Source organism: Streptomyces sp. NPDC053493 (genome assembly GCF_044544825.1).
Taxonomy (GTDB): domain Bacteria; phylum Actinomycetota; class Actinomycetes; order Streptomycetales; family Streptomycetaceae; genus Streptomyces.
Genome location: NZ_JBITXS010000006.1, coordinates 1 through 46,767, shown reverse-complemented (window position 1 = coordinate 46,767; position 46,767 = coordinate 1). Strand labels below are relative to the sequence as shown.

General features: G+C 73.2%; 43 protein-coding genes and 1 rRNA gene. 9 read left to right on the top strand and 35 right to left on the bottom strand.

Going from position 1 to position 46,767, the window contains the following annotated elements; all coding sequences use genetic code 11:
* Nucleotides 1-107: 107 nt before the first annotated feature.
* From der to aroH, 5 genes are all read right to left on the bottom strand, one after another.
* A complete protein-coding gene (gene der, locus ACIGO8_RS18780; protein ID WP_399731433.1) occupies nucleotides 108-1,556 on the bottom strand; it encodes a ribosome biogenesis GTPase Der in 1,449 nt (482 codons plus the stop codon).
* A gap of 69 nt (nucleotides 1,557-1,625) precedes the next feature.
* Entirely contained in the window at nucleotides 1,626-2,213 is a 588-nt protein-coding gene (locus ACIGO8_RS18775) for a lysophospholipid acyltransferase family protein (protein ID WP_399732400.1), read from the bottom strand.
* Nucleotides 2,214-2,266: 53 nt separating this feature from the next.
* The gene (cmk, locus tag ACIGO8_RS18770) at nucleotides 2,267-2,953 is read right to left on the bottom strand and encodes a (d)CMP kinase (protein WP_399731431.1); all 687 of its coding nucleotides are present in this window, start codon (nucleotides 2,951-2,953) and stop codon (nucleotides 2,267-2,269) included.
* 206 nt (nucleotides 2,954-3,159) lie between these two features.
* Nucleotides 3,160-4,248 (bottom strand): prephenate dehydrogenase, encoded by a 1,089-nt coding sequence (locus ACIGO8_RS18765; RefSeq protein ID WP_399731428.1) that lies wholly within the window; start codon nucleotides 4,246-4,248, stop codon nucleotides 3,160-3,162.
* A complete protein-coding gene (aroH, locus tag ACIGO8_RS18760; protein ID WP_399731425.1) occupies nucleotides 4,245-4,607 on the bottom strand; it encodes a chorismate mutase in 363 nt (120 codons plus the stop codon). The genes ACIGO8_RS18765 and aroH overlap by 4 nt, the downstream gene beginning before the upstream one ends.
* 304 nt (nucleotides 4,608-4,911) lie before the next feature.
* Here aroH and ACIGO8_RS18755 point away from each other — a divergent pair, with 304 nt between their 5' ends.
* Genes ACIGO8_RS18755 through ACIGO8_RS18745 form a run of 3 tightly spaced genes read left to right on the top strand, consistent with a single transcriptional unit; the run spans nucleotide 4,912 to nucleotide 6,580 of the window.
* Entirely contained in the window at nucleotides 4,912-5,247 is a 336-nt protein-coding gene (locus tag ACIGO8_RS18755) for a DUF952 domain-containing protein (RefSeq protein WP_399731422.1), read from the top strand.
* A gap of 45 nt (nucleotides 5,248-5,292) precedes the next feature.
* On the top strand, nucleotides 5,293-5,808 hold the full coding sequence (locus tag ACIGO8_RS18750; RefSeq protein ID WP_399731419.1) for a Rieske (2Fe-2S) protein: 516 nt from the start codon (nucleotides 5,293-5,295) through the stop codon (nucleotides 5,806-5,808).
* A gap of 10 nt (nucleotides 5,809-5,818) precedes the next feature.
* Complete coding sequence (locus ACIGO8_RS18745; RefSeq protein WP_399731416.1) at nucleotides 5,819-6,580, top strand: DNA polymerase beta superfamily protein; 762 nt, start codon at nucleotides 5,819-5,821, stop codon at nucleotides 6,578-6,580.
* On the opposite strand, the gene ACIGO8_RS18740 is transcribed toward ACIGO8_RS18745, so the two are convergent.
* Entirely contained in the window at nucleotides 6,505-7,176 is a 672-nt protein-coding gene (locus ACIGO8_RS18740; RefSeq protein ID WP_399731414.1) for a TetR/AcrR family transcriptional regulator, read from the bottom strand. The genes ACIGO8_RS18745 and ACIGO8_RS18740 overlap by 76 nt on opposite strands.
* 85 nt (nucleotides 7,177-7,261) lie before the next feature.
* On the opposite strand from ACIGO8_RS18740, the gene ACIGO8_RS18735 reads away from it, so the two are divergent.
* Nucleotides 7,262-8,110 (top strand): NAD(P)H-binding protein, encoded by an 849-nt coding sequence (locus ACIGO8_RS18735; RefSeq protein ID WP_399731411.1) that lies wholly within the window; start codon nucleotides 7,262-7,264, stop codon nucleotides 8,108-8,110.
* A 63-nt stretch (nucleotides 8,111-8,173) separates the two neighbouring features.
* Here the strand turns inward: ACIGO8_RS18735 and ACIGO8_RS18730 are convergent, their stop codons facing one another.
* The 13 genes from ACIGO8_RS18730 to ACIGO8_RS18670 form a co-directional block, all read right to left on the bottom strand.
* Complete coding sequence (locus tag ACIGO8_RS18730; RefSeq protein WP_399731409.1) at nucleotides 8,174-9,193, bottom strand: ADP-ribosylglycohydrolase family protein; 1,020 nt, start codon at nucleotides 9,191-9,193, stop codon at nucleotides 8,174-8,176.
* Complete coding sequence (locus ACIGO8_RS18725) at nucleotides 9,190-9,930, bottom strand: NUDIX hydrolase (RefSeq protein WP_399731406.1); 741 nt, start codon at nucleotides 9,928-9,930, stop codon at nucleotides 9,190-9,192. Before ACIGO8_RS18725 ends, ACIGO8_RS18730 begins: the two co-directional genes overlap by 4 nt.
* Before the next feature lie 16 nt (nucleotides 9,931-9,946).
* The gene (locus tag ACIGO8_RS18720; RefSeq protein WP_399731404.1) at nucleotides 9,947-11,035 is read right to left on the bottom strand and encodes an AAA family ATPase; all 1,089 of its coding nucleotides are present in this window, start codon (nucleotides 11,033-11,035) and stop codon (nucleotides 9,947-9,949) included.
* Nucleotides 11,032-11,682 (bottom strand): nicotinamide riboside transporter PnuC, encoded by a 651-nt coding sequence (gene pnuC, locus ACIGO8_RS18715; RefSeq protein ID WP_399731401.1) that lies wholly within the window; start codon nucleotides 11,680-11,682, stop codon nucleotides 11,032-11,034. The genes ACIGO8_RS18720 and pnuC overlap by 4 nt, the downstream gene beginning before the upstream one ends.
* A 175-nt stretch (nucleotides 11,683-11,857) precedes the next feature.
* Complete coding sequence (locus tag ACIGO8_RS18710) at nucleotides 11,858-12,982, bottom strand: pseudouridine synthase (RefSeq protein ID WP_399731398.1); 1,125 nt, start codon at nucleotides 12,980-12,982, stop codon at nucleotides 11,858-11,860.
* Nucleotides 12,982-13,539, bottom strand: coding sequence for an SMC-Scp complex subunit ScpB (gene scpB, locus ACIGO8_RS18705; RefSeq protein WP_399732397.1), 558 nt, complete (start codon nucleotides 13,537-13,539; stop codon nucleotides 12,982-12,984). Before scpB ends, ACIGO8_RS18710 begins: the two co-directional genes overlap by 1 nt.
* A 128-nt stretch (nucleotides 13,540-13,667) precedes the next feature.
* On the bottom strand, nucleotides 13,668-14,843 hold the full coding sequence (locus tag ACIGO8_RS18700; protein ID WP_399731395.1) for a segregation and condensation protein A: 1,176 nt from the start codon (nucleotides 14,841-14,843) through the stop codon (nucleotides 13,668-13,670).
* A gap of 47 nt (nucleotides 14,844-14,890) precedes the next feature.
* The gene (locus ACIGO8_RS18695) at nucleotides 14,891-15,403 is read right to left on the bottom strand and encodes a hypothetical protein (protein WP_399731393.1); all 513 of its coding nucleotides are present in this window, start codon (nucleotides 15,401-15,403) and stop codon (nucleotides 14,891-14,893) included.
* A complete protein-coding gene (locus tag ACIGO8_RS18690) occupies nucleotides 15,388-16,413 on the bottom strand; it encodes a ParA family protein (protein WP_365346797.1) in 1,026 nt (341 codons plus the stop codon). The genes ACIGO8_RS18695 and ACIGO8_RS18690 overlap by 16 nt, the downstream gene beginning before the upstream one ends.
* 450 nt (nucleotides 16,414-16,863) lie before the next feature.
* Nucleotides 16,864-17,979 (bottom strand): alanine dehydrogenase, encoded by a 1,116-nt coding sequence (ald, locus tag ACIGO8_RS18685; RefSeq protein ID WP_399731390.1) that lies wholly within the window; start codon nucleotides 17,977-17,979, stop codon nucleotides 16,864-16,866.
* A gap of 146 nt (nucleotides 17,980-18,125) precedes the next feature.
* Nucleotides 18,126-20,117: a tetratricopeptide repeat protein gene (locus ACIGO8_RS18680; RefSeq protein ID WP_399731387.1), complete on the bottom strand. Its 1,992-nt coding sequence runs from the start codon at nucleotides 20,115-20,117 to the stop codon at nucleotides 18,126-18,128.
* A gap of 172 nt (nucleotides 20,118-20,289) precedes the next feature.
* Entirely contained in the window at nucleotides 20,290-20,916 is a 627-nt protein-coding gene (locus tag ACIGO8_RS18675; RefSeq protein WP_399731384.1) for an NUDIX domain-containing protein, read from the bottom strand.
* A gap of 74 nt (nucleotides 20,917-20,990) precedes the next feature.
* Nucleotides 20,991-22,649, bottom strand: coding sequence for a CTP synthase (locus tag ACIGO8_RS18670; protein ID WP_399732393.1), 1,659 nt, complete (start codon nucleotides 22,647-22,649; stop codon nucleotides 20,991-20,993).
* A 534-nt stretch (nucleotides 22,650-23,183) separates the two neighbouring features.
* Here ACIGO8_RS18670 and ACIGO8_RS18665 point away from each other — a divergent pair.
* Entirely contained in the window at nucleotides 23,184-24,986 is a 1,803-nt protein-coding gene (locus ACIGO8_RS18665) for a glycoside hydrolase family 15 protein (RefSeq protein ID WP_399731380.1), read from the top strand.
* Between the two features lie 89 nt (nucleotides 24,987-25,075).
* Nucleotides 25,076-26,464, top strand: coding sequence for an FAD-binding protein (locus tag ACIGO8_RS18660; protein ID WP_399731377.1), 1,389 nt, complete (start codon nucleotides 25,076-25,078; stop codon nucleotides 26,462-26,464).
* A 60-nt stretch (nucleotides 26,465-26,524) separates the two neighbouring features.
* Here ACIGO8_RS18660 and ACIGO8_RS18655 read toward each other — a convergent pair whose 3' ends face one another.
* A complete protein-coding gene (locus ACIGO8_RS18655) occupies nucleotides 26,525-28,150 on the bottom strand; it encodes a flavin monoamine oxidase family protein (RefSeq protein ID WP_399731374.1) in 1,626 nt (541 codons plus the stop codon).
* 43 nt (nucleotides 28,151-28,193) lie between these two features.
* The gene (locus ACIGO8_RS18650) at nucleotides 28,194-29,729 is read right to left on the bottom strand and encodes an APC family permease (RefSeq protein ID WP_399731371.1); all 1,536 of its coding nucleotides are present in this window, start codon (nucleotides 29,727-29,729) and stop codon (nucleotides 28,194-28,196) included.
* Between the two features lie 161 nt (nucleotides 29,730-29,890).
* Here ACIGO8_RS18650 and ACIGO8_RS18645 point away from each other — a divergent pair, with 161 nt between their 5' ends.
* Nucleotides 29,891-31,513 (top strand): PucR family transcriptional regulator, encoded by a 1,623-nt coding sequence (locus ACIGO8_RS18645; RefSeq protein WP_399731369.1) that lies wholly within the window; start codon nucleotides 29,891-29,893, stop codon nucleotides 31,511-31,513.
* 116 nt (nucleotides 31,514-31,629) lie between these two features.
* Here ACIGO8_RS18645 and ACIGO8_RS18640 read toward each other — a convergent pair whose 3' ends face one another.
* From ACIGO8_RS18640 to ACIGO8_RS18615, 6 genes are all read right to left on the bottom strand, one after another.
* Nucleotides 31,630-32,715, bottom strand: coding sequence for a glycosyltransferase family 4 protein (locus tag ACIGO8_RS18640; protein ID WP_399731366.1), 1,086 nt, complete (start codon nucleotides 32,713-32,715; stop codon nucleotides 31,630-31,632).
* Between the two features lie 88 nt (nucleotides 32,716-32,803).
* Complete coding sequence (locus ACIGO8_RS18635) at nucleotides 32,804-33,529, bottom strand: hypothetical protein (protein WP_399731363.1); 726 nt, start codon at nucleotides 33,527-33,529, stop codon at nucleotides 32,804-32,806.
* Between the two features lie 306 nt (nucleotides 33,530-33,835).
* The gene (gene recN / locus ACIGO8_RS18630; protein ID WP_399731360.1) at nucleotides 33,836-35,578 is read right to left on the bottom strand and encodes a DNA repair protein RecN; all 1,743 of its coding nucleotides are present in this window, start codon (nucleotides 35,576-35,578) and stop codon (nucleotides 33,836-33,838) included.
* 202 nt (nucleotides 35,579-35,780) lie between these two features.
* On the bottom strand, nucleotides 35,781-36,704 hold the full coding sequence (locus ACIGO8_RS18625) for an NAD kinase (protein WP_399731357.1): 924 nt from the start codon (nucleotides 36,702-36,704) through the stop codon (nucleotides 35,781-35,783).
* Complete coding sequence (locus tag ACIGO8_RS18620; protein WP_399731355.1) at nucleotides 36,701-37,516, bottom strand: TlyA family RNA methyltransferase; 816 nt, start codon at nucleotides 37,514-37,516, stop codon at nucleotides 36,701-36,703. Before ACIGO8_RS18620 ends, ACIGO8_RS18625 begins: the two co-directional genes overlap by 4 nt.
* Before the next feature lie 7 nt (nucleotides 37,517-37,523).
* A complete protein-coding gene (locus ACIGO8_RS18615) occupies nucleotides 37,524-38,018 on the bottom strand; it encodes a hypothetical protein (protein ID WP_399731352.1) in 495 nt (164 codons plus the stop codon).
* Between the two features lie 41 nt (nucleotides 38,019-38,059).
* Here ACIGO8_RS18615 and ACIGO8_RS18610 point away from each other — a divergent pair, with 41 nt between their 5' ends.
* Nucleotides 38,060-38,407: an SCP2 sterol-binding domain-containing protein gene (locus tag ACIGO8_RS18610; RefSeq protein WP_399731350.1), complete on the top strand. Its 348-nt coding sequence runs from the start codon at nucleotides 38,060-38,062 to the stop codon at nucleotides 38,405-38,407.
* On the opposite strand, the gene ACIGO8_RS18605 is transcribed toward ACIGO8_RS18610, so the two are convergent.
* The 5 genes from ACIGO8_RS18605 to ACIGO8_RS18585 all read right to left on the bottom strand — a co-directional run bounded on the left by ACIGO8_RS18605 (nucleotide 38,396) and on the right by ACIGO8_RS18585 (nucleotide 43,246).
* Nucleotides 38,396-39,316, bottom strand: coding sequence for an ABC transporter ATP-binding protein (locus ACIGO8_RS18605; RefSeq protein WP_399731347.1), 921 nt, complete (start codon nucleotides 39,314-39,316; stop codon nucleotides 38,396-38,398). The two genes, ACIGO8_RS18610 and ACIGO8_RS18605, sit on opposite strands and share 12 nt — an antisense overlap.
* A gap of 136 nt (nucleotides 39,317-39,452) precedes the next feature.
* Nucleotides 39,453-40,484: a FecCD family ABC transporter permease gene (locus ACIGO8_RS18600; RefSeq protein WP_399731344.1), complete on the bottom strand. Its 1,032-nt coding sequence runs from the start codon at nucleotides 40,482-40,484 to the stop codon at nucleotides 39,453-39,455.
* The gene (locus ACIGO8_RS18595; RefSeq protein WP_399732391.1) at nucleotides 40,481-41,440 is read right to left on the bottom strand and encodes a FecCD family ABC transporter permease; all 960 of its coding nucleotides are present in this window, start codon (nucleotides 41,438-41,440) and stop codon (nucleotides 40,481-40,483) included. Before ACIGO8_RS18595 ends, ACIGO8_RS18600 begins: the two co-directional genes overlap by 4 nt.
* Before the next feature lie 184 nt (nucleotides 41,441-41,624).
* On the bottom strand, nucleotides 41,625-42,089 hold the full coding sequence (locus tag ACIGO8_RS18590) for a GNAT family N-acetyltransferase (RefSeq protein ID WP_399731342.1): 465 nt from the start codon (nucleotides 42,087-42,089) through the stop codon (nucleotides 41,625-41,627).
* Nucleotides 42,086-43,246, bottom strand: coding sequence for an HAD hydrolase-like protein (locus tag ACIGO8_RS18585; protein WP_399732389.1), 1,161 nt, complete (start codon nucleotides 43,244-43,246; stop codon nucleotides 42,086-42,088). Before ACIGO8_RS18585 ends, ACIGO8_RS18590 begins: the two co-directional genes overlap by 4 nt.
* Nucleotides 43,247-43,330: 84 nt before the next feature.
* Here ACIGO8_RS18585 and ACIGO8_RS18580 point away from each other — a divergent pair, with 84 nt between their 5' ends.
* Nucleotides 43,331-44,617 (top strand): DUF1015 domain-containing protein, encoded by a 1,287-nt coding sequence (locus ACIGO8_RS18580; RefSeq protein ID WP_399731340.1) that lies wholly within the window; start codon nucleotides 43,331-43,333, stop codon nucleotides 44,615-44,617.
* An 80-nt stretch (nucleotides 44,618-44,697) separates the two neighbouring features.
* Here the strand turns inward: ACIGO8_RS18580 and ACIGO8_RS18575 are convergent, their stop codons facing one another.
* The 3 genes from ACIGO8_RS18575 to rrf form a co-directional block, all read right to left on the bottom strand.
* A complete protein-coding gene (locus ACIGO8_RS18575; protein WP_399732387.1) occupies nucleotides 44,698-45,477 on the bottom strand; it encodes a hypothetical protein in 780 nt (259 codons plus the stop codon).
* Entirely contained in the window at nucleotides 45,417-46,451 is a 1,035-nt protein-coding gene (locus tag ACIGO8_RS18570; RefSeq protein WP_399732459.1) for a hypothetical protein, read from the bottom strand. Before ACIGO8_RS18570 ends, ACIGO8_RS18575 begins: the two co-directional genes overlap by 61 nt.
* Nucleotides 46,452-46,676: 225 nt before the next feature.
* Nucleotides 46,677-46,767, bottom strand: a 5S ribosomal RNA gene (rrf, locus tag ACIGO8_RS18565); the annotation flags it as partial.

The window sequence follows — 46,767 nt, the reverse complement described above, 5'->3', positions numbered from 1 at the left end:
CGCCCTGGTGGCCCGACCCCCCCCCCCCCCCCCCCCCCCCCCCCCCCGGGGGGGGGGGGGGGCGCCCCGCCCCCCCCCCCCCCCGGCCGTACGGCGTCCGCGCCGCGTTACTTCTTCTTGCCGCGCTTCTCGCGCACCCGCACCGAGATGTGGATCGGGGTGCCCTCGAAGCCGAACTCCTCGCGCAGGCGGCGCTCGACGAAACGGCGGTAGCCCGCCTCGAGGAAGCCGGAGGCGAAGAGCACGAACCGGGGCGGCTTGGTGCCCGCCTGGGTGCCGAACAGGATGCGGGGCTGCTTGCCGCCGCGGATCGGGTGCGGGTGGGCGGCGACGAGCTCGCCAAGGAAGGCGTTGAGCCGGCCGGTGGGGACCCGGGTCTCCCAGCCGGCGAGCGCGGTCTCGATCGCCGGGACGAGCTTCTCCATGTGGCGGCCGGTCTTGGCGGAGACGTTGACCCGGGGCGCCCAGGAGACCTGCTGCATCTCGGTCTCGATCTCGCGCTCGAGGTAGTAGCGGCGCTCCTCGTCGAGCTCGTCCCACTTGTTGTAGGCGATGACGATGGCGCGGCCCGACTCGACGGCCATGGTGATGATGCGCTGGTCCTGGACCGAGATGTGGTCGGTGGTGTCGATGAGGATGACGGCCACCTCCGCCTTCTCGACCGCGGCGGCGGTGCGCAGGGAGGCGTAGTAGTCCGCGCCCTCCTGGAGGTGAACCTTCTTGCGGATGCCCGCGGTGTCCACGAACTTCCAGGTCTTGCCGCCGAGCTCGATCAGCTCGTCGACCGGGTCGCGGGTGGTGCCGGCCAGCTCGTTGACGACGACGCGGTCCTCGCCCGCCACCTTGTTGAGGAGGGAGGACTTGCCGACGTTGGGGCGGCCGATGAGGGCGATGCGGCGCGGGCCGCCGACGGCGTTGCCGAAGCGCTGCTCGGGGGCCTCGGGCAGCGCCTTCAGGACCTCGTCGAGGAGGTCGCCGGTGCCGCGGCCGTGCAGCGAGGAGACCGGGAACGGCTCGCCGAGGCCGAGGGACCACAGCATGGCGGCGTCGGCCTCGCCGGACTGGCCGTCGACCTTGTTCGCGGCGAGGACGACCGGCTTGCCCGCGCGGCGGAGCAGCTTGACGACGGCCTCGTCGGTGTCGGTGGCGCCGACGGTGGCGTCCACGACGAAGAGGCAGGCGTCGGCGGCCTCGATGGCGTACTCGGCCTGGGCGGCCACGGAGGCGTCGATGCCGAGGACGTCCTGCTCCCAGCCGCCGGTGTCGACGACCTTGAAGCGGCGGCCGGCCCACTCGGCCTCGTAGGTGACGCGGTCGCGGGTGACGCCCGGGCGGTCCTCGACGACGGCCTCGCGGCGGCCGATGATGCGGTTCACCAGGGTCGACTTGCCGACGTTCGGGCGGCCGACGACGGCGAGCACGGGGAGCGGGCCGTGGCCGGCCTCCTCGATCGCGCCCTCGACGTCGTCGACGTCGAAGCCCTCTTCCGCGGCGAGCTCCATGAACTCCGCGTACTCGGCGTCGCCAAGTGCCCCGTGGTCGTGCTGGTCGTTCATGAAGTCCGTTCCTTGATCATTCGTGGTCGGTGGGGCCCCGTCGCCGGGTCCCACTACTCAGAGTGTCGCTCAGCGCCCGGTGAGGCGCCTGGCGTTTTTCAGGTGGTCGGTGAGCCGTTCCTGGATGCGGACGGTCGCCTCGTCCAGCGCCTTGCGGGTGCGCCGGCCGCTGCCGTCCCCGGCGGCGAAGGCGTCGCCGAAGACGACGTCGACCCGGCTGCGCAGCCGGGGCAGAGCCTTGACCAGCCGTCCGGGCCGGTCGGTGCTGCCCAGCACCGCGACGGGAACGATCGGGGCGCCGCTGCGGACCGCGAAGTAGGCGAGGCCGGCCCTCAGCGAGGCGAAGTCGCCCTCGCCGCGGGTGCCCTCGGGGAAGATCCCGAGGACGCCGCCGTTCTCCAGGACGCCGAGGGCGTTGCCTATGGCGGTGCGGTCGGTGGAGTGCCGGTCCACCTTGAGCTGCCCGATGCCTTCCAGGAAGGTGCCGAGCGGCCCGACGAACGCCTCCTTCTTGATGAGGAAGTGCACGGGCCGGGGAGCGGTGCCCATGAGCATGGGGCCGTCGAGGTTGTGCGCGTGGTTGACGGCGAGGATGACGGGCCCGGAGGACGGGACCCGCCAGGCGCCGAGGACGCGCGGTCTCCACAGGCCGTACATCAGTCCGATGCCGATGCCGCGGCCGACGGCGGCGCCCTTCTCGGAGGGCTGGGTCACCGGGCGGCCGCCCGCTTCTGGCTCCGCTTCTCCTCCACCAGGGTGACGACGCACTCGATGACCTGGTCGAGGGTGAGGTCGGTGGTGTCGACCTCGACGGCGTCGCCGGCCTTGGCGAGCGGGGAGGTCTTGCGGCTGGAGTCGGCCGCGTCCCGCTTGATCAGGGCCTGCTGGGTGGCGTGCACGTCTGCGCCCTTGAGCTCGCCGGAGCGGCGGGCGGCGCGGGCCTCGGGCGAGGCGGTGAGGAAGATCTTGAGGTCGGCGTCGGGCAGCACGGTGGTGCCGATGTCCCGGCCCTCGACGACGATGCCGAGCTCGGCGCCCTTGGCGATGGACCGCTGGAGCTCCGTGATCAGGCTCCGCACCTCGGGCACGGCGCTGACGGCGCTGACCTTGGAGGTGACCTCCTCGGTGCGGATGGGTCCGGAGGCGTCGACGCCGTCCACGGTGATGGTGGGGCGGGACGGGTCGGTGCCGGAGACGATGACGGGCTTGGCGGCGGCGTTGGCGACCGCGTCGGCGTCGTTCACGTCGACGCCGTTGCTGATCATCCACCAGGTGATGGCCCGGTACTGGGCCCCGGTGTCGAGGTAGCTCAGCCCCAGCTTGGCGGCAACCGCCTTCGAGGTGCTCGACTTGCCCGTGCCGGAGGGGCCGTCGATGGCGACGATCACGGTTTCCACGGTGGGGAACGCCTTCCTGGGTGAGCGGGAGCCCCCGGCGGGACACGCGGGGACTCCCCCAAGGTTACCGAGTCCCCCGCACCCGTTCGGCCCAGCGTGCGCCGAGGCCGTGCGGCGGCCGGGCGGGCCGCCCGGAAGGCCGCCGGGTGGGCCGCCGGGGCCCTGGGGCGGGCGGTGGCTCCGGGAGGTCCCGTCGGAGGCTCCCGTCAGGAGGTCCGCAGCGCCCAGCCCCGCTCCCGCAGGGCCTCGCTCAGGGCGGCGACCGCCGAGGGCGTCACCATGAGCTGGACCAGACCGGCCTGCTGGCCGGTGGCGTGCTCGATGCGCACGTCCTCGATGTTGACGCCCGCGCGGCCGGCGTCGGCGAAGATGCGGGCCAGCTCGCCGGGCTGGTCGCTGATGAGGACGGCGACGGTCTCGTACGCGGTCGGGGCGGCGCCGTGCTTGCCGGGCACGCGGGCCCGGCCGGCGTTGCCGCGGCGCAGCACGTCCTCCACGCCGGAGGCGCCGGCCCGGCGCTTGGCGTCGTCGCCGGACTCGAGCGCGCGCAGCGCCTGGACCGTCTCGTCCAGGTCGGCGGCGACGCCCGCGAGGACGTCGGCGACCGGTCCCGGGTTGGCGGAGAGGATCTCGACCCACATGCGCGGGTCGGAGGCGGCGATGCGGGTGACGTCACGGATGCCCTGCCCGCACAGGCGTACGGCCGTCTCGTCGGCGCTCTCGAGCCGGGCGGCCACCATGGAGGACACCAGCTGAGGGGTGTGCGAGACGAGCGCGACGGCCTTGTCGTGGGCGTCGGCGTCCATGACGACGGGGACGGCCCGGCACAGGGCGACCAGTTCGAGCGCGAGGTTGAGGACCTCGGTGTCGGTGTCGCGGGTCGGGGTGAGCACCCAGGGCCGGCCCTCGAAGAGGTCGGCGGTGGCGGCGAGCGGCCCGGAGCGCTCCTTGCCGGACATCGGGTGGGTCCCGATGTACGCGGTGAGGTCGAGGCCCAGCTCGAGCAGTTCCCGCTTGGGTCCGCCCTTGACGCTGGCCACGTCCAGGTAGCCGCGGCCGAGCCCGGCCCGGATCGCCTCGGCGAGCGTGCCGGCGACGTGCGCGGGCGGTACGGCCACGATGACGAGGTCCACCGGGCCGTCGGGCGCCTCGTCGGTGCCGGCGCCGAGCGCGGCGGCGGTGCGGGCCCGTGCCGGGTCGTGGTCGCGCAGGTGGACGGTGATGCCCCGCCCGGCGAGCGCGAGCGCCGCCGAGGTGCCGATCAGGCCGGTTCCGATGACGAGCGCGGTTCTCACTGGGCGATGTCCTTGCGCAGGGCGGCCGCGGCGCCGAGGTAGACGTGCGCGATCCGGGACTTGGGCAGTTCCGACTCGACGTGCGCGAGGAGCCGTACGACCCTCGGCATCGCGCCCTCGATGTCGAGTTCCTGGGCACAGATCAGGGGGACGTCCACGATCCCGATGCGGCGGGCCGCAGCGGCCGGGAAGTCGCTGTGGAGGTCGGGCGTGGCCGTGAACCAGATGCTGATGAGGTCGTCGGCGGTCAGTCCGTTGCGTTCGAGCACGGCGGTGAGCAGCTCCTCGACCTGCTCGCGCATGTGCCCGGCGTCGTCCCGCTCCAGCTGGACGGCGCCTCGGACCGCTCGTACCGCCACCTCGTCACTCCTCGTGCTCGTGCCTCACATCGTCCGCGTCGCCCGCGTCGGTGCTCCGCCGGCCAGCCTAGTCAGCCGTGCGGGGCCGCCGTCGCGGCGCCCGCCCTACGAGACGGTCCGGCGCCGGCGAGACGGTCGGGGCCGGGGCCGGCGAGGCCGCTGACGCCAATCTCGCCGAGGCCGGGTCGCGCCGCCACCGCGGCCGGCATCAAGGCCGTCACCGCGGCCGGGATCAAGGCCGTCACCGCGGTCGGCACCCCGGTCCGGCCCGGCGGTCCGCCCGGCGCGGGGTACAACTGTCGGCATGTTGCTGCACGTCGTACCGCTGGACGAATGGTCCGCCGATCCCGATCGTCCCTACGCTCCGCCGTCGCTCGCCGCGGAGGGCTTCGTCCACTGCTCGCCGGACGAGCCCGCGGCCCTGGCGATCGCCGACGGCCACTACCGGGACGTGCCGGGGCCGCTCCTGGTCCTGGTGATCGACGAGTCGCGGCTGTCCGGCGAGGTCCGCTGGGAGGGCTCGGAGGGCATGCTCTTCCCGCATGTGTACGGGCCGGTCGAGCGGGCGGCGGTCACGGCGGTCCTGGAGGTGCGGCGGGACGGGGACGGCCGTGCGAGGGAGCTGGCGCCCTGGGCGTAGGCGTGTTGCGGCGCGCCGGACCGGCGGGTGGCCAAGCTGGTCGGCATGACTGCTGACGCCCAGCCCCGCCCGCTCCGCCTGTCCCGCCGCGCGGCCCTCGTCGCCGGCACGGTCCTGGTCACCGGGTGCGGTGACGACGGATCGGACGGTACGAGCGAGAGCCCGACGCGGTCGACACCGGCCGCGGCCACCACGTCGCCGTCGCCGTCCTCGTCGGAGTCGGCATCGGCATCCGCATCGGCGTCGGCGTCTCCGTCCTCGTCCGCCTCCGGGCGTCCGCCGCTCGCGAAGACCTCCGACATCCCGGTCGGCGGCGGCACCGTCTTCAAGGACGAGAAGGTCGTGGTCACCCAGCCCGCGAAGGGCGAGTTCAAGGCCTTCTCGGCGGTCTGCACCCACCAGGGCTGCCTGGTGGACAAGGTGGCCGACGGCACCATCGACTGTCCCTGCCACGGCTCCAAGTACCGCATCGCCGACGGCTCGGTGGCCGCGGGCCCGGCGCCCCGCCCGCTCCCGGCCGAGCAGATCACGGTGTCGTCCGGAACGATCACCCTGACCTAACCTGTCGCGCATGACTCCCGAGGAACTGGTGCGCGACCACACGATCTACTCCTGCGTCATGGGGTCGCGCGCGTTCGGTCTGGCGACCGAGGGCAGCGACGTCGACCGCCGGGGCGTGTACCTCGCCCCGACCCCGCTGTTCTGGCACTTCGACAAACCGCCGGCGCACGTCGAGGGCCCGGCGGACGAGCAGTTCAGCTGGGAGCTGGAACGCTTCTGCGAGCTGGCGCTGCGCAACAACCCGAACGTCCTGGAGTGCCTGCACTCGCCCGTCGTCGAGCACGCCGACGCGCTCGGCCGCGAACTGCTCGACCTGCGCGGCGCCTTCCTCTCCCGCCGCTCGCACGCCACCTTCGTGCGGTACGCGGTCGGGCAGCGCCGCAAGCTCGACGCGGACGTCCGCCAGTACGGCGCCCCGCGCTGGAAGCACGCCATGCATCTGCTCCGTCTGCTGACCAGCTGCCGTGACCTGCTGCGCAGCGGCGAGCTACGGGTCGACGTGGGCGAGGACCGCGAGCGGCTGCTGGCGGTCAAGCGCGGCGAGGTGGCGTGGCCGGAGGTGGAGGCCTGGATGAACCGCCTCCAGGACGAGGCCGACCGGGCCCACACCGGCAGCCCGCTTCCCGAGGCGCCGGACCACGCCCGCGTCCAGGACTTCCTGATCCGCGCCCGCCGCGCCTCGGCCCTGCACGAGCTTCAGCCCGCCGCGTCCCCTGCCGCGGACTCCGCCCTGGTCGCGGACCTGGGCTCCGGTCCGGCCTCGGCGGCCTGACCTGCGGGAGTCTGAAGCGAGTCCAGCCACCGCAGCAGCCGGGCGCCCTCGCGTGCCATGACGTCCGGCTCACGCAGGGCGTTGGCCAGGAGCGACATGCCCTGGTAGGCGGAGACGAGGGTGAGGGCCAGGCCGTCGGGGTCGGCCAGCCCCAGGGCGCGGAACTGCCCGGCCGCCCACTCCAGGAGGCGCCGCATCACCGCGCCCGCCTCGGCGTCGAGGGTGCCGTCGGCGCGCTTGTCGAGCTCGGCGGCCAGGGTGCCGGTGGGGCAGCCGTAGCGGGCGGCCGTCTCGCGCTGCCCCACCCACGCCTCGACCAGGCCCTTGAGCCGGTCGCGCGGGTCGGGCAGCCGCTCCAGGCCGCCGGTGAGCCGGTCGAGGTGGGCGCCGTGTTCGGCGAGCGCGGCAAGGACCAGGTCGTCCTTGGTCTTGAAGTAGTAGTAGACGTTTCCGACCGGAACGTCGGCGGCGCGTGCGATGTCGGCCAGCGTGGTCCGCTCGACGCCCTGTTCGTGCAGGACCCGGGCCGCCGCGGCCGTCAGTCGCCGGCGCTTGTCGGCCGCGGCGCGCACCCGCGGCTTCACTGAGTCAGTCACCCGACTCACTATAGACACCGCCCCGGTGCACCGTGCTAGCGTCCTACTCAGTCAGCCAACTAACTAACTCATCGACGGAGTGGACATGAAGATCGTGGTGACGGGTGCGACCGGGAACATCGGCCGGACCCTGGTGCCGTTGCTGTCCGAGGCGGGCGAGGACGTCGTCGCCGTCTCGCGCCGTGAGCGGCCCGAAGGACTTCCCGCCGGGACGCGGCTCGCCCGGGCCGACATCGGGAGCGCACGGAGCATGAGGCCGGTGCTCGAAGGCGCCGACGCGCTCTTCCTGCTCCTCGGCGGCGAGCTGAACAGCCACGGCGAGAGCCCGGAAGCACTCACGCGCACGGCCACGGACGCCGGGATCAAGCGGATCGTCCTGGTCTCCTCCCAGGCCGGCGCCACCCGCCCGGACGCCCGCTCACACGCCCGCCTGCGGGAGTTCGAGGCCGCCGTGCGCAGCTCCGGGGCGCAGTTCACGCTCCTGCGCCCGGCGGGATTCGCCTCCAACGCCCTCGCCTGGGCCGAGACGGTCCGCACCCGGCGCACGGTGTTCGCGCCGTTCGGCGAGGTGGCGCTGCCGGTCGTCGACCCGGCCGACATCGCGGCGGTGGCCGCGGCCGCGCTCCTCGAGGACGGGCACGCGGGCCGTACGTACGAACTCACCGGCCCCGAGGCCGTCAGCCCGCGCGGCCAGACCGCGGCCCTCGCCCGGGCCCTGGGCGAGGACGTCGCCTTCGTGGAGTTGTCGCGCGCCGAGGCCCACGCCCACATGGCGCGCTTCATGCCGGAGGAGGTCGTCGACGGCACCCTGGACCTCCTCGGCGCCCCGCTGCCCGCGGAGCGGGCGGTCAGCCCCGACGTGGAGCGGGTCCTCGGCCGGCCGGCGAGCCCCTTCGCCGCGTGGGCCGAGCGCCATCTGCCGGCCTTCCGGTGACACCCGCCGGTGGCCTGCGCGGCGCCGGGTCTTCCGCCGCCGGGTCTCCCGCCGCCACCTGGCTCAGGCGTCCCAGAGCGCCCCGAAGGTGATCAGCTCGCTGTGGTACTCGACGCGTCCCGCCCACTCCTCCGGCCAGGCGTCCGCGCCCAGGTGGGCTCCGGCGAAGGCGCCGGCGAGGGCGGCGATCGAGTCGGAGTCGCCGCGGGTGCAGGCGGCCCGGCGCAGGGCGGTCAGCGGCTCCTCGGGGAAGAGCAGGAAGCAGAGCAGGCCGGTGGCGAGGGCCTCCTCGGCGATCCAGCCGTCGCCGGTGTACGCGCACGGGTCGAGCTCCGGGTCGGCGGTGCGCTGGACCGCGTCCAGGCGCTCCAGGACGGCCAGGCACTCGTCCCAGCCGCGCCGGACGAAGTGCCTGGCGTCGGGGTCCTGGGCGCGGGTCCACAGGTCGCCGAGCCAGTGCTCGTGGTAGCGGTCGCGGTTCTCGTACGCGTACGAGCGGAGCCGCCCGACCAGCCCGGCCGGATCCGCGCCCTGCGCGAGCAGGTGCACGGCACGGGCGGTCAGGTCGGAGGCGGCGAGCGCGGTGGGATGGCCGTGGGTGAGCGCGGCCTGGAGCTGGGCGGCGCCCGCCCGCTGCTCGTCGCTCAGCCCGGGCACGAGCCCGACGGGCGCGACGCGCATGTTGGCGCCACAGCCCTTGGAGTGGATCTGACTGGCGTCCTGCCACCGGCGGTCGGTCGTCAGCAACTGGCAGGCGGTCAGGCAGGTGCGGCCGGGCGCCCGGTTGTTCTCCGGGGACCGGTACCAGGCGACGTACTCCTCACGCAGCGGCGCGAGCAGACGGGAGGGCTCCAGCACACCCCGGTCCATGGCGGTGCGGATGCCCCGCGCGAAGGCGAGGGTCATCTGGGTGTCGTCCGTGACCCGTCCCTTCTCCGGAAGCGCGAGATCCCGCCAGGGTCCGTACCAGCTGATGATCCTCGGTACGTCGATGAACTCCGTGGGCAGACCCAGCGCGTCGCCCAGCGCCAGCCCGATCAGCGCCCCCGTCGCGCCCTGCTTCGTCCCCCGTGTCGTCGTCATGCCGTCCGTCCTTCCGGTCGCAGCAGGGGCGGGTGCAGCGCGACGGCCTCGCCCGCCCGGTAGAGAGCGGCCGGTTTGCCCCGGCCGCCGGTGCGGCGCGGTGGTGCCTCGACGGGCCGGACGAAGCCGGGCGTGGCGAGGACCTTGCGCCGGAAGTTGGGGCGGTCGAGTGCGACGCCCCAGACCGTCTCGTACACCTGCCGCAGCTCGCCGAGGGTGAACTCGGGCGGGCAGAAGGCGGTGGCGAGGCAGGTGTACTCGAGCTTGGCGCCGACGCGGTCACGGGCGTCGGCCAGGATCCGGTCGTGGTCGAAGGCGAGGCCGCGGACGTCCTCGTACGGCAGCCAGCGGGCCTGCGCCGCGTCGCCGCCGCCGCGCGGCTCGGGCAGGTCGGGCACGAGCGCGGTGAAGGCGACGGAGACGACCCGCATCCTCGGGTCGCGGTCCGGGTCGCTGTAGGTGCGCAGCTGTTCCAGGTGGAGCCGGGCGGCGGTGGTGCCGGACAGGCCGGTCTCCTCGGCGAGTTCCCGGCGGGCGGCCTGCTCGGCGGACTCGTCGGGCAGGACGAAGCCGCCGGGCAGGGCCCAGGCGCCGGCGTAGGGCTCCTGGCCGCGTTCGACGAGCAGGACGTGCAGGCGTTCCTCGCGGACGGTGAGGACGGCGAGGTCGGCGGTGAGGGCGAAGGGCTCGAAGGCGTGCTTGTCGTAGCCCGCGGGCCCCGGCTGTGCTTCGGTCATCGGCGGTCCGGGAGGCTCATCGGCGTTCGGGGAGCGGGTCGGTGAAGTGCCAGCCCTCGGCGAGCAGCGCGTCCACGGCGGCGACGGCCGTCGCGAGGCGCTCCTCGTGGGGCCCGGTGAGGACGACGGTGCGACGGCCGGTGTGGGCGAGCTGGGTGAGGAAGCGCGCGGTCATCCAGGGCCGCAGGTGCTCGCCGTCGCGCAGGCCGTCGTCCTCGAAGTCGACGCCCCGGTGGTCGGTGAGCAGCCACAGGTGCTGCCGGCCGCGGGCGGCGATCTCGCCGGTGCCGGGGCTGGCGGTGCCCATGTAGCGCTCGTGCCAGATGGTGGTGGCGAAGGCGTCGGTGTCGCAGAAGAGCACGGGCGAGCCGTCGCGGGCGGCCTCCTCCTCGAGTTCGGCCTGGCGCAGGGCGATGACGGGGAAGTCGGCGGAGTGGAAGGTGACGTCGGACCAGCCGGCGCCGGGCCGCTCGGCGCGCAGCTCGGCCAGCTTGATCTCGCTGTATTCGCGCCCGTACTCGGGTACGCAGCGGGTGCGGGCCCACACGCCGCCGCGCCGCCGGTAGTGGTCGGCGAGCGCGAGGGCCATGGTGGTGGTGCCGGTGGACTCGGCGCCGAGGACGACGACCCGCCGGGTGAGCGCGGCCCGCACGGGCGCTTCCAGGTACTCCCAGCAGGCGACCGGATCGGCGCGGACGGCGGTGCCGGAGACGGGGTGGCGGGTCCGGTCGGGGTCGACGAGGACGGACGCGGCACCGAAGCGGCGGCCGAGCTCCTCCCCGTACGGCTCGGAGGTGAAGACGGCGTCGACGGGCTCGGGCACGGCGGCCCGGAAGATCTTCATGTGGGCGTCCCACACGTCGGGGTCGTGGAGGTCGACGGGGACGTCGTCGACGGCGCCGACGACCAGCGCGTCGGGGTGGATCTCGCGCATCCAGGCGACCCGGTCGGCGAGCGGCACGGATTCGACGGAGGCGGCGCAGACCAGCACGGTGAGGCGTTCGCACTGCTCGCGGGCGGTGCGCACGAGGTGGTGGTGGCCGGCGTGCGGCGGATAGAACTTGCCGAGGACCAGGCCGTGTCCGTAACGGGTCCCGCCGGTCATGCGCCGGCCTCCCGGAGACGGAGGGAACCGGCGAGGTCACGGCGCCAGTCGCGCAGGCCGACGAGGCAGAGCGTCAGGAAGCCGACGTACAGCACGGAGGTCAGATAGAGCTCCTTGTACGCGTACAGCGGCACGTAGACGACGTCGGCGGCGATCCAGAGCCACCAGGACTCCAGGCGCTTGCGGCACTGGCCGTAGGTGGCCGTCAGGGACAGGGCGGTGGTCAGCGCGTCCCAGAACGGCACGGTGGAGTCCGTGGCCCGGTCCAGGAGCAGGGTGAGGGCGAGGGTCCCCACCGCCCCCGCCGCGAGCAGCCAGGTCCATTCGGTGCGGCTGGTGCGCCGTACCGGCAGGGTGTCGGAGCCCGGGCCACCCCCGTGGGTCCAGGTCCACCAGCCGTACGCGGCGAGGGCGATGAAGACGAACTGGAGGCCGGCGTCGGCGTAGAGCCCGCTCTGGGTGAAGAGCAGGGCGAAGAAGAGGTTGTTGGCGATGCCGATGGGCCAGTTCGCGAGGTGCTGACGGGCGACGAGCCATACGCACAGCGCGCCGCTCCCGAAGCCGAGCACCTCGGTCCAGCTGACCGGGGTGTCGAGAAGGGTGAAGAGCGGACGCTGGAGCGGGTCCAGGACGTTCGCGAGACTCATGCTCGCCTCCTTAAGAGTCAGCATGACTATAAATGGCGGCGGGAGTCGACCACAAGTACGAAAACGTGAACGGGGAGAGGGCGCGGGAACAGGGGGGCGGGAACGTGCACGGGAACGGGAAAGGCCCGTGACCGCCGGTGGGCGGTCACGGGCCTTCCTCGGGAGCCCGTACGGACTACAGGCCGACTTCCTTCATCAGCATGCCGACCTCGGTGTTGCTGAGCCGGCGCAGCCAGCCCGACTTCTGGTCGCCCAGGCCGATCGGACCGAAGGCGGTGCGGACCAGCTTCTCCACCGGGAAGCCCGCCTCGGCGAGCATGCGGCGCACGATGTGCTTGCGGCCCTCGTGGAGCACGACCTCGACCAGGTAGTTCTTGCCGGTCTGCTCGACGACCCGGAAGTGGTCGGCGCGGGCGTAGCCGTCCTCCAGCTGGATGCCGTCCTTGAGCCGCTTGCCGACCTCGCGGGGCAGCGGGCCGGTGATGGCGGCCAGGTAGGTCTTCTTCACGCCGTACTTGGGGTGGGTGAGACGGTGGGCCAGCTCGCCGTGGTTGGTGAGCAGGATGATGCCCTCGGTCTCGGTGTCGAGCCGGCCCACGTGGAAGAGCCGGGTCTCGCGGTTGGTGACGTAGTCACCGAGGCACTGGCGGCCGTCGGGGTCCTCCATGGTGGAGACGACACCGGCCGGCTTGTTCAGGGCGAAGAACTGGTACGACTGGGTCGCGACGGTCAGGCCGTCGACCTTGATCTCGTCCTTCTCCGGGTCCACGCGCAGGCCCTGCTCGAGCACGATCTCGCCGTTGACCTCGACCCGGGCCTGCTCGACCAGCTCCTCGCAGGCACGGCGGGAGCCGTAGCCGGCGCGGGCGAGGACCTTCTGCAGGCGCTCACCCTCCTGCTCGGCGCCCGGGAAGGTCTTCGGCGTCTTGATCTGGGGCTTGTTCGCGTACCGCTCGCGGTTGCGCTCCTCGGTGCGCGCGTCGTACTCGCGCGAGCGCGCCGGGGCGGTGCGGCCGCCGCCGCGCTTCGGGGACTGCTTGGGACCGCCCTTGGCGCCGCCGCGGGCGGCCTCGCCGCGACCGCGCTTCGGGCCGCCGTCGGCGGGACGGCCGGCGAGGCCGTCCACGTCGTAGCTGCGCTCCTCGGGACGGGGACGGCGCGGGCGGCCGGCGCTCTGGCCGCCCTGTCCGCCCCGCTCGTCGCGGTTGTTGCCCGCGCCCCGGTAGTTGCCGCGGCCGCCGCTCTTGGCACCACGGCTCCCGCCGTTGTTTCCGCTGTTCCTGCCGCTGCTGCTTCGCATCAAACTTCCGTCGTCTTCTCGTCTTCTTCGTCCGGGTCGAACGACGGAACGCCTTCCAGGCTGTCCGGCTCGACCGCCTCCGCCTCGGGGAGGAAGGGCGCGAGTTCCGGAAGTTCGTCCAGGCCGCGCAGGCCCATCCGCTCCAGGAAGTAGTTCGTCGTCCTGTACAGGATCGCACCTGTTTCGGGTTCCGCGCCCGCCTCCTCCACCAGACCGCGCTGGAGGAGGGTGCGCATGACCCCGTCGCAGTTGACCCCGCGCACCGCGGAGACCCGGGAACGGCTGACCGGCTGGCGGTACGCGACGACCGCCAGGGTCTCCAGGGCCGCCTGGGTGAGCCGGGCCTGCTGGCCGTCGAGGACGAAGGCCTCGACGGCGGAGGCGTACGCGGCGCGGGTGTAGAAACGCCAGCCGCCGGCCACCAGACGCAGCTCGAAACCGCGGCCCGCGGCCGTGTACTCGTCGGCGAGCTCGCGCAGCGCGTCGCCGACCTCGCGCGGGGTGCGGCCGAGGACCTTGGCGAGGTGGGCCTCGGTGGCGGGCTCGTCGACCACCATGAGAACGGCCTCGAGGGCCGGCTTGAGCGCGGGCACGGGAGCGGTCTCGGGGCCGCGGCCGGCCTCGGGGCCGGAGGCGGGCGCGGGAGTGGGCATGGGCGTGGGCATGGGAGTGGGGTCGCTGTCGCTCACGAGGCGTCCTCCTGGTCGAATTCGTCCGTGACGCCGCCGACGGCGTCGCCGTCCCCGCCCGTCCAGGAGACGGTGAGGTCGCCGAGGGCGGTCTCCTGGTCGAGGGCGACGGCCTTCTCGCGGTAGAGCTCCAGGAGGGCCAGGAAGCGGGCGACGACGGTGAGGGTGTCGACGGCGCCTTCGGCCAGCTCCCGGAAGCTGAGGGTGCCGCGCTCGCGCAGCAGGGCGACGACGATGCCGGCCTGCTCGCGCACGCTGACGAGCGGGGCGTGGATGTGGTCGACGTAGACCTGCGGCTTGGCCTTGGGCTGCATGGCCTTGACGGCGAGCCTGGCGAAGCCCTCGGCACCGATGGAGATGACGACCTCGGGCAGCAGCTCGGCGTGGTGCGGTTCGAGGCCGACGGTGCGCGGGAAGCGCCGTCCTTCGCCGTCCCACCTCTCGCCCAGGATCTCGGCGATCCGCTTGTACGCGCGGTACTGCAGCAGCCGTGCGAAGAGCAGGTCCCGCGCCTCCAGCAGCGCCAGATCCGCCTCGTCCTCCACCTCGGCGGCCGGCAGCAGCCGCGCCGCCTTGAGATCGAGCAGCGTGGCCGCGACCACCAGGAACTCGGTCGTCTGGTCGAGGTCCCAGTCGGGCCCCATGGCCCGGATGTGCGCCATGAACTCGTCGGTGACCTTCGACAGGGCGACCTCGGTCACGTCCAGCTTGTGCTTCGAGATCAGCTGGAGCAGCAGGTCGAACGGCCCCTCGAAGTTCACCAGCCGCACGGTGAACCGCCCGTCCGCCCCGGGCTCGGCGCCCTGGTCGGCGTCGGCCGCGCTCGCCACGGCGACCGGCCCGGCGGGCTCGGGCTCGACCGTGGGCTCCGGCTCGGCGGCCACAGGCTCGGCCGCTGGCCCGTCCAAAGCTTCGACCACGGGCCCGGCCACGGGCCGGTCCGCGGGCTCGGAGGCCGCAGCCTCGCCGCCCGGCGCCCCGTCGGCCGCGCCGGCCCCCGCCTCACGGCCGTCGCCCGGCTCCCGCTCTCCCGACGGCTCCGGTTCCGGCTCTGCCGGCGGCTCGGAGAGTGGCCCGGAGAGTGGCTCGGCCGGTGCGGGGTCGGGAGGAGAGGGCGTGCCGGGGCCGCGGCCCAGGGGCCGGCGGGCGGGGCGGGACGTTTCGGCAGACATGAGACGGGGTCCTGGTGGAGCGGGGACGGCAGGGCCGAAGGCTACCGTCAGCGGCCGCGCAGGCGGCGTACGAGGATGCTCGCGTCGCCGCGGGACTCCAGGTCCGCCAGGACCACGGCGACCGCCTCACGGACGATCCGGCCGCGGTCGACCGCGAGGCCGTGCTCGCCGCGCAGCACCAGGCGCGCGTGCTCCAGGTCCATCAGTTCCTCGGCGGAGACGTAGACCGTGATCTTCTCGTCGTGCCGCTCACGCCCGCTCGGGCGCCGGTTGGTGGTGCGGCCCCGCCGCCGGGCGGGAGCGGGAGCGGCCGCGGCCTTCGCGGCCGAGGAAGCCGCCGTCGGCGCGGAAGCCTCGGGCTCCGCCGCGCGGGCGCGCGGCTCCGCGGTCTCGGAGTCCGCGGAGGCGTGCTCCGCGGAGCCGGTGCCCTCCGCGGCCGCCGCCGTGTCGCTCTCCCCCGCCGGTGCGGGGACGCGGCGCGGCGAGGACGCCTGGAGCGCCATCCCCCCGGTCGTACGGAACAGTTCGTCGGCGCCGGGAAGACTCACTCGGCGTGACACCGGGCGAGCACCTCCCTGGCGAGCTGGCGGTAGGCGGCGGCGCCCACGGAGTTGGAGGCGTAGGTGGTGATGGGCTCGCCGGCGACCGTGGTCTCCGGGAAGCGCACGGTCCGGCCGATCACCGTGTGGTACACGTGGTCGTCGAAGGCCTCGACGACGCGCGCGAGCACCTCGCGCGAGTGCACCGTCCGCGAGTCGTACATCGTGGCGAGGATGCCGTCGAGCTCCAGGTCGGGGTTGAGCCGCTCCTGGACCTTCTCGATGGTCTCCGTCAGCAGGGCCACGCCACGCAGCGCGAAGAACTCGCATTCCAGCGGCACGATGACCTTGTGAGCAGCCGTCAGGGCGTTCACGGTCAGCAGGCCGAGCGAGGGCTGACAGTCGATCACGATGTAGTCGTAGTCGTTCATCAGCGGCTTGAGGGCGCGCTGCAGCGTGGACTCGCGCGCGACCTCGGAGACCAGCTGGACCTCGGCCGCCGACAGGTCGATGTTGCTCGGCAGCAGGTCCATGTTGGGCACGGCGGTCTTGAGCAGCACCTCGTCCGCCGACATGCCCCGCTCCATGAGCAGGTTGTAGACGGTGAGGTCGAGCTCCATCGGGTTCACACCGAGGCCGACCGACAGGGCGCCCTGCGGGTCGAAGTCGACGAGCAGCACCCGGCGTCCGTACTCGGCGAGCGCGGCACCCAGGTTGATGGTCGACGTGGTCTTGCCGACGCCGCCCTTCTGGTTGCACATCGCGATGATCTTCGCGGGGCCGTGGTCGGTCAGCGGGCCCGGGATCGGGAAGTACGGCAGGGGCCGTCCGGTGGGGCCGATCCGCTCGCGACGCTGCCGGGCGGCGTCGGGCGCGAGGGTGGCCGCGTACTCCGGGTCGGGCTCGTACTCGGCGTCAGGGTCGTAGAAGTGCCCCTCGGGCACCTCGTCATAGGCGGCGAAGTGGGTGGACTCTCGGCCCATCTCGTTGCCGGCCGTGGCGTTCACGTGTAGGCCGTCCGTCATCTTCATCGTATGGGCTGGCGTCATGGGCTGGTGCGTCGCGAAGGTCCGCACCGCGACGGAGCCGATCGGGGCCCCTGGCTCCGCACCCCCGGGAGTAAATGTCGACTCATTCACAAGTCGTCTTACCTCCTTGGATGTGACCAGGAACATTTATCGATAGGTCAGCGTGGCACCATGCCGACGGTTGGCGACTCTATGGCGTGTCACCGCTCCGCAGCAACACAATCCGCCGGACCCGGCCCGATGTGTCGGCAACCGAACACCCCGCTGTCAAGGGTGCGCGGGCAGGGAACCGCACGTTTCACGGGTGTGCGAAACGGTTAAAGAGTTACGTTCGAGGCGAGTTGACCGGGCGTCGGAACGTGGCCGGACACACATCGGGCCGGACCTTGCTCGACAAGGTCCGGCCCGGTGCGCGGGGTTGACGGCGGAGGTTGACTCCGGCGTCCGCCGGTGTCAGCCCAGGAGGCTGTTCAGCTCGACGTGGTCGTAGCCGTGCGCCTCGGCGACCTCCTTGTAAACCACCTTGCCGTCATGGGTGTTGAGACCCTTGGCGAGGGCGGCGTCGCGGCGCAGCGCCTCGACCCAGCCGTTGTTCGCCAGCGACACGATGTAGGGCAGCGTGGCGTTGGTGAGGGCGTAGGTGGAGGTGTTCGGGACCGCGCCCGGCATGTTGGCGACGCAGTAGAAGACCGAGTTGTGGACCTGGAAGGTCGGCTCGGCGTGGGTGGTCGGGTGGGAGTCCTCGAAGCAGCCGCCCTGGTCGATGGCAATGTCGACAAGGACACTTCCGGGCTTCATCTTGGCGACGAGCTCGTTGGTGACCAGCTTCGGGGCCTTGGCGCCCGGGATGAGGACGGCACCGACGACGAGGTCGGCCTCGATGACGGCCTTCTCCAGCTCGAAGGCGTTGGAGACGATCGTCTTGACCTTCGTGCCGAAGATCTTGTCGGCCTCGCGGAGCTTGTTGATGTCGCGGTCGAGCAGGGTCACGTGGAAGCCCAGGCCGATCGCGATCTGCACGGCGTTCCAGCCGGAGACGCCGCCGCCGATGACGACGCACTCGCCGGCGTGGGTGCCGGGGACGCCGCCGGGGAGCACGCCGCGGCCGCCGGCCGAGCGCATCAGGTGGTAGGCGCCGACCTGCGGGGCCAGGCGGCCCGCGACCTCGGACATCGGGGCGAGCAGCGGGAGCGCGCGGTTGGCGGTCTCGACGGTCTCGTACGCGATGGCGGTGGTGCCGGACTCCAGGAGGGCGTCCGTGCACTCCTTGGAGGCGGCGAGGTGCAGGTAGGTGAAGAGGGTCTGGTCCTTGCGGAGACGGTGGTACTCCTCCGCGATGGGCTCCTTGACCTTGAGCAGCAGGTCGGCGGTGGCCCAGACCTCGTCGGCGGTGGCCAGGATCTCGGCGCCGGCGGAGACGTACTCCGCGTCCGTGATCGAGGATCCGACACCGGCGTTCTGCTCGATGAAGACCTGGTGGCCGTTGCGGACGAGCTCGTGGACACCGGCAGGGGTGATGGCCACGCGGAACTCGTTGTTCTTGACCTCGCGGGGGATGCCGACCTTCATCGTCGATCACGGTCCTTGAATCAGGGGAAACGGGGGTGCACTGCGATACATACCCGGATGCACTGGCGCGCACCGGGACAGACCGCGGTCGATCGCGGCGCAACCAGTCTAATGAAGGAGTTCCCGCTGTCTAGCCTTGCAAAGCATTAATCTTCGGCGGAAGTGCTGCGGATTTCGTAGGCGGACTGGTCGGTTCCGAGGAGTCTTTCCGCAGCCGAGCGCTGGAGTCGGGCGGCCGCCGGGTCGCCGAGCCGGTCGAGGGTGTCGGCCAGCCGCAGCCGCAGTGCCGCCTGGAGTCGTACGTCGTCGGCGCGGCGCGCCCACTCGACGGCTTCCTCGCAGGTCCGGAAGGCCTCCTCGGGGCGGCCGGCGTACTCCTGGACCCGGGCCGCTTCGCTCAACGCCCGTGCGTAGCCCGGGAGATCGTCGAGCCGGCGGTAGCCCGCGGCGGCGGCCCGCCAGTTGCGCAGCGCCTCGCCGTAGCGCCCCGCGTAGGTGTGCACCGCGCCGAGCCGGCCGTAGAGCCGGGCCTGGTCGGCGCGCTCGTCGCGGGCGAGCCGCTGGGCGAGGGCCCGGGCATACCAGTCACCGGCCCGCTGCCAGTCCCCCAGTTCCTGATACGTGCCACCTACGGATTCCATTGCGCGACCGGTCGCGTACGGGTCATTTGCTGTGCGTCCGGCGTCCAAAGCCGACCGATATCGCAGCAGAGCGTCTTCGTTCCGCCCGGTCCTGGCGTCCAGGTCGGCGAGGTTCAGCAGGGCCGCGGCCCGCTCCCGGTGCAGTCCGCGCCGCTCGGCCACGTCCAGGACGAGCCGGTGCAGCCCGTAGAGGTCGGGAGCGGCCGCCTCGGCGCCCCGGTGCGCGGTGAGCGCCCGGACCAGGGAGGCGATCAGCCGCCGGGCGAGGGTGTCGAGCTCGCCGTCGGCGACGGCGAGCCGGGCCGCGGCGAGCAGCACCGGCCGGCGGGTGTCCAGCCAGGCGCCGGCGGTGGCGGCGTTCGGGAAGCGCAGGGCGCGCGGCAGACCGGCGAGCTTGCGACGGGCCGGGGAGCCCTCGGGTTCGGTGACCGCGCGGCAGGACTGCAGGAGCCGCACGGTCCGCTCCAGCATCCGGGCCCGGGCCAGCTGCACCTCGGCCGGCCGGTCCCGCTCCTCCAGCTCGGCCCGCAGCAGCGGGACCAGGTGCGCGGGCACCTCGTACTGCCCGTCGCCGCCCGGCGTCTCCCGTACGAGACCGAGCGCGGCGAAGTCGGCGAGGGTGGTCGCGGCGGCGGACACGGAGCAGCCGGCCAGGGCGGAGGCGGTGTGGGCGTCGGCCCGGCCGAGCGGGGCCAGGGACAGGTGGCGCAGTATCCGGGCGGCCGGCTGCGGCAGCGACTCGTGGACCAGCGCGAAGGCACGGGCCACCGGGTCGCCGGTCAGTGCGCGCAGCCGCTTGGTGAGGTCGGCGACAGAGACCTTGGGGCGGGCGGCGAGCCAGCCGCCGGCCAGGACGAGTGCGGCGGGCAGTCCGCCGCACTCCTCGGCCAGGCTCTCGGCGGCCTGCGGGTCGACGGTGACGCGGACGGAACCGGTGAAAGAGGTGAGCAGTTCGATGGCCGACTTCGGGTCGAGGCCGCCGACGGTGCAGGGCCGGACGTCCGGGATGCCGGTGAGCGGGCCGCGGGCGACGCCCACGACGAGGGTGTCGGGGTTGTCGGGGAGCAGCGGGTCGACCTGCTCGGCGTCGACGGCGTCGTCGAGCAGCAGCAGCGCCTTGCGGTCGGCGAACGCCTGCCGGACCAGGGCGGCCAGCTCGTCCTCGGCGGCGCCGGGCGGTTCGGCCACGCCGAGCGCGGCGAGCAGCTCCTGGGCGGCCCGGGCGGTGGGCACCGGTTCGCCGCCGGGTTCGGTGAGCCGGAGGCGGAACACCCCGCCGGGGTAGCCGTCGGCGAGCTGGGCGATGAGTTCCTCGGCGAGCGCGGTGCGTCCGGAGCCGGGTTTGCCGGCGATGAGCAGGACCCGGGCGCGGGGCGCCTTGCGGCCGGTCAGGGTGTCGAGCCCGGTGCGTGCGATGTCGGCCCGCAGGGCCTTGAGTTCCCGCTGGCGGCCGTAGAATTGCGAGGCGCCGACCGCTGCCACCGCCTGATCCGTCACGGGCCACACTCCCGTCCACCTGTGCACGATCATCCCGCGGGGGCTCCGCACGGGCGTTCCCGAGCGTAGTTCAGGGCCCGCCGCGGACCCGGCGGAGCGCGGCGGACGAATCCCCCGATCGGATCAGTGGATTGTCAGACCGGCCGCGCTCCTGTCACTCCTTGGGCCCGGCCTAGGCCTCGAAGGGCCGGGCCGGCCACGGCGCCTCGGCCGGACGCAGCGCGTCCAGGCCGTCGCCGGTGCGGGCCGCCATCAGCGACAGCACGCCCACCACCAGGCAGTTGTTGTGCAGCTCGCCCGCCAGGACACCACGCACGAGGTCGGCCAGCGGCACCCGGGCGAGCTCCATGTCGGCCTCTTCCTCGGCGACCTCGAAGCGCTCGCCCTCCGCCTCCGAGAGGTCACGTGCCAGGAAGATCCGCACCGCCTCGTCGCAGCCGCCGGGCGTCGTGTAGACGTCGGTGAGCACCCGCCAGTCCTCGGCCTTGACGTGCGCCTCCTCGTACAGCTCGCGCTGGGCGGCGTGCAGCGGGTTCTCGCCGGGCACGTCGAGCAGACCGGCCGGGATCTCCCACAGCTTCTGCCGCACCGGGTGCCGGTACTGCTTGAGGAGCACGACGCGGTCCTGCTCGTCGAGGGCGACGACCGCGACCGAGCCCGGGTGGACCTGGTAGTCGCGCCGGACGACCGACCCGTCCGGCATGACGACGTCGTCCGTGCGGACACTGGTCTTGTTCCCCGTGAAGGGGGTGTCGGTGGCGACGACCCGCCACTCCTCCGGGGTGTCCTGCACCTGCATCGGTAGTCCTCTCGTACGAAAGCCGGGGCACGGGTCCACGGGACCCGTACCCCGGCAACGTTAACGCCAGTGATCTACTGCGCGGATCCGCCCGTCTTGCGCTCGACGGCCGCCTTCACCAGGCCCGCGAAGAGCGGGTGCGGGCGGGTCGGGCGGGACTTGAGCTCCGGGTGCGCCTGGGTGGCGACCAGGTAGGGGTGGATCTCGCGCGGGTACTCGACGTACTCGACGAGCTTGTTGTCCGGGGAGGTGCCGGAGAAGACCAGACCGGCCTTCTTCTCCAGCTCCGCGCGGTAGGCGTTGTTCACCTCGTAGCGGTGACGGTGGCGCTCCTCGACGTACGGCTCGTCGCCGTAGACCTCGCGCACGACCGAGCCCTCGGCGAGCTTGGCCGGGTAGAGGCCCAGGCGCATCGTTCCGCCCAGGTCGCCGGCGCCCTCGACGTACGCGAGCTGCTCCTCCATCGTCGAGACGACGGGGTGGGCGGTGGCCGGGTCGAACTCGGTGGAGTTGGCCTCGGGGATGTCGGCCAGGTTGCGCGCGGCCTCGATCACGATGCACTGCAGGCCGAGGCAGATGCCGAGCAGCGGCACCTTGTTCTCGCGGGCGTAGCGGATCGCGCCGACCTTGCCGGCCACACCGCGGTCGCCGAAGCCGCCCGGGATGAGGATCGCGTCGCAGTCGGCGAGCTGCTTCTCGGCGTCGGCCGGGGTCTTGCAGTCGTCGGAGGTGACCCACTTGACCTTGACCCGGGCGCGGTTGGCGAAGCCGCCGGCCCGCATGGCCTCGGTGACCGAGAGGTAGGCGTCGGGCAGGTCGATGTACTTGCCGACGAGCGCGACGGTGACCTCGTGCTCCGGGTTGTGGACGCGGTCCAGGAGGTCCTCCCAGACGGTCCAGTCCACGTCGCGGAAGGGCAGGTCGAGCTTGCGGACGACGTAGGCGTCCAGGCCCTCGGAGTGCAGCACCTTCGGGATGTCGTAGATCGACTTGGCGTCGATGGCGGCGACGACCGCGGCCTCGTCGACGTCGCACATCAGCGAGATCTTGCGCTTGATGGCGGTCGGGACCTCGCGGTCGGCGCGCAGCACGATGGCGTCGGGCTGGATGCCGATGTTGCGCAGGGCGGCGACCGAGTGCTGGGTCGGCTTGGTCTTCAGCTCGCCGGAGGGGCCGATGTAGGGCAGCAGCGAGATGTGCACGACGAAGACGTTGTCGCGGCCGACCTCGTGGCGGACCTGGCGGACGGTCTCCAGGAACGGCAGCGACTCGATGTCGCCGACGGTGCCGCCGACCTCGGTGATGACGACGTCGACGTCGTCGGTGGCCATCCGGCGGATGCGGGACTTGATCTCGTTGGTGATGTGCGGGATGACCTGGACGGTGTCGCCGAGGTACTCGCCGCGCCGCTCCTTGGCGATGACCTGGGAGTAGACCTGGCCGGTGGTGACGTTGGCCGAGCCGTCGAGGTCGACGTCGAGGAAGCGCTCGTAGTGGCCGATGTCCAGGTCGGTCTCGGCGCCGTCGTTGGTGACGAACACCTCGCCGTGCTGGAACGGGTTCATGGTGCCGGGGTCGACGTTCAGGTACGGGTCGAGCTTCTGCATCGTGACCCGCAGACCCCGGGCCTTGAGGAGCGCACCCAGGCTGGAGGCGGTCAGGCCCTTGCCGAGGGAGGAGGCGACACCCCCGGTGACGAAGATGTGCTTGGTCGTCGTGGTGTTGGGCGGCATCGCCAAGAGGGGGCTCCCGTGGTCGCGTTCTGGAGGTGCGTTCCGGCGGCCCCTCGGCAAGAATCGGGGGGTGCCGTCGCTGCGGTTTCGGGGTCTTCGGCTGATGCCGTTTCCCACCGGTCCACGGGGTACCAGGGTATCAGCGACATCGGGAGACCGCTTCCGGCCACACGGGGCAAGCGGGTGCACACGGTCCGCGACACGCCGTGTCCCGGCGGCTCCCGCCGGAAGCACGACGAGGCTCCCGCCGGGGCCGCGGAGGGAGGGAGCCGGTGCCCGGACCGGGTGCGGAAACCTTGTTGCCGCCCAGGTCAAGACCCGTTCACCCGAACGGGTCAGGACCATTACAAGATCGACTCTGCCGGGCACCAGGGGGCGTCGTATCCTGCTCGGAACACGCGCTGCCGAGCCGGACCGGCACGGCACCACCCCCGCCCGCCACCGGTACCAGGCTCGTCAACGATCCCCTTGACCGCTGACCAGTAACCGCCGCCCCGCGGGGCGGACGTGGCCGTTCGATCTGGAGTGAAGCACGTGGCCGGGCGCATCGAGGATTACGCACTCATCGGAGACATGCAGACCGCCGCCCTGGTCTGCCGGGACGGCAGTGTCGACTGGCTCTGCCTGCCCCGCTTCGATTCGCACGCCGTCTTCGCGGGACTCCTCGGCACCGAGGAGCACGGCTTCTGGCGGGTCGGTCCCGCCGGCCCCGACGGCGCGCCGGCCGCCCCCGCCGACCGGCGTCGCTACCGGGGCGACTCGCTCGTCCTGGAGTCCGAGTGGGACACCCCGCGCGGCACGGTCCGGGTGACCGACTTCATGCCCCCGCGCGACGGCGCCCCGCAGCTGATCCGGATCGTCGAGGGCGTCAGCGGCCGGGTGCCGATGCGCTCCAGCCTGCGGATGCGTTTCAGCTACGGCCGGGTGGTGCCCTGGGTGCACAAGGTCGGCGACCGCACGGTGGCCGTGGCCGGACCCGACTCGGTCTGGCTGGACACCGCCGTGGAGACCCACGGCAAGAACCTCACCACCTACTCCGAGTTCACCGTCACGCCCGGCGACAGGATCACCTTCACGCTGTCCTGGCAGCCCTCGCACAAGGAGCCGCCGCCGCTGCCGGACCCGGAGGGCTCGCTGGAGGCGACCACCGACTTCTGGCGCGACTGGGTCGAGCACTGCACCTACCACGGCCCCTACCGGGAGGCGGTGGTCCGCTCGCTGATCACCCTCAAGGCGCTCACCTACGCGCCGACCGGCGGCATCGTGGCGGCCCCGACCACCTCCCTGCCCGAGGAGATCGGCGGCGTCCGCAACTGGGACTACCGCTACACCTGGCTGCGGGACGCGGCGATCACCCTCTCCTCGATGCTGCGCACCGGCTACCGCGAGGAGGCCCGCGCCTGGCGGGACTGGCTGCTGCGCGCGGTGGCCGGCGACCCGGAGAACCTGCAGATCATGTACGGCATCGCCGGCGAGCGGGAGCTCGGCGAGGCGGAGCTGGACTGGCTGCCGGGCTACGAGAACTCCGGCCCGGTCCGGGTCGGCAACGGGGCCGCCAACCAGCTCCAGCTGGACGTGTACGGCGAGGTCACCGAGGCCCTGCACCTGGCGCACATGACGGGCCTGTCCCGCAACGACTACGCCTCGCTGCTCCAGATCAAGCTGATCAACTATCTGGAGACCCACTGGGACCAGCCCGACGAGGGCATCTGGGAGGTGCGCGGCCCGCGCCGGCACTTCGTGCACTCCAAGGTGATGGCCTGGGTGGCGGTCGACCGCACGATCAAGCTGATCGAGTCCGGCGACGCCGACGGACCGCTGGAGCGCTGGCGCGACCTGCGCGACGAGATCCACCGGGACGTGTGCGAGAAGGGCTACGACAAGGAACGCAACACCTTCACCCAGTCCTACGGCTCGCAGGAGCTGGACGCCTCGCTGCTGCTGATCCCGCAGATGGGCTTCCTGCCGCCGGACGATAAGCGGGTGATCGGCACGATCGAGGCGATCCAGCGGGAGCTGTCCACCGAGGACGGCTTCGTGCTGCGCTATCCGACGGCCGGCGAGGAGGCGGGCGTGGACGGCCTGGAGGGCGACGAGGGCGCGTTCCTGGCGTGTTCGTTCTGGCTCGCCGACGACCTGGCGATGATCGGCCGGGTCGACGAGGCCCGCCGGCTGTTCGAGAAGCTGCTGTCGCTGCGCAACGACCTCGGGCTGCTGGCCGAGGAGTGGGACCCGCGGCTCCAGCGCCAGGTGGGCAACTTCCCGCAGGCCTTCAGCCACGTTCCGCTGATCGACACGGCGCTGCGGCTGACGGCGAGCGGGGCGTACGGCGGCTGACGCGCCGGGCGCCGTCCGGGGCGCGCGGGACAGGGCGCGGACCTACGATGAAGGTGTCCTGTCCCCCGTACCGAAAGGGGGGCACTCCCATGGCTCCCCAGTCCACCGTCACCGACAGCGCGCTGGCAGGACTGCGCGAGGATCTCGCGGGTGACGTGTACGTCCCGGGCGACCCCGGATACGACGAGGCCAGGGTCGTCTACAACGCGATGATCGACCGCCGCCCCGCCGTGATCGCACAGTGCGAGAGCCCGGAGGACGTCTCCAACGCGGTGCTCTTCGGCCGGGAGGCCGGGCTGCCGATCGCGGTGCGCGGCGGCGGCCACAGCGTCGCCGGCGCGGCGCTCAACGACGGCGGTCTGGTGGTGGACCTGCGGCGGATGCACGCGGTGGTGGCCGATCCGGAGAACATGACGGTACGGCTCGGCGGCGGGGCCACGATGAGTCACCTGGACCGGGCCTGCCAGCCGTTCCACGTGGCGGTGACCGGCGGGCGGGCGTCCACGACCGGGGTCGGCGGCTTCACGCTGGGCGGCGGTTCGGGCTGGCTGGAGCGCAAGTTCGGGCTCGCCTGCGACAACCTGCTGGCGGTGGAGCTGATCACGGCCGAGGGCAAGCACGTGCACGCGGACGCCGAGGAGAACCCGGACCTGTTCTGGGCGCTGCACGGCGGCGGCGGCAACTTCGGCGTGGTGACCTCGATGACGCTGCGGGTGCACCCGCTGCCGGAGTTCAGCTTCGTGCTGCTGCTCTTCCCGGCCCAGGCCGGACCGGAGGTCATCCGGGCGTACCGGGACCTGCTGGAGGGCGCGCCGGACGAGGCCGGCGGCGGCGGGATCTATCTCAACGCGCCGCCCGAGGAGTTCATCCCCGAGGAGCTGCAGGGCACGCTGCTCAGCGGCGCGCTGGTGACCTGGGCCGGCCCGGTGGGCGAGGCGCGGGAGTTCGCGGCGCCGCTGTTCGCGCTGAAGCCGTCGGTGGAGATGGTGACGGACATGCCCTACGCCGACTTCCAGTGCATGCTGGACGACCCGCCGGGCATGCGGAACTACTGGTCGGCCGAGTACCTGTCGTCGTTCCCGGACACGGCGGTGGACGTGTTCTGCGCCCGGTCGGCCGGGATGATCGTGCCGTCGGGCATGCAGCACGTGCTGTTCCCGATGGGCGGTCAGCTGGCCCGCGGCCCGGCCGACTTCCCGGTCCCCTGGCGGCCCGCGGCCTGGGCCGTGCACCCGTTCGGGGTGTGGGAGAGCCCCGCGGACGACGAGCGGGCGATCCAGTGGGTGCGGGACGTCCGCGCGGACGCGCGGCCGTGGTCGATCGGCGCCGTGTATCTGAACTTCACCGGTGACGAGGGCCGGCAGCGGGTGGTCGAGGGCTTCGGCGCCGACAACTACCGGCGCCTCGGCCAGGTCAAGGCCGCGTACGACCCGGACAACGTCTTCCGCTTCAACCACAACATCGTCCCGGCCGCCTGACGCCCCGGAGGGCCGGCCGGGCCGGGCCCCCCGCCCGGCCCTCCGGCGCTCGACGGCCGGTCACCTCAGGGCGGCGATCACCTCCTTGGCGGCCCGCTCGCCCTCGGTGGCGCCGCCTTCCATGAAGCCCTGGAAGTCGTAGGAACAGTGTTCGCCGCCGATGTGGACGTTGCCCTGCGCGGTGCCCTCGTAGCCGGCGTAGCGGTGCAGATAGCCGACCGGCCAGCAGGAGTAGGCGCCGAGCGAGTACGGGTTCTTGTGCCAGGCGGACAGCTGGGCGCGGCCCGTGAACGCCTTGGAGGTGCCCGGGAAGAAGGCGTCGATGCCCTTCAGGTAGCGGGCGGCGAGGTCCCGTACGTACGGGTCGGACTCGGTGGAGAAGGGTCCCGCCGGGTTCAGCGACTTCGCCAGGGTGCCGCCGCCGTACTGCAGCAGGATGCCGCCGGTGCCGCCCTGGACCTTGGTGGTGTCCCAGGTCTGCTGGACCTCGGTGTCGGTGAAGCAGTCGCCGGCCGAGACGCCGGGCCAGGCGCCGGTGCCGCGCCAGGGCCGGGTGGCGAACTGCATGTTGAGCTTGGTGCAGTAGCCCATCCGCGCGTCCCGCAGCAGACTCGTCATCAGCGGGTCGAAGCCGGCCCGGGAGACGTCGAGCCGCTGCAGGATGGGCAGCGGCACGCACAGGATCGTGTGGTCGGCGGTGACGGTGCGGGTGGCGCCCGCCTCGGTGAAGGTGAGCGTCTGGGTGCCGTCGGCGTTCGCCCGTACGGCGTCCAGGGACCAGCCCATGCGCAGGGTGCCGGGGTTGAGGGCGCCGGCGATCGCGTTCGGCAGGCGGTCGTTGCCGCCGACGACGTGGTACCGCTCGTTGGACAGGCCCCAGACGTTGAAGTTGCCGGGATTGGTCTGATAGCCCATCAGCAGGACCAGGGCGAGCGAGGACTGCTCGGCGGTGTCGGCGCCGTACTCGACGTTGTAGGCGACGTCGATGAACCGGCCGAGCGGCGAGGTGTGCCCGCCGGGGACCCGGCGCTCGATCCACTCGTAGAGCGACATGTTGTCGAGGGCGGTGCCGGTGGGCGTGGTCTGGTTCCACTTCACCTCACCCGCGTCGAGCAGGTCGCGGTGGAGCGCCTGGTACACGGCGTTGAAGTCCTCGTCGGCCTGGGCGCGCGGGTAGTAGCCGCCGTTGAACCACAGGACCTCCTCCGCTCCGTTGGGCCCGCCGCCGAGGAAGTCCTCGGTGGCGAGTCCGAAGCGGCGGCACAGCTCCAGGATCTTCTTGTGGCTGGTGTCGATGAGCTCGCCGCCGATCTCGGAGGTCTGCCCGTACGCCCAGTGGGCCCGCTGGGTCCACATCCGGCCGCCGACGCGGCTGGGGTTGGCCTCGTAGAGGACGGGGCTGAGGCCGGCGTCCTGGAGGGTGAGGGCGGCGGTGAGGCCGGATATGCCGGCGCCGACCACCGCGATCCGGGCGGGTGTCACGGCCTTGGCGACCGCCGGTGCGGCGACGGCCGTCCCGGCGGAGACGGCGAGCCCGGCCGCGGCGGCGTACTTGAGGAGGCTGCGGCGCCCGAGGGCGTCGTTCCTCATGCCGCGCAGCTCGTCGACGGGCAGGCCCAGCCGTCGGGCGTCGGCGTGCTCGGCGGCCAGGCGCTTCAGGAGGTGCATCGGGTTGGTGCGTGGCATGGGGCGCTCCTGGAGGTGGGAGGGGTCGGGTCTGCGGGAGGGGTCAGGTCTGCGGTACGGCGGTGGGCGCGGGCTCGGTGCTGGCGTCGGCGCGCTCGACGGCGTCCTCCAGGACGATCCGGCCGATGATCTCGTAGCGCTCGGGCCGCCGGGCCTTGAGGTAGAAGCCGAGGCCGAGGCCGCCGAAGAAGACGAGGCCGACGATCCAGGGGATGGCCTTGAAGAAGAGGGAGTCGGCGGCGAGCCCGGCCGCGGCCTCCATGTTCATGATCAGCAGCACGACCACGGCGATCATGCCGACGCCGCCGAGGAGCGGGGCGGTCAGGGTCTTGAACCAGTGCCGGTCCTCCGGGTGGTTCTTGCGGAAGTAGCCGATGACGGCGAAGGAGCACAGCGTCTGGACGATCAGGATCGCCATGGTGCCGAGGATCGCGAGCAGCGTGTAGAGGTGGATGTACGGGTCCTGGCCGGTGAGCCAGAAGGCGCCGACGAGGACGACGGCGATCACGGACTGCACGAAGGAGGCGATGTACGGCGAGCCGTGCCGCGGGTGGGTGCGGCCCAGGGCCGGGTGCAGGAAGCCCTCGCGGCCGATGGCGTACAGATAGCGGGCGGCGCACTGGTGGAAGGCCATGCCGCAGGCGAAGGAGCCGGTGAGCAGCAGCCACTGGAAGGCGTCCACGGCCCAGGCGCCGATGAAGGACTCGGTGGGCGCGAAGAACAGGTCGAGCGGGCTGGCGGAGGCGGACAGCTTCACCGATCCGGCCAGGCCGTTGCCGGCGATGGTCATCCACGAGACGTAGATGTAGAAGAGGCCGACGCCGACGACGGAGATCAGGGTGGCGCGCGGGATGACCCGCTTCGGGTCGCGGGACTCCTCGCCGTACATCGCGGTGGACTCGAAGCCCACCCACGACCAGAAGGCGAAGAAGAGACCGAGGCCGGCGGAGGCGCCGGTGAAGGCGTTCTTCGGGTTGACCGGCTCGACCGGGATGCCGTCGGGGCCGCCGCCGGAGATCAGGACGGCGGTGGCGACGGCGAAGAGGACCGCGATCTCGGCGACGAGCATCACGCCGAGCGCCTTGGCGGTGAGGTTGATGTCGAAGTACGACAGGACGGCGGTGACCGCGAGCATCACGGCCGCGTAGCCGATCCAGGGCAGGTCGACACCGAGCTGGTCGGCGACGGTCGTCTTGGCGAAGTAGGCGAAGACACCGACGATGGACGCCTCGAAGACGATGTACGCGAGGACGGCGAGCATGCCGGAGGCCATGCCGGCGATCCGGCCGAGGCCGTGCGAGATGTAGCCGTAGAAGGCGCCGGCGGCGGTGATCCGCTTGGCCATGGCGACGTAGCCGACGGAGAAGACGGTCAGGACGACCGTCGCGAAGAGATAGCCGGCGGGCGCGCCGGTGCCGTTGCCGAAGCCGACGGCGATGGGGAGGTTTCCGGTCATGGCCGTGATCGGGGCGGCGGTGGCGACGGCCATGAAGACGACGCCGACCAGGCCGACCGAGTTCGCCTTCAGCCGGTGGACCTCGGGGCTCCGGGAAGCCGCTGGGGTGGTGTTCTCTGCCATGGCGCGAGAGCATCCTCGTACGTGACGTAGGCCACAATCGGCAGTCGGTCGCACAATTCGCGCCACGGGACGACGAGTTGTCGCCCCTCTGTACGAACTGTCCGCGCCGGAAACGCCCCGGTGATGTTCCCGGCACACGGACGCGGGTAGCGTCCGGCTCCATGGAAAGTCAGGGCGGGATCACCGTGCAGCGGGCACTCGAGCTTCCGGGCCTGCGCAGCGGGCTCCCCGAGGTCGTCGCCGGCGCCGACCGGCTGCACCGCACCGTGCGCTGGGTGCACGCGGGCGAGGTGCCGAACATCGCCTCGCTGCTCAAGGGCGGCGAGCTGCTGCTCACCACCGGACTCGGGCTCGGCACCCGGCCGGCCGAGCAGCGCGCCTTCGTCCGCCGGCTCGCGGACCGGGGCATCGCGGCGCTGGTGGTGGAGCTGGGGCCGCGCTTCGCGCGCCTGCCGGCGACGATCGTCGAGACGGCCAGGACGGCCGGGCTGCCGCTGGTGCAGCTGCACCGCGAGGTGCCGTTCGTCGCCGTCACGGAGGAGATCCACACCGAGATCGTCAACGGGCACTACGCGCTGCTCCGGCAGGCCGAGGAGGTCCACCGGCAGTGCACCGAGGCGCTGCTCGGCGGCGGCGGGGTGCCACAGGTGCTGCGGATCCTCGCCGACTTCTCGCTCAACCCGGTCTTCCTGGAGACCCCCGACGGACAGCTGCTCTACGCGGCGGGCACCGAGTCCGAGCCGGCCGACCCGCTCCAGGTGTGGGACGGGCTGCGCGGGCAGCGGGCGGCGCGCGAGTCCGGCCCGCCGACCGGCGCGGTGCTCGTGGACGTGCCGGGCGGCGGTCCGGGCACCGCCTCCGTACGCGCCCGGCTCGTTCTGCTCGCCGTCTCCTCGCCGCTCTCGCCCGTGCACCGGATGGCCGCCGAGCGGGCGGCGGGGCTGCTCGCGGTCGTGCTGATGCAGGCCCGGCAGGAGGAGGAGCTGGCCGCCCGCGGCCGCGGCGACTTCCTCACCGACCTCGCCGAGGGCCGCATCTCGGCCGAGGATGCGCCCGCCCAGGCCCGGGTCCTCGGCTTCAAGCCCGGCGACGGTCCGCTGCTGCCGGTCGTCATGCGGCTCGCCTCCGAACTGTCCCCGTCCGGCAACTGGGCACTGCTCGCCCGGGCGGTGCTGGAGGAGCTGTCCGCGGTGGGCGTGCCCGTGCTGCTCGGCGTCCGGCCCGTGGAAGGCCGGGTGCCGCTGCTGCTGGGCCTGCGCTCGGAGACGGAGCGCACGGCGGTCGCGGACCGGGTCGCGGCGGCGCTGCGGGCCGGTGTGGAGCGGGCCGGTCTCGAGCGGTCGGGCGTCCACCCGCCGGTCGTGGTGGTCGGCGTCGCCGGCAGCTGGGCGGCGGCCTCGGCGGGGCTGCGGCACGCCGCGGAGACGGCGACCGCGGCGCAGGGGCTGAGCGACCTGCCCTGGTACGACGCCCGGCGTCTGGACACGGAGCTGCTGCTGTGGCGGCTGCGCGACCATCCGGACCTGGCCGCCTTCGTGGACCGGGCGATCGGTCCGCTGCGCGACCACGACCGCACCTCACGGCCGCCGCTGCTGCCGACCCTGGAGACCTATCTCGCGCACGCCGGCCGCAAGGCGGAGACGGCCCGCGAACTCCACCTCAACCGCCAGACGCTCTACAACCGCCTGGCTCGCATATCGGAACTCCTCGGCACGGACCTGGACGACCCGCAGACGGTCCTGGCCCTGTCACTGGCGCTGCGGGCGCGACGGCACACGACGTAGGGACCGGTGCGCGGGGGCGTGCGTTCCGCGGGACGCACGCCCCCGCGCGGGCTGCTCCGTCGCCCGTCCCGGGCGTGCGTTCCGCGGGGCGGATGCCCGCGACGCAGCGGCCCGCCTCAGCGCTGCGTCAGCTCGTCGTACACGCTCAGCACGTGCGCGATCGTCTCGTCCTCCGTCGGCCAGGTCCGCGCCTGCATCCGTCCCGCCGCCGCCAGGTCGAGCCGCCGTTCGGCGTCCTCGACCAGGGCCCGGACCGTGGCCGCGAGGGCGTCCGCGTCGCCGTACGGAACGAGTTCGGCCGCGTCGCCGACCAGCTCCGGCACGCCGCCCACGGCCGTCGCGACGAGCGGCACGCCGAGGCGCAGGGCCTCCTGCGCGAGCAGCGAGCGGGCCTCCCAGCGGGAGGGCAGGACGGCGACGTCGGCCGCGGCGAGGAGTTCGGCGACGTCCTCGCGGCGCCCGATGAGCCGCACCGCGAGCCGCTCCGTCTCGATCCGCCGCTGCAGGGCCGGCCGTTCGGAGCCCTCGCCCGCGATCACCAGCAGCGGCTGCGGGTCGAGGTCCCGCCACACCCGCGCCGCGTCGAGCAGCATCCCGTACCCGCGGCCCGGTTCCAGCGCGCCGACCGCCATCAGCAACGGCCGGTCCACGGCGCCGAGTTCGGCCCGCGCCTTGCCGTCGTGGAGGCAGACCGGCGCGCGGGAGGCCGGTACGGTCACCGGCGCGAGCCGCGCGTCGCGGGCGCCGCGCCGCCGGGCCCGGTCGACGAGTTCGGAGGACGTGGCGAGGACGACGGCGGCCGCCCGCACGGTCCTGCGCTCCAGCAGGCGTACGAGTCCGGCGCGCGCGCCCGCCACCTGGCTGCGGGTGTGCCAGGTGGTGACCAGCGGGACGCGCGGCGCGGCGGCGCCGGCCAGCGCGAGCGAGGCCCGCACCGAGGCGTCCAGACCGTGCGCGTGGACGACGTCCGCGCCGATGCAGGCGTTGCGGAGCGCGGCGACGGTCGCGGGACCGCCGCGGCGCGGTACGGCTACGACGTGGGCGCCGGCACCGGCGAAGTCGTAGACGTGGTCGAGTTCGGCAGGGGCGCACACGGTCACGCGCACGCCCCTTGCCACGAGCCCCGAGGCGAGCGACCTGACGTGTGCGCTGCTTCCCGCGCTGCCGCCGCCCAGCACTTGGACCGTACGGAGCTGTGTCACGCGCCAAGGATGCCAGTCCGTACGCACGTTCCGGCACCGAAGTGACCGCCTTGCCGTGTCGCCGCGCCAACTTACCGGCCGGGATCACTCACATGGGTGAGCGCGCGAGCTCGCTGACCCGCTCCCCGTACACCGCCGCGGCGACGAGCCCGGCCGCGTGGGCCACGAGGCCGAGCCGCCCGTTGCCCGTGGCGACGGCGACACCGACGGCCGCGCCGAGCGCGTGCGCGCCGGTGTCGCCGAGCATCGTCCGCTCCCCCAGGTCGTCGGCGAGAACGGCGGCCACGGCGCCCATCGGAGCGGCGGCCTGCGCCCCGCGCAGCAGCCCGGGCGCCGCGATCCCGAGCACGGCGAGCCCGGCCCGGCCCGGCGCCACGTCCACCAGGTTGACGAGATGCGCCGTGCCGGCGATCACCACACCGGCGAGGACCTTGTCGAGCGGCCGTTCCTTCAGCAGCGCGCCGGCCACCAGCCCGGCCGCGCCGATCCCGAACAGCTTCACCGCCCCGCTGGTCACCTCGCCGTCCCGCAGCGCCGCCAGATGCGCCCGGAAGCCGCGCCGCTCGTCACCGCGCACGTCGTCGTAGGCCCCGCACGCCCCGGCCGCGAGCACGGCGAACGCCCCGGCCCCGCTCCCGGCGCCGGCCGCGGCACCCAGCACGGCCGCCGGTCCCGCGTACAGCCCGACGCTCCGCCCGGAGCGGTTCGTCCGCTCCCACCGCGGGTCCCGCACCCGCCGCAACCCCTCGTACACGACCCGCGTCACCCCGGCGGCCACCGCCAGCGAAGCGGCCCTGCCGCCTGTCCTGATCATGACGCTCAGCCTAACGGCGTGTCAGTGGCGGCTGACAGGCTGTCGGCAGCAGGCGACACGGGGAGGGGACATGGCGAAGAAGCCGCGGCAGCGGCTGGAAGGACGAGTAGTTCACCTCGGCCCGCCGGAAGCCGCCCGACGGAAGCCGCCGGCCGGGGAGACCGGGCCCGGCCAGGGAGTCGTGACGCGGCTGTCGCCGCCCGACCGGGCCCCGGCGTCCGAGCCGGTGAGTCCCGCGCCGTGAGCCGTCCGGCCCGAGGAGGTCTCCCGCCGATCAGACCCGATCGGCGAGAGGCTCCCTGGGGTTCAGGCGTCCGCCCGGGCCGTCGCGAGGAGTTCCTCGGCGTGCGCGCGGGCCGTCTCGGAGTCCTCCTGGCCGGCGAGCATCCGCGACAGCTCACGGACCCGGTCCTCGCCCTCCAGGACGGTGACGCCGGAGCGGGTGACGGAGCCGTCGTTGGTCTTCTCCACCAGCAGCTGCCGGTCGGCGAAGGCCGCCACCTGCGGCAGGTGGGTGACGACGACGACCTGCGCGGTCCGGGCGAGCTTGGCGAGCCGGCGGCCGATCTCGACGGCCGCCTTGCCGCCGACGCCCGCGTCGACCTCGTCGAAGAGATAGGTCGGCACCGGATCCGTACCGGCGAAGACGACCTCGACCGCGAGCATCACCCGGGACAGCTCACCGCCCGACGCGCCCTTGGCGATCGGCCGCGGCGGGGCGCCCGGGTGCGGGGCGAGCAGCAGCTCGACCTCGTCGGCACCGGACGGCGTGTACGCGACCCGCCGGCCGCCCACCTCGACGCCGTCGGGATCCTCGGTCTGCCGGATCGCGAACGACACCCGCGCGTGCGGCATCGCCAGCGAGGCCAGCTCGGCGGTCACGGCGTCGGCGAACCGGTCGGCCGCCTCCGTGCGCGCGTCGGTGAGCCGCTGGGCCAGCACCGACAGCTCGTCGCGCAGCCGGTCCCGCTCGGCGGTCAGCTCGTCGATCCGCTCGTCGTCGCCGTCGAGTTCGGTCAGCCGGGCGGCGCTCTGCTCGGCCCAGGCCAGCACGGCGTTGACGTCCTCGCCGTACTTGCGGGTGAGCTGGGTGAGGGCCGCGCGCCGTTCCTCGACGGCGGCGAGCCGCAGCGGGTCGGCGTCCAGGTTGTCGGCGTAGCCGGCGAGCTCACCGGCGACGTCGGACAGCAGGATGGAGATCTCGCCCATCCGGTCGGCGAGCGCGGCGAGCGCCGGGTCGTGCGCCCGTACGGCCTCCAGGGCCCGGCCCGCGCCCGCGACGAGCGTCGTCGCGTCCACGGCCTCCGGGTCCTCGGGCTGGCCGGCCAGCGCGGCGTGCGCGAGGGCGGCGGCCGAGGCCAGGGACTCGGCGTGCCCGAGCCGCTCCGCCTCGGCGGCCAGCTCCACGTCCTCGCCCGCCCGCGGCTCGACGGCCTCGATCTCGCTCAGCCCGAACCGCAGCAGATCGGCCTCCTGGGCCCGCTCCCGGGCCCGCGTGGTGATCTCCTCGAGCTCCGCGGTCACGGTCCGCAGCCTGCGGTACGCCTCGCCGTAGGCGGCGAGCGGCACGGCGACGGCCTCGCCCGCGTACCGGTCGAGCGCACCGCGCTGCCGGGCCGGCTTCAGCAGGCCCTGCTGGTCGGTCTGGCCGTGCACGGCGACCAGCTCGTCGGCGAGCTCCGCGAGCAGCCCGACGGGTACGGAGCGCCCGCCGAGGTGGGCACGGGACCGTCCTTCGGCGGAGACGGTACGGCTGACCAGCAGCGCGCCCTCGTCGAGCTCGGCGCCCGCCTCCTCGGCGCGCGCGGCGACCGGCGCGCCCGGGGGCAGCGCGATCCGCCCCTCGACGACGGCGGAGCCCGCCCCGATCCGCACCAACGCCGGGTCGGCCCGGCCGCCGAGCAGCAGCCCGAGGCTGGTCACGACCATGGTCTTGCCCGCACCGGTCTCACCGGTCACCGCCGTGAAACCGGGCGACAGCTCGACCACAGCGTCGTCGATGACTCCGAGCGACCGTATCCGCATCTCCTCCAGCACGCCCCAGACCATACGAGGTTTTCCCCGCCCGGTGCCACGTCGCCCCGCTCCGGCAGCGAAGCGGCCGGTCGGCGTGACGGGGCCGTGCCTTTCCGGGCGTCGGCTCGTTGACGGTGCGGCCCGCCGCGGGCCGGGGGCCGATGTGGGCAGGCCCACACACGGTGAGGCGCGCGCCGTGCCGGGGCCGGGTCCCCGGCCCCGGCTCGGCGGCGGTCTAGTGGGGTGCTCCGCGCCAGCCCGACACCGGCAGCGCGAACTTCGCCACCAGCCGGTCGGTGAAGGAGGCGTGGTGCAGCCGGGCGAGGCGGACCGGGACGGCACCGCGCCGCACCTCGACCCGGGCGCCGGCCGGCAGCTCGACCGTGCGCCGCCCGTCGCACCACAGCACGCCGTTCGGCGTGTGCGGCTCGACCTCGACGGCGAGCACCGAGTCGGGAGTCGTGACGAGCGGCTTGGCGAACAGCGCGTGCGCCCCGATCGGGACCATGAGCAGCGCCGCGACCTCCGGCCAGATCACCGGACCGCCGGCGGAGAACGCGTACGCCGTCGAACCGGTCGGCGTCGCGCAGATCACCCCGTCGCAGCCGAAGCCGGTCACCGGCCGTCCGTCGATGGCGAGGACGACCTCCAGCATCCGCTCCGGGGACACCTTCTGCACCGCCGCCTCGTTCAGCGCCCAGTCCCGGTGCAGCACGTCGCCGTTCTGGTACACGGTCACGTCGAGCGTCATCCGCTCCTCGACCTCGTACGCCCGCGTCACGACCCGGTCGACGACCTTGTCGAGGTCGTCGCGCTCGGCCTCGGCGAGGAAGCCGACCCGGCCCAGGTTGACGCCGAGCATGGGCACGCCGGAGGCCCGGGAGAACTCGGAGCCGCGCAGCAGGGTCCCGTCGCCGCCGAGGACGACGAGGAGTTCACAGCCGTCGAGCGCGTCGGAGCAGGCCTCCGGCACCTTCTCGACGGCCGGCGGCAGCGGCAGGTCGGCCGCCTCCGCCTCCAGGACGCGCACCCCGATGCCGCTGCGCAGCAGTCCGAGGACGACGAGTTCGGCGCTGCGCACGGCGGCCGGCCGGCCGGTGTGCGCGAGCAGGAAGACGGTGCGGTTGCTTTCGGTAGACGTGCTCGAACCAGTGCTCAACGAGGTCCTTCCGCCACGGCGCGGTCGACTTCCGCCGGATCAAGAGCGGGCGCCCCGGCCCGCAGCCACAGAAAGTACTCGACGTTGCCGGACGGCCCGGGCAGCGGGCTCGCGGTCACGCCGAGGACGCCGAGCCCGAGTTCGCCCGCCCGCCGGGCGACGTTCTTCACGGCGTCGGCGCGCAGTTCGGCGCTGCGCACCACTCCGCCGGTGCCGAGCCGCTCCTTGCCGACCTCGAACTGCGGCTTGACCATGAGGACCAGGTCGGCGTCGGGCGCGGTGCAGGCGACCAGGGCGGGCAGCACCAGGCCGAGCGGGATGAAGGACAGGTCGCCGACGACCAGGTCGACCGGGATGCCGTCGATCGACTCGAGCGTCATCTCCCGTACGTTCGTGCGGTCCTTGACGGTGACGCGCTCGTCGCTCTGCAGGGACCAGGCGAGCTGCCCGTAGCCGACGTCGACGGCGACGACGTGGGCGGCGCCGGCGCGCAGCAGGACGTCGGTGAAGCCGCCGGTGGACGCGCCCGCGTCGAGCGCGCGCCGGCCCTCGACGCGCAGGCCGAGCGGCACGAACGCGGCGAAGGCGCCGGCCAGCTTGTGGCCGCCGCGCGAGACGTAGTCGGGGTCGCTGTCGTCCTGGGCGACGACGATGGCCGCGGCGGTCTCGACCTGGGTGGCGGGCTTGGTCGCGACGGTCTTGCCGACGGTCACCCGGCCCGCGGCGATCAGCTGGCTGGCGTGCTCGCGCGAGCGCGCCAGCTTGCGCCGCACCAGCTCGGCGTCGAGACGGCGGCGTGCCGGTCCTGCCACGTTCGGTTCAGCTCCTGTTGTCGTACGGACGGGGCCCGGGCGGCGCGTCGAGCGCGGTCAGCTCGTCGCGCAGCCCACGGTGTACATCCTCGTACACGTCGAGGTGTCCGTCCGCCGTGAGGTGGTCGACCTCGCCGAGCCGCTCCAGCAGCGCGTCGACGGACGCCCGCCCGGTCCGCGTCCGTGCCACGCCGAGCGGCGCGGGCCCGACGGGGCGGTAGGGGTCGCTCACGGCGTCGCTGAGGCCCGCGCCCGCCGCGTCCGGGCCCGGGCTCCCGGCGCCCGGGTCCGCCGCGCTCACGGAGCCCTCGGCGCCCGCCGCGGCCGCCATGCTCGTCGCGCTCGTCGCGCTCGTCGCGCTCGTCGCGCTCGCGGAGCCTCCGGCGCTCGTCGCCAGCGGGTCCGGGCCGGGCGGGTGGTACGCGACGTCCTCGTCGAGGTCCGCCGGGGCGCCGTCGGCGCGGCGGGCCGCTTCGTAGGCGTTCGGGTACGCGTCGCTCATGCCCCGACGCTACCGCGAAGCCGTGAGGTACGGTCGAGACGATGGCGACGATCACGGAGTGCCGCGAGGCACTGACACGGCTCTCGGAGAACCTGGCCCGCGCGGAGGGCGAGGTGCGCGGCGCCGCCGCGCTCGAGCGCACCCTCAGCTGCCACGTCACCGACCTCGACACCACCTTCACCGGCCGCCTGGCCGCCGGCCGCATCGAGGTCGACGGCACCGTCCCGGGCGCGCCCCGCGAGAAGGCCCAGATCCGGCTGCGGATGACCGGCGACGACCTGGTGTCGATGGTCGACGGCCGCCTGAACTTCGCCAAGGCCTGGGCCTCCGGCCGGGTCGGCCTGGAGGCCGGCGTCCGCGACCTGCTGCGCCTGCGGTCACTTCTGTAGCGCGGGCTCCGGCACCTCCGCCTGCCCCTGCCCGGGTCCCTCCCCGGGTCCCTGCCCCTCTTCCCGCACCTGCCGCTTGCGCGCCGTGCGGCCCGCCGGGACGACGAGCGGGGTGCCGGTCTCCGGGTCGTCGATGACCTGGCAGCGCAGTCCGAAGACCCGCTCGACGAGCTCGGCCGTGACGACCTCTCCCGGCGGGCCCTCGGCGACGACCTCGCCGTCGCGGCAGGCGATGAGATGGGTCGCGTAACGGGCCGCGTGGTTGAGGTCGTGGAGGACCGCGACCAGCGTGCGGCCCTGCGTCTCGTGGAGTTCGGCGCACAGGTCGAGGACGTCGATCTGGTGCTGGATGTCGAGGAACGTGGTCGGCTCGTCGAGCAGCAGCAGCGGCGTCTGCTGGGCGAGCGCCATCGCGATCCAGACGCGCTGGCGCTGTCCGCCGGACAGCTCGTCGACGTAGCGGTCGGCCAGCTCGGCGACGCCGGTCGACGCCATCGACTCCCGCACGTTCCGCTCGTCCTCGTCGGACCACTGCCGCAGCAGTCCCTGGTGCGGATAGCGGCCGCGGGCGACGAGGTCGGCGACGGTGATGCCGTCGGGCGCGATGGAGGACTGCGGCAGCAGACCCAGCGTCTTCGCCACCTTCTTCGCGGGCAGGGAGTGGATCGCCTGCCCGTCGAGCAGCACCCGTCCCTCGCTGGGCCTGAGCATCCGGGACAGCGCCCGCAGCAGGGTGGACTTGCCGCAGGCGTTGGGGCCGACGATGACCGTGAAGGAGTTGTCGGGGATCGCCACGCTCAGGTCGCGGGCGATGACCCGCTGGTCGTAGGCGAGCGTGACCGACTCGGCGCTGAGCCGCTGGGTGACCTGCCGCGTCTGCTGCTGCCGCGTCTGCCGCTGCCCGTTCATACCCGTACTCCTGTGCTCCTGTTGGTGTTCCCGAGATTCCCGAGATTCCCGAGGTTCGCGAGGTTCCGTAGGTTCCCGGGGTTCCTGCCGTGCCCGCCGTGCCCGCCGTTCCCGGGGTCCCGGCCGTTCCCGCCGGTCATATCCGCCCCGCCTTCCGCTCGCTGACGAGCAGCCACAGCAGATAGCAGCCGCCGAGGACCCCGGTGACGACGCCCACCGGCAGCTGCCGCTCGCCGAACGCGTTGGTGGCGCACCAGTCGGCCACCAGCAGCAGGGCCGTGCCCATCAGCGCCGACGCGGCGAGGTTGGGGCCGGGCGAGCGGGTCAGCCGGCGGGCCAGCTGGGGCGCGCTGAGCGAGACGAAGACGATGGGGCCGGCGGCGGCGGTGGCGACGGCCACGAGCAGCACCGCGGCGCCCAGGAGGACGATCCGGGTCCGCTCGACCTTGACGCCGAGCGCGTACGCCGCGTCGTCGCCCATCTCCAGCATCCGCAGCGCCCGCCCGTGCCCGAGGATCAGCGGCAGCAGCACACAGCTGACGGTGAACAGCGGCCAGAACTGCTCCATGTCGCGGCCGTCGAGCGAACCGGTCATCCAGACCACCGCTCGGGTCGCGTCGACCAGCTGCGCCTTGGTGAGGAGGTAGTGGATGACGGCGGTGAGCATGGCGGCGGCGCCGATGCCGACGAGCACCAGCCGGTAGCCGTTCACACCGCGTTTCCAGGCCAGCAGGTAGATGACGGTGCCGGTGACGAGTCCGCCGACGACCGCGCCGCCGGCCGCGGCGGCCGCGCTGCCCTGGAAGAGGACGATGACGGCGAGCGCGCCGACCGTGGAGCCCTGGCCGAAGCCGATGACGTCGGGGCTGCCGAGCGGGTTGCGCGACAGCGACTGGAAGACGGCGCCGCCGATGCCGAGCGCGGCGCCGACGAAGACCCCGACGAGCACGCGGGGCAGCCGCAGGTCCATGACGGCGATCTTCTGGATCTCGGTGCCGCCGCCGAGGAGGGTGCTGACGACGTCGCCGGGCGCGACGGGCAGGTCACCGCTGCCGATGAGGACGACCGCGGCGGCCAGCGCGAGGACGAGCAGGCCGGCGACCGAGACGAGGGCGCGCGGCGCGTAGCGTACGGAGAGGCCGCCGGCCCTCAGGGTCCTGGTGCTCACAGCTTGGCCATCCTCTTGCGGCGGACGAGACGGATGAAGACGGGCCCGCCGACGAGCGCGGTGACGATGCCGACCTGGAGTTCGGCGGGGCGGGTGACGACCCGGCCGATGACGTCGGAGCCGAGGAGGAGGACGGGCGAGAGGACGGCCGCGTACGGCAGGATCCACCGCATGTCGGGGCCGGTGATCGACCGCACGATGTACGGGACCATCAGGCCCAGGAAGACGATCGGCCCGCAGGCGGCGGTCGCGGCCCCGCACATCAGGGTCACGGCCACCATCGCGACGATCCGGGTCCGGTTGAGGTGCGCGCCGAGCGCGCGGGCGGTGTCGTCGCCCATCTCCATGGCGTTGAGCGGCCGGGCGATGAGCAGGGCGAGTGCGGTGCCGGCGAGGATGAAGGGCGCGACGCGGGTGACGGTGTCCATGTTCGCGTCGGCGAGCGAGCCGACGGTCCAGAACCGCAGCCGGTCCAGGGCGGCCGAGTCGAGCAGCTGTACGGCGTTGACGTAGCCGTACAGGGCGGCGGTGGCCGCGGTGCCGGCGAGCGCGAGCCGTACGGGCGTGGCGCTGCGGCTGCCGCCGAGGACGTAGACGACGACGGAGACGACGGCGGCGCCGAGGAAGGCGAACCACACGTACGCGGCGGCGTCGGTGACGCCGAGGAACGAGATGGCGGACACGACGGCCGCGGCGGCCCCGGCGTTGACGCCGAGCAGTCCGGGCTCGGCGAGCGGGTTGCGGGTGAGGCCCTGCATGACGGCGCCGGACAGACCGAGCGCGAGTCCGACGAGGATCCCGAGGAGGGTGCGGGGGACGCGGACGTCGTGGACGACGACGTCGTTGCGGATGCCGCTGTTGTGGAACAGTCCGTGCCAGACATCGGCGAGCGGCACCGGTTTGGCACCGATCATGATGCTCAGGACACAGACCAGCAGCAGGACTCCGACGGCCACGACCAGTCCGACGGCACGCACGGAGTTCCGGCGCGTCACCTTCTGGGCAGGGCCGACCGACTCCGCGCTCGCACGGGAGGGACTCTCGACCAACACGAGGTTAGGTTAGCCTACCCTGCCATAGCCGATCGATCCCCTGGCGGAGCCAGGGCACGCGCCTCCGTCGGGTGCGCGCCCCGGCTCCCTACGACGCGTACGCAGACGGCGAGTCGGCCAGGGACTTGAACAGGTGCACGTCCGCGTGCCCGCCGGGGACTCCCGGTGTCCGACCGGTCTCGACGAAGCCATGGCGCAGGTAGAAGCCGGGAGCTTGGAAAGTGGCGGTCGAGGTGGACAGGCGGTCACAACCGCGCCGCCGCGCCTCGGCCTCGGCCGCCTGCAGGATCCTGCTGCCCCAGCCGCCCTTACGGCTGTCCTCGCGCACCCACAACAGCTCGATGCCGCAGAGGCCACCCCACGTCCGTGCGGTCAGCCCGCCGACCAGTTCACCCGCTTCGTCCGTGACCTTGATCGAGAACGCGCCGCGGTCGGAAGCACCGGTGGCGGCACTGTTGAAGGCGATCAACGCCTCGGTCAGCCGGCCGTCGAGCTCGGAGTCACCCTCGCTGACGGTCAGCGCCGGGCCGGGGCTGCGGTCAGTCGTCGTCATCGCGCCCGCCCCGCCTCTCCCAGCCGTCCCAGTGCCTTCCCCGCGTCCAGGCCGCACGCGCCGGCGCCCGCGTCCGTCCACGCCGCCGCACACAGCGCCCGTACTCCGTCGAGCGGATCGAGACCGTCACCCGTCCCGTCGAGCACCAGCGCGCCGCCGCTCACCGCAGCCGTCCAGCCGCCGCAGCCGAACGACCCGTCCGCGCCCTCGGTGACCTCCGGCTGCGCCGCCAGCAGGCCGCGCAGATCCGCCGCCACATACGTCGGCCGGTGCTCCGGCACCGCCGCCAGCAGCCGCGCCACGTCCGTGACGCCCGTCAGGACGAGCAGCGAGTCCACGCCGCCGTTGAACGCGCCCTCGATGTCCGTGTCGAGCCGGTCGCCGACCACCAGCGGCCGCCGCGCTCCGGTCCGCAGCACCGTCTCGCGGTGCATCGGCGGCAGCGGCTTGCCCGCGACCTTCGGCTCCGCGCCCGTCGCGATCCGGACGACTTCCACCGCCGCGCCGTTGCCCGGCCCGACGCCCCGCACGCCCGGGATCGTCAGGTCGGTGTTCGAGGCGTACCACGGCAGGCCCCGCCCCACCGCGTAACTCGCCTCCGCGAAACGGCCCCAGGGCAGCTCCGGGCCGCCGTAGCCCTGCACCACCGCCACCGGATCGTCGTCCGCCGACTCGACCGGCACCAGGCCCCGCTCGCGCAGCGCCACCCGCAGCCCCTCGCCGCCGATCACCAGGATCCGCGAACCCGGCGGCACCTCGTCGGCGATCAGCCGGGCCACCGCCTGCGCGGAGGTGATCACATCACCCGCCTCGGCCGGCACGCCGAGGTCCGTCAGATGCGCGGCCACCGCGTCCGGCGTCCGCAGCGCGTTGTTGGTGACGTACGCGAGGTGCATCCCGCCGGCCCTGGCCGTGCCCAGCGCCTCGACGGCGTACGGGATCGCGTCGCCGCCCGCGAAGTACACGACACCGTCCAGGTCGAGCAGCGCCGTGTCGTAGGCCTCGCTCAGCGCGACCGCGCTGCCCTCCGGCCGGCTCCTGCCCTGCCGCCCGTGCGGTTCACCGCCCCGGACATGGCTCCGGACCTGGCTGTGCGCCTGGTCCCGCACCTGGCCTTGGGCCTGGCCTCGGACGTCCTCCTGGCCGAATCCCGTCATTGCCATGTACTCCTCACGTCGCCGAGGGAAATTCCCCTGCTCCCCCGATCATCGCTCATGCCACCCGCCACATACGATGACGAGATGAACACCTCAGGTCACGCGGCCGACGACGTCCGCGCCCCCGGTCTCCGCCTGAGCCCCTTCCGGGGCCTCCGGTACGTCCCCGAACGGGTCGGCAGCCTCGCTGCCGTGACCTCACCGCCGTACGACGTCGTCGTACGGCCCGACGGACTCCACCACCTGGAGTCCGCGGACCCGCACAACATCGTCCGGCTGATCCTCCCGCAGGCCATCACCGCCGGCACCCGCCACCGCAAGGCCGCCGTCACCCTCGACCGCTGGCTCGCCGACGGCATCCTCGCGCCCGATCCCGAGCCCGCGCTCTACGTGTACGAGCAGCGCGGCGACGGCATCCTCCAGCGCGGCCTCATCGGCGCACTCGAACTCTCCCCTCCCGCCCAGGGCATCGTCCTGCCCCACGAGGACGTGATGCCGCACGTCGTCGAGGACCGCGCCGCGCTCATGCGCACCACGGCCGCCAACCTGGAACCGCTGCTCCTCACCTACCGCGGCGAGGGCAACGGCGCCGGCTCCGTCATCGACCGCACCATCACCCGTGAGCCGCTCCTCTCGACGACCACCGAGGACGGCTTCCACCACCGCCTCTGGTCCGTCACCGACCCGGCCGACCTGGCCGCCGTCGCCGGCGAACTCGCCCGCCACCAGGCCCTCATCGCCGACGGCCACCACCGCTGGGCCACCTATCTGCGGCTCCGCGAGGAACACACCGTGCCCGGCCCGTGGAACTACGGCCTGGTCCTGCTCATCGACACCGCCCGCTACCCGCTGCGGGTCCGCGCCATCCACCGCGTCCTCGGCCGCCTCCCGGTCGCCGACGCGCTCGCCGCCCTCGGCGACGGCTTCCGCGTCACCCGCATAGACGGCCCGCTGTCCGCCGCCCAGGAGGCGCTGGCCGCGGCGACCGCCGAGGGCAACGCCTTCGTCCTCGCCGGCGACGGCGCCTTCCACCTCCTCGACCGGCCCGACCCGGAGCTCCTGGCCCGCACCATCCGCACGGACCGCCCCGAGGCCTGGCGCACCCTCGACGCCACGGTCCTGCACTCCACCCTGCTCGACCACGTCTGGCACATCCCGGACGAGCCCGAGGACATCGCGTACATCCACGACACCGAGGCCGCCGTCGCCCAGGCCGAACGCCGCGGCGGTACGGCGGTCCTGATGCACCCGGTGAAGGAAGAGGTCGTCCGCGACTTGGCCCGGCAGGGCGTCACCATGCCCCGCAAGTCGACGTCCTTCGGCCCGAAGCCGGCCACGGGGCTGGTGCTGAGGAGCCTGGCCCTCGACTGAGACGAAGATGTCCGGAGAAAACGCCGAAGGGCGGCACCCCTCACGGGTGCCGCCCTTCGTCCTACGCACGCACGCCAGCGTCAGCTCTTGTCGCCGTCGCGGTCGTCGTCGAGGTCGCGGTCGTCGTCGACGTCGTCCGCATCGTCAACGTCGTCACCACGCTGCTCTTCGTCCTCGGTGTCGTCGAACGCGTCGACGAACTCGACACCGTCCAGCTCGGCGAGGCGGTCGGACGCGTCGGTGGAGCCGTCCTTGTCGGACTCGAGGGCCTTGGCGAACCACTCCCGCGCCTCGCCCTCCCGGCCGGCGGCCAGCAGCGCGTCGGCGTACGCGTACCGCAGCCGCGCGGTCCACGGGTGGTTGGCGTTGGACGCCAGCTCGGGGCTCTGCAGGGTGACGATGGCCGCGTCGAGCTGACCCATGTCCCGGCGGGCGCCGGCGGCGACGAGACGCATCTCGACCTGCCCGGCCTTGTCCAGCTTCTGCACCTCGGGCTCACCGGCCATGGCGAGCGCCCGCTCCGGCCGGCCCAGACCGCGCTCGCAGTCCGCCATGACGGGCCACAGCTCGACCGTGCCGGTCATCCGCCGCGCGGCCCGGAACTCGGCCAGTGCCTCGGCGTACTTCTGCGTGGCGTACGCGGCGAAGCCGGCCGCCTCGCGGACGGCGGCCACACGCGAGGCCAGCCGCAGCGCGATACGCGAGTACTCGTACGCCTTCTCCGGCTCCTCGTCGATCAGCTGGGCGACCATGACGAGGTTACGGGCGACGTCCTCGGCCAGACCCTTGGGCAGGCTCATCAGCTCCTGCCGCACGTCCGGATCGATCTCCTCACCGGTGACCTCCGGCGGGATCGGCAGCCGCTTGATCGGCGCGCGGTCCCCACCGCGACGCTCGCCGCGGTCGTCACGACGGTCGTCACGGCGCCCGTAGCCACCCCGGTCGTCCCGACGCGGCCCACGCCCACGGTCGTCCCGCCGGTCGTCCCGGCCACGGAACCCACCGCCGCCACCACCACGCCGGTCGTCCTCGCGCCGCGGCCCACGGGGCCGCTCGTCACGACGGTCGTCACGCCGGTCATCGCGCCGGTCGTCGCGGCGGAAGCCGCCGCCACGGTTGTCGTCACGCCGGTCGTCGCGGCGGAAGCCACCGCCACGGCTGTCGTCACGACGGAACGACGGACGCTCATCCCGGCGGTCGTCCCGACGGAAGGAGGGACGGTCGTCACGACGGTCGTCGCGGCGATCATCCTGCCGGTCGTCACGACGGAAGGAGGGGCGGTCGTCACGACGGTCGTCGCGGCGATCATCCTGCCGGTCGTCACGACGGAAGGAGGGACGGTCATCGCGTCGGTCATCGCGGCGATCGTCCCGCCGGAAGCCACCGCCACGGTTGTCATCCCGACGGTCATCGCGGCGGAAGGACGGCCGGTCGTCACGACGGAACGACGGACGCTCATCGCGGCGGTCGTCACGGCCGCGGTAGCCACCGCCGCCGCCACCGCCACGGTTGTCGTCCCGACGGAACGACGGACGGTCGTCACGGCGATCGTCCCGCCGGTCGTCACGACGGAAAGAGGGACGGTCATCGCGGCCGCGGTAGCCACCGCCGCCGCCACCGCCACGGTTGTCGTCCCGACGGAACGACGGACGGTCGTCACGGCGGTCGTCACGACGGTCGTCACGACCACGGTAGCCACCACCGCGGTTGTCGTCCCGACGGTCATCGCGGCGGTCATCGCGGCGATCGTCCCGCCGGTCGTCACGACGGAAAGAGGGACGGTCGTCACGGCCGCGGTAGCCACCGCCGCCGCCACCGCCACGGTTGTCGTCACGACGCGGCCCACGGAAGCCGCCCCGCTCGCCACCGTCCCGGCGGCGCGGCTCGCGCTCCGGACGGTCGTCGGGAGAGTTGGTGGACATCGACGTGACTCCTGTCTTCGGGTACTGCAGTCATTCTCGCGCAGCCGGCACCGCGGCGCGCTGTCAAGAAATACAAGGAAAAACAAAAGGACCCCTGGTCCCAGCGTGAACGCTGGGACCAGGGGTCCTGAAAGATTGTTCGGCGGCGTCCTACTCTCCCACAGGGTCCCCCCTGCAGTACCATCGGCGCTGAAAGGCTTAGCTTCCGGGTTCGGAATGTAACCGGGC

Excerpts from the sequence above, each read along its gene's own strand:
- ACIGO8_RS18645 (WP_399731369.1), top strand. The coding sequence starts at position 29,891 with ATGGAAAGTCAGGGCGGGATCACCGTGCAGCGGGCACTCGAGCTTCCG.
- ACIGO8_RS18775 (WP_399732400.1), bottom strand. The coding sequence starts at position 2,213 with ATGTACGGCCTGTGGAGACCGCGCGTCCTCGGCGCCTGGCGGGTCCCG.
- ACIGO8_RS18660 (WP_399731377.1), top strand. The coding sequence starts at position 25,076 with ATGGCTCCCCAGTCCACCGTCACCGACAGCGCGCTGGCAGGACTGCGC.
- pnuC (WP_399731401.1), bottom strand. The coding sequence starts at position 11,682 with ATGAGTCTCGCGAACGTCCTGGACCCGCTCCAGCGTCCGCTCTTCACC.
- ACIGO8_RS18615 (WP_399731352.1), bottom strand. The coding sequence starts at position 38,018 with ATGAGCGACGCGTACCCGAACGCCTACGAAGCGGCCCGCCGCGCCGAC.
- ACIGO8_RS18655 (WP_399731374.1), bottom strand. The coding sequence starts at position 28,150 with ATGCCACGCACCAACCCGATGCACCTCCTGAAGCGCCTGGCCGCCGAG.
- der (WP_399731433.1), bottom strand. The coding sequence starts at position 1,556 with ATGAACGACCAGCACGACCACGGGGCACTTGGCGACGCCGAGTACGCG.
- scpB (WP_399732397.1), bottom strand. The coding sequence starts at position 13,539 with ATGGTGGTCGACGAGCCCGCCACCGAGGCCCACCTCGCCAAGGTCCTC.
- ACIGO8_RS18590 (WP_399731342.1), bottom strand. The coding sequence starts at position 42,089 with ATGACGACGACTGACCGCAGCCCCGGCCCGGCGCTGACCGTCAGCGAG.
- ald (WP_399731390.1), bottom strand. The coding sequence starts at position 17,979 with ATGAAGGTCGGCATCCCCCGCGAGGTCAAGAACAACGAGTTCCGCGTG.
- ACIGO8_RS18725 (WP_399731406.1), bottom strand. The coding sequence starts at position 9,930 with ATGACCGAAGCACAGCCGGGGCCCGCGGGCTACGACAAGCACGCCTTC.
- ACIGO8_RS18720 (WP_399731404.1), bottom strand. The coding sequence starts at position 11,035 with ATGACCGGCGGGACCCGTTACGGACACGGCCTGGTCCTCGGCAAGTTC.
- ACIGO8_RS18580 (WP_399731340.1), top strand. The coding sequence starts at position 43,331 with ATGAACACCTCAGGTCACGCGGCCGACGACGTCCGCGCCCCCGGTCTC.
- ACIGO8_RS18650 (WP_399731371.1), bottom strand. The coding sequence starts at position 29,729 with ATGGCAGAGAACACCACCCCAGCGGCTTCCCGGAGCCCCGAGGTCCAC.
- ACIGO8_RS18690 (WP_365346797.1), bottom strand. The coding sequence starts at position 16,413 with ATGAAGATGACGGACGGCCTACACGTGAACGCCACGGCCGGCAACGAG.
- ACIGO8_RS18635 (WP_399731363.1), bottom strand. The coding sequence starts at position 33,529 with ATGATCAGGACAGGCGGCAGGGCCGCTTCGCTGGCGGTGGCCGCCGGG.
- ACIGO8_RS18700 (WP_399731395.1), bottom strand. The coding sequence starts at position 14,843 with ATGTCTGCCGAAACGTCCCGCCCCGCCCGCCGGCCCCTGGGCCGCGGC.
- ACIGO8_RS18745 (WP_399731416.1), top strand. The coding sequence starts at position 5,819 with ATGACTCCCGAGGAACTGGTGCGCGACCACACGATCTACTCCTGCGTC.
- ACIGO8_RS18750 (WP_399731419.1), top strand. The coding sequence starts at position 5,293 with ATGACTGCTGACGCCCAGCCCCGCCCGCTCCGCCTGTCCCGCCGCGCG.
- ACIGO8_RS18755 (WP_399731422.1), top strand. The coding sequence starts at position 4,912 with ATGTTGCTGCACGTCGTACCGCTGGACGAATGGTCCGCCGATCCCGAT.
- ACIGO8_RS18730 (WP_399731409.1), bottom strand. The coding sequence starts at position 9,193 with ATGACGACGACACGGGGGACGAAGCAGGGCGCGACGGGGGCGCTGATC.
- ACIGO8_RS18585 (WP_399732389.1), bottom strand. The coding sequence starts at position 43,246 with ATGACGGGATTCGGCCAGGAGGACGTCCGAGGCCAGGCCCAAGGCCAG.
- ACIGO8_RS18605 (WP_399731347.1), bottom strand. The coding sequence starts at position 39,316 with ATGAACGGGCAGCGGCAGACGCGGCAGCAGCAGACGCGGCAGGTCACC.
- ACIGO8_RS18735 (WP_399731411.1), top strand. The coding sequence starts at position 7,262 with ATGAAGATCGTGGTGACGGGTGCGACCGGGAACATCGGCCGGACCCTG.
- recN (WP_399731360.1), bottom strand. The coding sequence starts at position 35,578 with ATGGTCTGGGGCGTGCTGGAGGAGATGCGGATACGGTCGCTCGGAGTC.
- ACIGO8_RS18670 (WP_399732393.1), bottom strand. The coding sequence starts at position 22,649 with ATGCCGCCCAACACCACGACGACCAAGCACATCTTCGTCACCGGGGGT.
- ACIGO8_RS18610 (WP_399731350.1), top strand. The coding sequence starts at position 38,060 with ATGGCGACGATCACGGAGTGCCGCGAGGCACTGACACGGCTCTCGGAG.
- ACIGO8_RS18710 (WP_399731398.1), bottom strand. The coding sequence starts at position 12,982 with ATGCGAAGCAGCAGCGGCAGGAACAGCGGAAACAACGGCGGGAGCCGT.
- ACIGO8_RS18675 (WP_399731384.1), bottom strand. The coding sequence starts at position 20,916 with ATGCAGGTGCAGGACACCCCGGAGGAGTGGCGGGTCGTCGCCACCGAC.